Genomic DNA, 46,738 nt, shown 5'->3' on the forward strand with positions numbered 1-46,738 from the left:
ACCCTAACCCTCCCCCGCAAGCGGGAGAGGGAGCGCAGTACCGATGCCGTTGCACCTCAAACCCCATATGCGATAGCCCGCCGCAAGCGGGGCGAGGTGAAAGGCAGTCCGCGCGGTGCGCGTTTCATGTGACGCCGTCACCCCAAATCAATCGCTCGTTTACCATCCCGCCTTAAGGTGAGTCCGCCGGGGCAGCTTGTCGCCGCGGCGTGGCGCGTCGGGTGGAGTTGGCGTTGCGTACAGAGTTGAGTGATCGGCGCATGCGGCGCCGCGTGATGCTTGCCGCCGCAGCCTTTGCGGGTTCCATCCTGGTGGTGCCCGCGCCTGTGTCAGCCGAAGGGCTGCTCGACTTCTTCTTCGGCGGTTCCCAGAAGCAACAGAACCGGCAGGCACCGCCGCAAGCCAGTTTCTTCGCCGACCCGTTCGGCCTCAACCAGCAGGCTGAACGGCAGCCGTCCGCGCCCATCTCGGCGCCGCGCGTGGCCGGTTCCGGGCCGGCGTATTGCGTGCGCAGCTGCGACGGCAAATATTTTCCGCTGACGATGCGCGGCAACGCCACGCCGGCGCAGCTTTGCCAGGCCTTCTGTCCGGCGAGCGCGACCAAGGTCTATTACGGCAGCCATATCGACAGCGCCGCATCGACCGCCGGCGAACGCTACGCCGACAGCGAGAATGCCTTCGCCTATCGCAAGGCGCTGCGCGCTGATTGCACCTGCAACGGCCGCGACCCGGCCGGGCTCGCGCCGGTCGACCTCGCGCTCGATGCCTCGCTGCGTGCCGGCGACGTGATCGCGACCACCGACGGCCTCGTCGCCTACACCGGCATCCGCGTCGGCAACGAGCAGTCGTTCGACTTCACGCCGGTCGCCTCCTATCCCGGATTGACCACGGCGGTCCGCGCGCGGCTCGGCGAAATGAAGGTCGCCCCCGTCAGCGCCGAGATCGCGGGCGACGCGCCGCTGCCTGAAACCGGCCGCGATGTCGCACCGTCGGCGCCGTCGTCTGTTGCGCCGAAGGGCAACGCCGCAAAGCCCGCCAAGCGCGCCGAAGCGAACTGACGGCTTCGAGCTGAACGCCTGTCAGCGCGCCACGATCACGCCGATCACGTTCGGCGCGGCCATGTATTTCTCCTCGATCGCGGCCCGCGCGGCCGCGCGGTTCTCCGGATTGAGGATGCCGCGCTTCTCGGCGAGGATCATCCAGCAATAGCCCCACCAGTCTGTCAGCATGCCGTGATCGTCGACGAGATCATAACCCTGCTCGCCGGCGAAGATCCGCGCATGCGCTTCATCGAGCGAATCGAGCCAGGCGTGGTCCTCGTCCGAGAACAGCTCGTCGCTGAAATCATCCGTGGTGTAGCCCCAGATCGACATGCAGACCGCGTTGAACTCGCGATCGAGCTGGTCGTCATCGATCGGCTGGCGCCGCGAGGCCTGGTGCAGCCGCGATAGCGACCGCGCGAAATCGGCAATCCGGGTCAGAGCGAATTGATCGAAGGCGATGGTGGACATGTAGTCCTCGCGGAGGCTGAGAGACCATAGATGTTGTGTCGGCACAGGCGCCGAATCACAATGATATATCAAAGACTTGCTAAAGTGTTCTTAATTCGTTCTGATGGCATCAGCAGGCGTCGCCCCGGCGAAGGCCGGGGCCCATAACCACCGCTGTCGGACATCTCACGTGATCGGTGCCCCGAAATGAATGCCGCAGTCTATTACGTCTACATTCTCGCGAGCCGCCGCCATGGGACGCTCTACGTCGGCGTCAGCAACGATCTTTGCAATCGGCTTACGCTCCATCGCTCTGGACGCGGCTCACAGTTCGTCAAGAAATACGGCGTTACGCGACTGGTTTACGTGGAGGTCTACGCCACACCGCAGGAAGCGATCGCACGGGAAAAAGCGCTGAAGGAATGGCGCCGCGACTGGAAGACTCGCCTGATCGAGAAAGACAATCCGGAGTGGGGCGACCTGTCCCATCTTCTCTGATGGCTGTGGTTATGGGCCCCGGCCTTCGCCGGGGCGACGAATCGCGGTGACTGCCTCATGAAAAAGCTGACACACAGCCCCTAAAGCAATTCGGGCCGCTGACCAAGTCAGCGGCCCGTTGAAAATGGCTTCGGAATGAAATGCGTCGGAGCTGAAAAATGTGCCCGCCCCACGAGCGACAGCTGTGTTTGTAAAGGCTCCGTTAAGCCTTGAAAATCCGTATCACCACGGTGTTTCGGATTGCGCGTGAAAGCGCGTTGCGCGGCCGCTTAGTTCGCCGCCGAGAGCAGCTTGTCGCCGCAGGCATTTGCGTAGAACTTGCCGCCGCATTGCCGCTTGATGGCGGCGCAGCGCGCGGCGGGCGATGCGTTCTGCGCCACGCTGAAGCCGCAACTCAGGCCGTCGGCGCTGCGGCCCGGTTTGCCCGCTGCATCGGCTGCGCTGGTCGCCGTGATGCACACCACGAGCAACGCCGCGGCCGCGATCTCGATCAAGAGTCTCATCACGCATCCTCCGGTCAATTGTCGCGAAATCCCGGCTTCTGCAGCGCCATCGTAGCACCCATGACGGCTGGTCCGGAAGGTTCCCGAAGCGGCCCGGTCCTTGCATAAAATCACGGCAGCGCTGTGTATGGCACCGTCCCTGACGGTTTCGATTGCCATGCAAGGCGGGTATCATTGCGCCGGAGCGTGATCGGAAGGCCGCGGAACCGGGATTTCCGGGGGAACCCATGCTCGACCAATGAGATGAGGACATGATGCGCATCATCGCATCATGTTCCGGTTTGAACGGCAGGGATTGGGCGCGTTGCAGGAACAGACAAACTACCCGGCATTGAACCAGCCGATCGATGAGCTGGCGCTGACCGAGATCAAGAGCGCGATCCTGGCCAAGCTCCGGCTTGCGATCGGCAAGGACGCCACCGTTGCGACCAGACGCGACTGGTACAAGGCCGCGGCGCTGACGCTGCGCGACCGCATCGTGCACCACTGGCTGACGGCCGAGAAGCAGAGCTACGACGCCGGCGCCAAGCGCGTCTATTATCTCTCGCTCGAGTTCCTGATCGGGCGCCTGTTCACCGATGCGCTCAACAATATGGGACTGCTGCCGCTGTTCGAGGCGGCGCTCGGCGACCTCGGCGTCGATCTCTCGGACCTGCGCAAATGCGAGCCGGATGCGGCGCTCGGCAATGGCGGCCTCGGCCGGCTTGCGGCCTGCTTCATGGAGAGCATGGCGACGCTGGCGATCCCGGCGACCGGCTACGGCATCCGCTACGATTTCGGGCTGTTCCGCCAGATCATGAACCATGGCTGGCAGCAGGAATATCCCGACGAGTGGCTCGCCTTCGGCAATCCCTGGGAATTCCAGCGGCCGGAGGTGGTGTACAACGTTCACTTCGGCGGCCATGTCGAGCATGTCGACGATCGCGGCCGCGACCGCGCCACCTGGCACCCGGCGGAAACCGTCGAGGCCATGGCCTACGACACGCCGATCGTCGGCTGGCGCGGCCAGCACGTCAACGCGCTCCGCCTGTGGTCGGCGCATGCGCCCGACCCGCTCGAGCTCGACGTCTTCAACACCGGCGACTACGTCTCGGCCAGCGCCGAGCAGGCCCGCGCGGAAGCGATCTGCAAATTCCTCTATCCGAACGACGAGAGCGCGGCGGGCCGCGAGCTCCGGCTGCGCCAGGAATATTTCTTCGTCTCGGCCTCGTTGCAGGATCTCGTGAAGCGGCATCTCGCCTCCGACGGCGGCCTGCGCAACCTCGCGCAGAAGGCGGCGGTGCAGCTCAACGACACCCATCCGAGCCTTGCGGTCACCGAGCTGATGCGAATCCTGGTCGACCTGCACAATTTCCGCTGGGACGAGGCCTGGAAGATCACGGTCGCGACGCTGTCCTACACCAACCACACGCTGCTGCCCGAGGCGCTCGAGACCTGGCCGGTCGAATTGTTCGAGCGGCTGCTGCCGCGGCATCTCGAGATCATCTACCGCATCAATGTGGCCCATCTGGCGCTCGCCGAGGAACGCTTCCCCGGCGACATCGAATATCGCGCCTCGGTCTCGCTGATCGACGAGCGCAGCGGCCGCCGCGTGCGGATGGGCCAGCTTGCCTTCGTCGGCTCGCACCGCATCAACGGCGTCTCCGCGATGCATTCCGACCTGATGAAGGAGACCGTGTTTCACGACCTGCATCATCTCTATCCGTCGCGCATCACCAACAAGACCAACGGCATCACCTTCCGCCGCTGGCTGATGCTGGCCAACCCGCGGCTGACCGCGCTGCTGCGCGAAACCTGCGGCGAGGCCGTGCTCGACGACTTCTCGCTGCTCGAGCGGCTCGAGACCCATTCGAGCGATCTGGAATTCCAGAAGCGCTTCCGCGACGTCAAGCATCACAACAAGCTGGCGCTGGCGCGGTTGATCCGCGAGCGCAACGGCATCCAGGTCGATCCCTCGGCGCTGTTCGACGTGCAGATCAAGCGCATCCACGAATACAAGCGGCAGCTGCTCAACATCCTGGAGACGATCGCGCTCTACCACGCGATGAAGGACGATCCGCGGCGCGACTGGGTGCCGCGCGTGAAAATCTTCGCCGGCAAGGCGGCGGCGAGCTACCGCTACGCCAAGCTGATCATCAAGCTGATCAACGACGTCGCCGAGGTCGTCAACAACGACGCTTCGCTCGGCGGCAGGCTGAAGGTCGCCTTTCTCGCCGATTACAATGTCAGCCTCGCCGAGGTGATCATACCGGCGGCCGATCTCTCCGAGCAGATCTCGACCGCCGGCATGGAGGCCTCCGGCACCGGCAACATGAAGCTCGCGCTGAACGGTGCACTGACGATCGGCACGCTCGACGGCGCCAATATCGAGATCCGCGACAATGTCGGCGAGGAGAACATCGCGATCTTCGGCCTCGAGGCCGGCGACGTCATGGTCCGCCGCAAGCAGGGATTGGACGCCAGCGACGCGATCCGCAAATCGCCACGGCTGGAGCGCGCGATCCGCGCCATCGAGAGCGGCGAGTTCTCGCCCGGCGATCCCGCACGCTTCGCCTCGATCGGGCACGCGCTGCGCTACCTCGACCACTACATGGTCTCGGCCGATTTCGATTCCTACTACGACGCGCAGCGCGGCATCGACGCCCGCTGGCGCGTGCCTTCCGCCTGGACCCGCGCCTCGATCCTCAATGTCGCGCGCATGGCGTGGTTCTCCTCCGACCGCACCATCCGCGAATATGCCGAGGACATCTGGCACGTGCCGGTGCACCCGGGCGCCTCGCCGCAGCTCGGCAACCAGCGCGAGGCGAAGGGCTAATCCCGGGACACGGAAATCGATTACGCCCGACGTCATTGAAATCAGCGCAATTGCTCGCGATATTGCATGACGAACGTCATTGCTCGTCATTGCGTATGGCGATACGGAAGCGCCAGTCGATATTGAAAGATCTGCATGCTCACCAAGACCCCGCACCTTTTCGATGAAGCAACTGCCGTGACCGCCGGCGACAGCCGCTGGCAGGGACGGACCAGTCCCGATTACTGGGCGTTCGTCGGCCCGTTCGGCGGCTGCACGGCTGCGACGATCCTGCGCGCGCTGATGCAGCACCCGCAGCGCGCGGGCGATCCGCTGGCGCTGACGGTCAACTACTGCGCGCCGGTCGCCGAGGGCGCATTCGATCTCGATGTCCGCCTGGTCAAGGCCAACCGCTCGAGCCAGCACTGGTCGGTCGAGATGACGCAGGGCGGCGGCGAGGTCGCAACGCTGGCGACCGCCGTGTTCGCCGAGCGCCGCCCGTCCTGGTCGCACCAGCCGGCCGGGTTTCCGGGCGCCGTGCCGTTCGACGAGCTGCGGTCCTTTCCGAAGCTCAAGATGACCTGGGCCAACCAGTACGATTTCCGCTTCGCCGAGGGCGAGCCGAAGTTCGCCGGCGGCGGCGGCGCGCAGCAGCCGTCGAGCCCCTATTCAAAGCTCTGGATCGCCGACCGTGTGCCGCGCAAGCTCGATGCGCTGTCGCTGATGTCGATGTCGGACGCGTTCTTCGGCCGCGTCTTCCACGCAAGGCACGAGCTGGTGCCGTTCGGCACCGTGTCGCTGACGACCTATTTCCACGCCGACGCGGCCGACCTCGATGCGGAGGACACCACCCGCGTGCTCGCCACAGCCGACGCCAAGACCTTCCACAAGAGCTACGGCGACCAGCACGGCGAATTGTGGTCGCCGTCCGGCCGGCTGCTCGCGACCACGACGCAGATCGCTTACTTCAAGGCGTAGGCGTTTCGAGCGGATCGGCCACCGGCTCGCGCGGAGCCGTAGCCAAATATCCACATTGGTCTGTTACGACCGCATTGCCTATTTCAAGGGTTGAGGGAACATTGGTACGTCGCTTCTGTTCCACACCTTTGGGAGCACTGCTGCATGTCCGAAGCCGACACTTCAAAGCCCTCGCGCATCGCCCTGCTTGGCGTTCCCATCGAGATCGGCGCGTCGCAGGCCGGTCCGCTGATGGGGCCGGACGCGCTGCGCACCGCCGGCATCGCGCGCCTGCTCGAGCAGCTCGACTTCCAGGTCGACGACCACGGCAACCTTGCGATCCCCCAGGTCGTCGCCGACGGCCCGGTGCCGGCCAACACCAGGTTCTATGACGAAGTGAAGACCTGGACCCGCGCGCTCTCCGAGCGCGCCTATTGGCTGGCGCATTCCGGCGCGATCCCGATCTTCATGGGCGGCGATCACTCATTGTCGATGGGGTCGATCAACGGCGTCGCGCGCTACTGGCAGGAAAAGGGCCGGCCGCTGTTTGCGCTGTGGGTCGATGCGCATGCCGACTACAACACGCCGGCCACCACCATCACCGGCAACATGCACGGCATGTCGGCTGCGTTCCTGTGCGGCGAGCCCGGTCTCGACGATTTGCTCGGCGGGCTGCCGCGCGCCTCGATCCCGCCCGATCAGCTCGACCTGATCGGCACGCGTTCGGTCGATCCGCTGGAGCGCAAGCTGCTGCGGCAGCGCAACGTGGCGATCGCGGACATGCGCCAGATCGACGAGTTCGGCGTCGCCGTGCTCACGCGCCGCGTCATCGAACGCGTCCGGGCGAAGAACGGCGTGCTGCACGTCTCGTTCGATGTCGACTTCCTCGATCCGGCGGTGGCGCCTGGCGTCGGCACCACGGTGCCGGGCGGCGCGACCTATCGGGAAGCCCATCTCATCATGGAACTGCTGCACGATTCCGGGCTGGTGCGCTCGCTCGACATCGTCGAGCTCAATCCCTTCCTCGACGAGCGCGGCCGCACCGCGCGCGTCGCCGTCGAATTGATCGGCAGCCTGTTCGGCCTGCAGATCACCGACCGCCAGACCCCGAGCAACGCGGTGCTGCCGGAGATGGGGGAGTAGCGAGTAGCGAAGCACGCTCCAGCTCCTGCCCGTCACCCTGAGGAGCGCGCACTTGCGCGCGTCTCGAAGGGTCGACGGCCCGACTGTGGCCGTGCATCCTTCGAGGCTCGCAAGAGCTCGCACCTCAGGATGACGGGGAGATAGCGTTGCGCGCTGCGTAACAAGGCAACGAACAAAAAGGCGGCCACGCGGGCCGCCTTTTCAAATCGCGTATTGCTTGCGCAGCTTACTCCGCCGCCAGCTTCACTTCCGGCGCGGCGGCGCGGACTTCGGCGTCGACCTGCGCTTCGAACTTGGCGAAGTTCTTCTGGAACATGCCGACCAGCGCACGCGCGGTCTTGTCGAACTCGACCTTGTCGGCCCAGGTCTTGATCGGGTCGAGGATGTGCGGCTCGACGCCCGGCAGCGAGGTCGGCACCGCGAAGCCGAAATACTTGTCGGTGCGGAAGTCGGCGTTGCGGAGCGAGCCGTTCAGCGCCGCGGTGAGCAGCGCGCGGGTCACCTTGATCGGCATGCGACGGCCGGTGCCGTATTTGCCGCCGGTCCAGCCGGTGTTGACCAGCCAGCAATCGACATTGTGCTTGGCGATCAGCTCGCGCAGCATGTTGCCGTAGACCGACGGATCGCGCGGCAGGAACGGCGAACCGAAGCAGGTGGAGAATTCCGGCTGCGGCTCGTTGCCGAGGCCGCGCTCGGTGCCGGCGACCTTCGCGGTGTAGCCGGACAGGAAGTGATACATCGCCTGCGCCGGCGTCAGCTTGGCGATCGGCGGCATCACGCCGAAGGCGTCGGCGGCGAGCATCACGACGTTCTTCGGATGCGGCGCGCAGCCGGTGCGCGAGGCGTTCGGGATGAAATCGAGCGGATAGGCCGAGCGGGTGTTCTCGGTCTTCGAGCCGTCGTCGAAATCGGGCACGCGATCGTTGGCGCCGAGCACGACGTTTTCCAGCACCGCGCCGAAGCGCTTGCTGGCGGCGTAGATTTCCGGCTCGGCTTCGCCGGACAGCTTGATGCACTTGGCGTAGCAGCCACCTTCGAAATTGAAGACGCCGTCCTCGCTCCAGCCATGCTCGTCATCGCCGATCAGCGTGCGCTTGGGATCGGCCGAGAGCGTGGTCTTGCCGGTGCCGGACAGGCCGAAGAAGATCGCGGTGTCGCCGTCGGCGCCGACATTGGCCGAGCAGTGCATCGGCATCACGCCCTTCTCGGGCAGATAGAAGTTCAGCGTGGTGAACACGCTCTTCTTCATCTCGCCGGCATATTGCGAGCCGCCGATCAGGACGATCTTGCGGGCGAAATCGATCGCGACGACGTTTTCCGACTTGCAGCCGTGGCGCTTCGGATCGGCGCGGAAGCTCGGCAGGTCGATGATCGTGAGTTCGGGCACGAAGCTCGCGAGCTCCGACGCCTCGGGGCGAATGAGAAGCGTGCGGATGAACAGCGAGTGCCAGGCAAGCTCGGTGAACACGCGGGTCTTGATGCGATGCTTCGGATCGGCGCCGCCGTAGAGGTCCTGCGCGAACAGCGTCATGCCTTCGGCATGCTTGAGGAAGTCGGCATGGAGCGCGGCGAACTGCTCCGAGGTGATGGACTGGTTGCCGGCCCACCACATGCTCTTGTCGGTCAGGCCGTCGCGGACCGTGAACTTGTCCTTCGGACTGCGGCCGGTGAACTCACCGGTATCCGCGCAAAGCGCGCCATCGGCCGACAGCACCGCTTCGCCATTACGCAGCGAATGCTCGTAAAGCTGAGGTGCGCCATAATTCCAATGCACACCCTTGAGATTTTTTAAGCCGAATTTGTCGGCGCCGAAGGCACCGTTATGCACGCCCGTCTCTTGCACGAAGAACCTCCTCGAACCCGCGTATCCTTGTTCGCGCGAATATCGCTAGTCGCGCCCCGCCGCGGTGACCGTGATCAGAATATAGCCTCTCGGCTTCGGTCCGGCGACCTAATAGTGGGGATCGCCGGGCTTGCCAAGCCAATCGAATGGCTTTTGGCTGATTCCAAGGCAGGCCCATCATCTGGCGCAAATACCGCGGCGCGAAACCCTTTCGTCTTGCTTTCGTTTTCTCGTTGTTTTCCCGACAGTCGAGCGACGTTTCGTCGCCTTTCCCGCCGCGCACGGAGCTTTGCGATGCACAAAAAGTGCCAGCCGGCGGGCGGCGCCTTCGCCGATCGAGGCGAACGGCGCGGAGAATGCCGGGTATGCATTTCGCGCTGAGGATGTATCGTTGAGATGCGCCGCGCGCTGACGCAGCGCTGCGGAGGCGAGCATGACCACCATCGTGTTGCACGCGGCACCACCTGATCGGCATTGAGCTGCAAATCGGAGCTGCAAATCGGAGCTGCAGATCAGAGCTGCTGACGAGCAGTTTCAATTGCGCTCAACGCGCCTTCGTCGAAGCCCGGTTGTATCAATGCTCAACTGCGATGAATGTTCCGCAACGCGTGGCGTTCGGCGGCGAGACGACCGCTGACCCCCGCGATCGATGATAACGCAATCAGCGCGGTCGCACGCGCGCGTCTTCGCGATGGACATCGCGATCCGGATGATTTTCTGAGGCAGCAGCGCCGGACATTCTTGCACGCACATCGAGCCGACGGGCGATCACCAGACGCGCCGGCGCGAAATGATCGCGCTGTCAAACCCGCCAGACTGGAAGCGACGCGCGGTTGAAGGACAGCTCGCCTCGGCGACCGCGCAATCGAGCCGCCGCAGCCATGCGACACCATGCCTCGCCACGGGCAGCTCCGCCGTGCGGACAGGCGGTCTTCTCTGATCGTTTCCTATTCCTTGGCGCGCGCCTCGCCGGCGAGCCGCACCAGCATCTTGCGCAGCTCAGTGCCGGTGGTGACGCGCTCGGGGAAATCCAGCCGCAGCGTGTCGCGGCCGGCCTGCATGTCCATGCCGTCAGGATCGCAGCCGGTGCAGAGCCATTCGGCACTTTCCGCGCCGAGCAGCCGCGTCGCGTAAAGATTCATGGCATCGCGGTGATCCTCGTTCATATGGGCCACCGCGCCGGGCTCGGCTTCGAGCAGCTCCTCGGCTCCCCCGAGATCGGTCAGGAATTGCGCGGGTTTGAGGTCGACGATGCGGCCAAACCCGGCGACCAGATGGGCGCCGCTCGGCTTGATCCGAAAGAACGAAAAATCCTTAAATTCCACAAAGGCTTCCGCTGACGGATGGGCGCCGCGATAGCGCCGGCGGGCGAGCTCCCGCCCGGCCTCCGCGACCTCCTCCGCCTGACCGGCCAGCATGATCCGGGCGCCCTCCAGCGGATCGCCCTCGGCGCGCTCGTCCAGCATCAGCGACACCCTGCTGTCGGCCAGGATGTTCTTGGTATGCAGCGCCAGGCGGGAAATCAGCAGGATCGGCGAGCCGTCGGGATGGCTGGCCAGATTGACCAGCGAGCAATAGGGATTGCCGGTGCCGGCCATCAACGTGGCAAGGGCGCCCTGGCGGCTGCGGCGGAGCAGCGAGCGGGCAAGGTGGGCAGGATCGAAGTCGGCGGTCGGTTGCATGGGCCTATCGGGTCATTTTATGGGCGAATCGGGCGGGTTCCCTATGAAAAAAGGGCCTTTTCTCATGGTCTAAGGGTGCTATATGGGGACCCATCGCGTGGGTCGCAGAAGCGGATTTTTGCGGAACTCGGTCACACTTCAGCCCAGCTTGCATTGCTCGTTGACCGCGTTCGAAGCCCAATTCTACGGCGCGTCGCCAGAGTGCCCGCCGTCTAAGCCACTCTCATTGTGAAAGCAGCTCATGCCCACAATCGCCCTGGTCGACGACGACCGCAACATTCTCACTTCGGTTTCGATCGCGCTCGAAGCCGAAGGCTATCGCATCATGACCTACACGGACGGTGCGTCGGCGCTGGATGGGTTTCGCACGTCGCCGCCCGATCTTGCGATCCTCGATATCAAGATGCCGCGCATGGACGGCATGGAAACGCTGCGCCGGCTGCGCCAGAAGTCCGACCTGCCGGTGATCTTCCTCACCTCGAAGGATGAGGAGATCGACGAATTGTTCGGCCTGAAAATGGGCGCCGACGATTTCATCCGCAAGCCGTTTTCACAGCGCCTGTTGGTCGAACGGGTCAAGGCCGTGCTCCGCCGCGGCCAGCCGAAGGATCCGACCGCCGCGCCGAAGGAGCCGGACGCCCGCGCACTCGACCGCGGCCTGCTGCGGATGGATCCGGAGCGCCACACCTGCACCTGGAAGAACGAGCCGGTGACGCTCACCGTGACCGAATTCCTGATCCTGCAGGCGCTCGCCACCCGCCCCGGCGTCGTGAAGAGCCGCAACGCGCTGATGGACGCGGCCTATGACGACCAGGTCTATGTCGACGACCGCACCATCGACAGCCACATCAAGCGGCTGCGCAAGAAGTTCAAGGTGGTCGACGACGACTTCGAGATGATCGAGACGCTGTACGGCGTCGGCTATCGCTTCAAGGAAGCCTGATCTGCACTTCCGGAGCGGCTTGTTAACTGACAGGCTCCGCACGGCTGGGGTAAGCTCGGGCGATTGTCTGCTTCGCGGGACGACATCCATACCAACCGGCAGCTTTGCCAGTGCTTGATCGAACGCAGCTCGAGCAAGGCCAAAACACCGAGGACGCGTCGCAGCTCCTCGATCAAGAGGCCGTGGCCGACGACTTGGCGCAGGACAAGGGCTGGCGCCGTCCGCTCGGCTGGCTGCGCCGCGCCGGCCAGTTCTTCTTCGCGCTGTCATTCTCGAGCCTGACGCGCCGCATCGTCTCGCTCAACCTTGCCGGCCTCGTCGCGCTGGTCGCCAGCATCCTCTATCTCTCGCAGTTCCGTGCCGGCCTGATCGAGGCGCGCACGCAGAGCCTCCTGGTCTATGCCGAGATCATCTCGGAGGCGATCGCGGCGTCGGCGACCGTCGAAGGCAATACTGTCACGATCGATCCCGATCGCCTGCTCGACCTCAAGCCCGGCGAGAGTTATGGCCAGCCGGATGAATCGGCGGATTTCCCGATCAATCCCGAGCGGGTCGCGCCGGTCCTGCGCCGCCTGATCGCACCGACCAAGACGCGGGCCCGCATCTTCGACCGCGACGGCGGGCTGATCCTCGACAGCCGCAATCTGTTCGCGCGGGGCGACGTGCTTCGCATGGAGCTGCCGCCGCCGTCGGAGAAGCCGTCGCTCTACGAGAAGACCAAGGCCACGATCAAGACCTGGCTCAACCGCGGCGACCTGCCGATCTACCGCGAGCTCGGTCCCGAAGGCGGCAAGGGCTATTCCGAAGTCGCGCAATCGCTCGAGGGCATGAAGGGCAGCGCGGTGCGCGTCACCGAACGCGGCGCGATCATCGTGTCGGTTGCGGTCCCGGTGCAACATTTCCGCGCCGTGCGCGGCGCGTTGATGCTGACGACGCAAGGCGACGACATCGACCAGCTGGTGATGTCCGAGCGGCTCGCCATCCTCAAGATCGGCGGGGTCGCATCCGCCGTCATGATCATGCTGTCGCTGCTGTTGGCGAGCACGATCGCGGGCCCGGTGCGGCGGCTCGCCGACGGTGCCGAGCGCGTCCGCCACCGTATCCAGACCCGCGTCGAGATTCCCGACTTCACGGGGCGCCGCGACGAGATCGGCCATCTCTCCGGCGCGCTGCGCGACATGACCAACGCGCTCTACAGCCGCATCGAGGCGATCGAGATGTTCGCCGCCGATGTCGCCCATGAGCTGAAGAACCCGCTGACCTCGCTGCGCTCCGCGGTCGAGACGCTGCCTTTGGCGCGCAACGAGAACAGCCGCGCGCGGCTGCTCGCCGTGATCGAGCATGACGTCCGGCGGCTCGACCGCCTGATCTCCGACATCTCCGACGCCAGCCGGCTCGATGCCGAATTGCAGCGCCAGGACATGGCGCCGGTCGATCTGCGGCGGCTGCTGACGACGCTGACCGGTGTCGCCAACGAGACAAGGCTCGGCCACGACGTCGCCGTCGAAGCCCGCTTCGAGGGCCGCGGACCGACCGATACGCTGTCGGTGCCCGGCCATGATTCACGGCTCGGCCAGGTGATCTCGAACCTGCTGTCGAACGCGCAATCATTCTCCAAGTCGGGCGACAAGGTGCGCATCGTCTGCCGCCGCACCCGCGGCGAGGTCGAGATCGTGGTCGACGATGACGGGCCCGGCATTGGCGAGGACGCGCTGGAGCGGATCTTCGAGCGCTTCTACACCGACCGGCCGCACCAGGGTTTTGGCCAGAACTCCGGCCTTGGGCTTTCGATCTCCAAGCAGATCATCGAAGCGCATGGCGGACGCATCTGGGCCGAGAACCGCTTTGGCCCTGCGGACGCAGATGGCAAGCCCACCGTCGCCGGCGCGCGTTTCGTGGTCAGGCTGCCAACACTATGAGCGACAATTCGAGCGTGCACGCATCCGCCGTTCTGGTCGGCGAGCGTGCGGTGCTAATCCGCGGCCCGTCGGGCGCCGGCAAGTCGCGTCTCGCCTTCGACCTGATTCTCGCCGGGCGCACCGGAGCGCTTCCGCCGGCCATTTTGGTGGGGGATGACCGTGTCCATCTCGACACAGCCGGCGAACAATTGTGGGTTCGTCCGGTTCAGCAATTGGCCGGTCTGATCGAGATCCGAGGCCTCGGAATCCGCCATTGTCCGTTCGCAGGCGAGGCCGTGGTGGGGCTGATCGTCGACCTCGCCGCCGACGACGCCGAGCGGCTGCCGTCGCCCGAGGCGCTCACGATTCGCCTTAATGGTGTTTCAATACCGCGAATTCCCGTCGGCATCGGCTTCCAACCCCTGCCGCTGGTTGTCGCTGCGCTGACGACAACCTGAAAGTTCATGTTCCCGTAATCTTGCGGCCAATTGTGGGAAGGGAATTGGTAACCATATCACATCCACTATCGCGTCGGATTTTGCCGGCGCAGCCTCCCCTCTCTACCGCCAGGAACCGGGAGACTAGCCAAGATGCCCTCTTGCGCAGGGCCTCTGGATGGTCAAAGTGGCGCGTTCGTGCGGTGCACCAAAGGGCGCCCGCGAGGAGTTTCCGATGATTGGTCTAGTGCTGGTGACCCATGGGCGCCTTGCCGACGAGTTCCGAGCGGCGCTCGAACACGTCATGGGTCCGCAGAAACAAATTGAAGCGATTACGATCGGGGCCGAGGACGATTCCGATCTCTGTCGAAGCGACATCATCGAGGCGGTGAACCGCGTCGATAGCGGCGACGGCGTTGCGATTCTCACCGACATGTTTGGCGGCACGCCGTCCAACCTTGCGATCTCCTGCATGAGCCGCCCGAAGGTGGAAGTGCTCGCAGGCATCAACCTTCCCATGCTGGTCAAGCTTGCCAAGGTTCGCGAGGAGCGTTCGCTGCCCGACGCGATCGCGATGGCCCAGGAAGCCGGCCGCAAATACGTCACCATCGCCAGCCGCGTTCTCGCAGGCAAATGAGCGACGAGGCTCCGGGCGGAAATCAGATCGGCCCGGGCGTGCCAGCGGGCGCTATTTCCCGTGAGCTGCTGATCGTCAACAAGCGCGGCCTGCATGCGCGGGCATCGGCCAAGTTCGTCCAGCTGGTCGAGCGCTTCAACGCCGAGATCTGGGTCACCCGCGGCACCGAGACCGTCGGCGGCACCTCGATCATGGGCCTGATGATGCTCGCCGCCGGGCCCGGCACCACGGTCGTGGTCTCAGCAAAGGGCGAGCAAGCGCAGCAGGCGCTCGACGCCATCGCCGAACTCGTCGCCAGCAAGTTCAACGAGGAAGGCACGTAGGCGCCGCCTCGCGCTCGTCCGCTACGCTAAGCGAAAGCCTTCCCCGTCATCCCCGCGCAAAGGCTTCGCCTTTGTCGCTGGAGGAGCGCGAAACGCGTCTCGAAGGATGGACGGCCCAGCCGGTGGCCGTCGATCCTTCGAGACGCCGCTTCGCGGCTCCTCAGGATGACGGAACAGCACGGCACTGATGCCCGGAAATAACTACTTCGCCGGCGGCACCAGATAGACCTTCCACACCGTCGATGGACCGGGATGGCCGTTGAAGAAGCGCATGGTGGTCATCACCAGCGGCTCGGCATCCTTGGCGTGCTCCGCCATCCACGCCTCGCAGGGCTTCAGGAACACCGGATCGGTGGTGTCGCAGACGCCGATGAAGCCGAGGCGCTTGGCTTCGTCGAGCGACGTCAGCCCCGACGACCAGGCTTCGCCCGGCACCAGCGACGCCGGATGATCCGGACTGTAGAACGTCATCGGCTCGCCGATATCGGACCGCGCGACGACCACGGCCCAGCGCGAATGGAATCTGTCCTGCCAGGTCTGGGTCAGCTCGCGCGCGAGCTCGGAGCGCGCGGCGTAGGTCGAGCCGCCGATATGGTTGGACGCGATCTCCTGCGTCGCGATGCTGGGCGCGGCGATCAGCGTGACGACCGTGGCCACGAACCAGATCGCGGTGATCGAGAACAGCGCCATGCGCGGAAAGCGGAGCGAGGGGATCGCGACCAGCGCCAGCGGCACCAGGAAGAACAGCGGGATGCCCCAATCGGTCTTGATATAGACGGTGAACGCCAGCGCGCCGAGCGGCGGTCCGATCGCGACGATCAGCTGGATGATCCAGACGTTGAGCGCCTGCGGAAGATTGACGGCCGGATTGGGTCCGCGCGACCAGATCCGCGCCAGCACGTCCGACGGCCGCCACGGCACCGAGCCCAGCAGCAGCGCCACAAGGCCCAGCACGACGGGAATCGCGAGCAGCCCGACATTGTGCACGACATAGCCGATCACGAGCTGCACATTGAGTGCGCGGCTCGACAGCGCGTAGACGTCACCGGCATAGGTGAACGGCACGAAGTCCACCTCCTCCAGCCACACCAGATGCGGAATCATCGCCACCGCCATCGTGCCGATCGCGACCCATGGCGCCGGCGAGCGGAGGAATTGCGTCCGTTGCGGATGGATCAGCGCGGCGAGCCCGACCGCGCCGATCATTGTCACCACCCAGTACTTGGTCATCAGCGCCAGCATGCCGGCAAAGCCGAGCCAGAGACCCGATTTGAAGCTGCGCTTCTCGAAGGCGTTCAGATAGGCCAGCACCAGCAGCGGCAACGGCACCAGCTGCGCGAGATCGGCGTTGTATTTGAAGCCCTTGAAATTGAAGATCGGGTAGAGCGCGAGCATCACCACCATGAAGAACGCGCGGCGGCGATCGACGACGCGCAGCGCGATCAGCCAGCACACCACCAGCGCGAAGCTGACCGTCGTCATCGCAAGCGCATAGGTCGACCAGTTGGTGACGGGAAAAATCCTGAACCAGACCCCTGCGATCCAGCCCGACAACGGCGGGTGCTTGCCATAGCCGAGCAGGAAACGCTGGCCCCAGGCATAGGCTTCCGCAACATCCATATGGATGTCCTGCGCGGCCTTGAGCTTGACCAGGATCAGCGTCCACAGCACCGCATGAACCAGTGCGAAGCCGATCACGAACCACAGGCTGGTCCCGGGATCGGTGGCGCGCGAGGCGATCCAGGCGGCGATCCGCCGGATCGTCAGCTTGCGGTTGGTGCGCCGGGCGGCGGGGAGTGTGGAGGCGGTCGACATGGCCTGTGCCTGAGGCATGCCCCGGAAAAGTGGAAAGCGGCTTCCCGGAAGGATCATGCCCGAATGGAAGCGGAAGCGCAGATGGGTGCTGATCTGCATTTCAGCGCGCTTTAGCGCGTTTTTGTGGCCAGTGAAATCAGCTTGGCGTGAGAACGCCTCCAGCAAGCGGATTCACTTTCCGGGAAGTCCGGCCGGGACTCGATATGCACGGTATCGTAGTGACACCCTTTGCCGCCCCGGATGAAGCCGTGACGCTCGACGATGTCGACGATCGCGCGCGGCATCCGGTTCTTGCAGGGGACGGTTCTTGCCCTTGCCGGCCCACAGTCAGTCATCCGAAACTTTCAGCTAGAGGTCGATGGCCGCGGCGTCGCCGTGCATGCTCATCCGCCCGGTATCGGCGACGCGAAAGACGATTTTCGGGCCGAAGACCTGGCAGGAACATGCCCGGAAATCGGTCCCGGCAACCCTGCCGGAATCGCCGCCGTGATTCGCCGTCACACCGCTGCAAAATACCGCAATTTGGTTGCCCGCGCGGGGGTGCGGATGCTATCCCGCGCCCATGACAACTGCCCCGATTTCGAACATCCGCAACTTCTCCATCGTCGCCCATATCGACCATGGCAAATCGACCCTTGCCGACCGCCTGATCCAGATGACGGGCGGCTTGTCGGATCGTGAAATGGCGGGCAAGGAGCAGGTGCTCGATTCGATGGATATCGAGCGCGAGCGCGGCATCACCATCAAGGCGCAGACCGTCCGCCTGAACTACCGCGCCAAGGACGGCAAGGATTACATCTTCAACCTGATGGACACGCCCGGCCATGTCGACTTCGCCTACGAGGTCTCGCGGTCGCTGGCGGCCTGCGAGGGTTCCCTGCTCGTGGTCGACGCCAGCCAGGGCGTCGAGGCGCAGACGCTCGCCAATGTCTATCAGGCGCTCGACAACAATCACGAGATCGTGCCGGTTCTGAACAAGGTCGATCTGCCCGCTGCCGAGCCCGAGAAGGTCAAGCAACAGATCGAGGACGTGATCGGCATCGATGCGTCCGACGCGGTGATGATCTCGGCCAAGACCGGCGTCGGCGTGCCCGACGTGCTGGAAGCGATCGTCACCCGCCTGCCGCCGCCGAAGGGCGATCGCGACGCGACCCTGAAGGCGCTGCTGGTCGACAGCTGGTACGACGTCTATCTCGGCGTGGTCGTCCTGATCCGCGTCGTCGACGGCGTGATGAAGAAGGGGAGCCGCATCCGCATGATGGGCACCGGCGCCGCCTACGACATCGAGCGCGTCGGCTTCTTCACGCCGAAGATGGAGCAGGTCGAGGAGCTCGGCCCCGGCGAGATCGGCTTCATCACCGCGGCGATCAAGGAAGTCGCCGACACCCGCGTCGGCGACACCATCACCGATGACAGGAAGCCGATCAGCGAGATGCTGCCGGGCTTCAAGCCGGCCATTCCGGTCGTGTTCTGCGGCCTCTTCCCGGTCGACGCCAACGACTTCGAAACGCTCCGCGCGGCGATGGGCAAGCTGCGGCTCAACGACGCCAGCTTCTCCTACGAGATGGAAACCTCCGCCGCGCTCGGCTTCGGCTTCCGCTGCGGCTTCCTCGGCCTGCTGCATCTGGAAATCATCCAGGAGCGGCTGTCGCGCGAATTCGACCTCAATCTGATCGCGACCGCGCCGAGCGTGATCTACAAGATGAAGCTGACCGACGGCACCGAGCTCGAGATCCACAACCCGGTCGACATGCCCGACGTGGTCAAGATCGCCGAGATCGAGGAGCCGTGGATCGAGGCGACGATCCTCACCCCCGACGAATATCTCGGCAGCGTCTTGAAGCTGTGCCAGGACCGCCGCGGCTCGCAGAAGGAGCTCACTTATGTCGGCTCCCGCGCGATGGTGAAATACGACCTGCCGCTCAACGAAGTGGTGTTCGACTTCTACGATCGCCTGAAGTCGGTCTCCAAGGGCTACGCCTCGTTCGACTATCATCTGACCGACTACAAGCCGGCCGACCTGGTCAAGATGCAGATCCTGGTCAACGCCGAGCCGGTCGACGCGCTGTCGATGCTGGTGCATCGCACCCGCGCCGAGGGCCGCGGTCGCGCCATGGTCGAGAAGATGAAGGAGCTGATCCCGCCGCACATGTTCCAGATTCCGATCCAGGCGGCGATCGGCGGTAAGGTGATCGCGCGTGAGACCGTCCGCGCGCTGCGCAAGGACGTCACCGCGAAGTGCTACGGCGGCGACATCACGCGCAAGCGCAAGCTTCTGGAGAAGCAGAAGGAAGGCAAGAAGAAGATGCGGCAGTTCGGCAAGGTCGACATCCCGCAGGAAGCCTTCATCGCCGCGCTCAAGGTGGATAGCTGAGGCGGCGCCATCGGCGCGACTGTTGCGCATTCTTGTCTCAGCAACAAAACGCACCATGATTTGAATCGCCACTGCATCGCGCTCCGACTAGACTGCGATCATGTTGCGCATCCTGTTCCTCCTTGTCGTCATCCTCGCACTGCTGCAGCCGGACCTGAGCTCGGCCGCCTCCTCGAAGAAGCGGCACGGCACCCGCTGGCACGGCTATGGCTTCCTGCCCGGCTACCGGCAGCCGCCGAACCAAACCATTCCGGTGTTCGGCCCGCGCGGCGCCGCGCGCGGCTACCCGGACTATTCGCCGCAATACTGGTACGGCGGCGATTGGTACTATTTCGGCCGCCCCGGATTCTATCGCGGCCGCTACAATGGCGGCAGTTTTGGCCCGTGCTGGACCTGGACGCCGATCGGGCGGGCCTGGCAGTGCGGCTAGAGCGTTTTCGAGCGAAGTGGCTCCCGGTTCGCGTGAAGAAAACGCGTCAAAGCAAGAATCTAGAGCCCCGTTCCGATTCTATCGGAACGGAAAGGGCTCTAGCCGCGCCTCGCTGCGACATCCTGCGCACGCAACTCACAATCCGCTGATCCCGGAATGAGAGGCATGTTGCCCGTCATATTGCCCATGGGCCTCGGATAGGCCACCATCCTCCCTGCGCGCACCACAACAAACAACAGCGCCGGGGAAACGCATGAGCAAGGCCGCTCGGTTCGATTATGGCTGGGTCGTCGTCGGCGCGGGCGCGCTGATGACCTGCGTCGGCTTCGGCACCATGCTGTCGCTCGCGGTGTTCCTGCAACCGATCTCGGATGCGATGGGCTGGTCGCGCGCCGGCGTCTCGGCGGCGGCGACGCTGGATTTCCTCTGCATGGGTTTTGCGGCGTTCGCCTGGGGCGCGCTGTCCGACCGCTTCGGTACCCGCGTCGTGGTGCTCGCGGGCAGCCTGCTGCTCGGGCTTGGCCTCGTGACGGCAAGCCAGGCGCGGAGCCTGTGGCAATTCCAGCTCTGCTTCGGCGTGCTGATCGGGATCGCGGCCGGCAGCTTCTATGCGCCGATGATGGCGCTCGCCAGCGCCTGGATCGACAAGCATCGCAGCCTCGCGGTCGCGCTGGTGTCGGCCGGCATGGGCGTATCGCCGCTGACCGTCGCGCCGTCGGCAAGCTGGCTGATCACGGCCTATGACTGGCGCTTCGCGATGCTCGTCATCGGCATCGCCGCATGGGCGCTGTTGATCCCCGCGTCGTTTTTGGTGCGCCCGGCGCCGCAGGGAACGGACGTCGCAATTCCAACCGCCGCGAACGCGCCGCAAACCGAATGGACCGCGGCGCAGGCGCTGCGCACACCGCAATTCATCACGCTGGCGCTGGCGCATTTCGCCTGCTGCGCGGCGCATTCCGGGCCGATCTTTCACATGGTGTCCTACGCCATGGTCTGCGGCATCGCGCCGCTCACCGCGGTCACGGTCTACAGCCTCGCCGGCTTCTCCGGGCTCGGCGGCCGGCTGCTGCTCGGCGTGCTCGCCGACCGGCTCGGCGCCAAGCCGGTGCTGGTCGGCGGCCTCCTCGTGCAGGCGCTGTCGATTGCGACCTATCTCGCGGTGGCGCAGCTCGGCGAGTTCTACGCGCTGTCTGTGGTGTTCGGCCTCGCCTATGGCGGGGTGATGCCGCTCTATGCCGTGCTGGTGCGCGAGTTCTTCGGCGCGCGCATCATGGGCACGGTGTTCGGCGCGGTGTCGGCCTTTGCGAGCCTCGGCATGGCGCTCGGGCCGTGGGCTGGCGGTTATGTGTTCGACACGTTCCATGGCTATACGTGGCTGCACGCCGGTTCCTTCGCGATCGGCCTCGCCGCGGTCGCCGTGGCGCTGAGTTTCTCGACCAAGCAGCAGCCGTCGCTCGATCTCGGCCGCGCTGCCGCCTGAGCGCGGCCGCGTTCATCGTTCGCGCGCGCCGGTGATGGATGGCTGATCTGCATCGGCGCTGCCCCGCCTTGCCCTCCTTTCCCGGATGCGTCACCATTACGCACCCGCCCAACAAGAATGACAGAAGGCGCCGAGGACACGCATGAACAAGCCGCAGGGATTCGACCTTGTTGAGCGGGCGCGCGCGCTGGCGCCGCTGATCACGAGCGAAGCCGACGAGATCGAACGGACGCGGCGGCTGACGCCATCCGTCACCGCGGCCTTGGTCGAGAACGGACTCTATCGCGCGCTGCTGCCGAAGCGTTTTGGCGGCGCCGAGGCGACGCTGGACGCGTTCATGCAGATGCAGGAGGAAATCGCCAAGGCCGATGCATCCACGGCGTGGTGCCTCGGCCAGTGCAGCGTCTGCGCCATGACCGCGGCCTATCTCGAACCCGACGCCGCGAACGAGATCTTCAACACCGCGCCCGGCATTCTCGCCTGGGGCGCGATCGCCCATGAGGTGCGCGCCGAGCCCGGCGGCTATCGCGCCAGCGCGCGCTGGGACTTTGCCTCGGGCTCGCGGCAGGCGAGCTGGCTCGGCGCCCATGTCCGAATCGTCGAGGCCGACGGTTCACCGCGCAAGAAGGCCGACGGCTCGCCGGAGATCCGCACCATCCTGTTTCCGATGTCGCAGGCCGTGATGTACGACGTCTGGGACGTGATCGGCCTGAAAGGCACCGGCACCGATTCCTATTCGGTCGACAATCTCTTCATCCCCCAGAAATTCGCCGCGCTGCGCGACGATCCGGCCGCGTGCCGCGAGGGCGGCCCGCTCTACAAGCTCTCGACCAACATGGTGTTCAGCATGGGCTTTGCCGCCACCTCGCTCGGCGTCGCGCGCGCCATCCTGGACGCGGCGACCGAGCTTGCCCGCGGCAAGACCCCGCAAGGCCTCAAGGCGATGCGCGACAACAACGCCGTGCAGGGGCAGATCGGCCGCACCGAGGCGAGCCTGCGCGCCGCGCGCGCCTATCTGTACGCGACGGCCCACGACGTCTGGAGCGACCTCGCCCGCGGCGATCCGATCACCGAGGCACATCGCATCGCGATCCGCATCGCCTCGACCTGGACCATCCACCAGTCGGCCGCGGTGGTCGACATCGCCTATCACATGTCGGGCGCAACGGCGGTGTTCGCCAAGAACCCGTTCGAGCGGCGCTTTCGCGACATGCACGCGATCGCGCAGCAGATCCAGGCCCGCGACACCCAATATGAGGACGCCGGCAAGGCAATCCTGGCGGGGAATCTCTCGGCGCCGCCGACGACGCGATGAAGTCGGATTGAACCAGGGCGCGTACTCATAAATCCGCGATGTCGGCTCTACCCCTAGAACCTGATCGCCGGGTGACCACGGCATGTCGGTTTTGGGCCAACAGCGAGCATGACGCTTGGCGGCCCTCGCAATCTGAATTTCGGTCCCGGACTGTGCAAAAAAGGATTCTGTCGACTGCCCGGATTTTTCAGCGGTGCGATAGCGCATTGAGCTCGCAGGGTGCAGCCGTCGCGCTTGGTACAGCCAAAATTCGCAATCTTGGTGCTGTTTTATGAGCAGGCACAGCGCATCTATTCGTTCGTACTAAGCAACCGAACTGCCTTGGCATTTCTCGGTTAGTCGGCGCGTCCGCGCGCTCTGCAGCAGTTCCACCAAGAGACAAGGAGTATTCCCATGAAGGCGATCGTTGTAACGGACCAAGCCGCGGGAACGGCCGGGATGAAGCTGGTAGACCGGCCCGAGCCGCAGGCAGCGATAAATGATGTCGTCGTTCAGGTTTATGCGTCGAGATTCGTCCCGACTGAGCTGGCGTGGCCCTCGACCTGGACCGATCGCCTCGATCGTGACCGAACACCGTCGATCCCGGGGCACGAGCTGGCCGGAGTGGTCACCGTTCTCGGATATGGCACTACAGGGCTATCGGTGGGACAGCGGGTGTTCGGTCTAGCGGACTGGTATCGCGACGGCACGCTGGCCGAGTATGTGGCGATCGAGGCACGCAATCTGGCGCCGCTTCCGGGCGACGTCGACTTCACGATGGGCGCAAGCCTTCCGGTCTCGGGCCTGACGGCATGGCAAGGGCTATTCCAGCACGGCCGCCTCCAGGCGGGGCAGAGCGTCCTCGCACACGGCGCGGCCGGCGCAGTCGGGTCGATGGTGACGCAACTCGCGCGAGAGGCCGGCGCGTATGTCATCGGCTCCGGGCGGTCCGCCGACCGTCAGACTGTGCTCGACTTCGGCGCGAACAAGTTCGTCGATCTCGACAACGATGCCCTTGAGGACGTCGGTAAAGTCGATCTGGTGTTCGACGTCATTGGCAGTGAAATCCAGAAGCGGTCGGTAAAACTGATTCGAGGCGGAGGAACACTGGTGACGATCGTTGGGCCGGCCGAGGCGCGACCCTCCGACGGCCTGGCGGTCGACTTCGTCGTCGAGTCCGATCGTTCCCAACTGACTGAGATCGTCCAGCGGGTGCGGGACGGACGCCTGCGGACGAACATCGGCAACATCTCGACTCTCGACGAGGCCGTCGCCGCCTTAAATCCGACCGCGCGAAGCAAAGGGAGTACGATCATCCGCGTTCGCCCCTGAGCGACACATCCCTATTGATGCGCGCAGCTGGCCGGCCCTGTCAGGCCAGACGTTGAACAGTACGAAAGTAGCACCGGCGGCCATGGTCGCGGCACGAATACCGGCGGCGCAACATCCGGTTGTTAAGCTTTTTCTGGGAGTTTGCGGACGGCGCTAATGCCTGGAGTTCCGCTGGTCCCATGTTCACGCTTCGATCGATTGCCGCCCGCCTCATTCTGGCGATTTCGCTGACTGTCGCGGTCGCCTGCGCCATCCTCGGCGGCTTCTCCATCAGCCAGCAGCGGGCGCTGACGCGGCTCGCGCTCGATCAGCAGCTCAAGCTGCAATATGACAGCGTGATTGCAGCCATCGACTACGAGGGGCGCGCCGCGCTCGCGGTCTCGGCGGTCATCGCCGCTCTGCCGCCGGTCGAAGATGCCATCACCAAGGGCGACCGCGACGGCCTCGGAAAGCTGCTCGGCGCCTCCTGGGCGTCGATGAAGGCGCAGGGCATCCCGCTGATCTCGTTCTGGCAGCCCCCGGCGACCAGCTTCTACCGGGTCCATGCGCCGAAGACTTTCGGCGACGACGCCTCGACGCGGCGCACCACGGTGGTGGAATCGAACAGGACCGGCAAGCCGATCGTCGGCGTCGAGCCCGGCCGCGAAGCGCTTTCGATCTTCGGCATGACCCCGATCATGCGAGACGGCAAGACGCTGGCCAATGTCGACGTCGGCGCCGCCTTCGGCAAGGAATTCGTCGACCGCGCCAAGAAGCGCTTCGGCATCGACCTCGCGGTGCATTCCTACGACGGCCAGAGCTTCAGGCGGCTGTCCTCGACCTTCGGCGACACCGTGGTCGCGACCCAGGACGAGCTCAAGCGGGTCATGAACGGTTCGGCCCTGCTGCGCGACGCCGTTCTCGACGGCCATGCGGTGGAGCTCTATCTCGGCCAGATCAAGAACTACGCCGGCGAACCGGTCGCCGTGCTCGAGATCGTCAAGGACACCAGCGACTATGAAGCCGCCGCGGCGAGCGCGCAGCGCAATCTGATCCTCGGCACGGTCGCGATCCTGGCCGCGGCCGTACTGCTCGCGTTCCTGCTCGGCCGCGGCCTGTCACGGCCGCTCACCGCGATCACCGCTGTCATGAACCGCCTGTCCCGCGGCGACACCAGCGTCACGATCCCCGGCAGCGAGCGCCGCGACGAGCTCGGCACGATGGCGAAGGCGGTCGACGTGTTCCGCCGCAGCATGGTCGAAACCTCCTCGCTGCGCGAGGCGCAGGAGGCCGACAAGGTGAAGGCGGAGGCCGACAAGCAGCAATTGCAGCGGCAGATGGCCGACCGTTTCGAAGCCGACGTCAAGGGCATGGTCGCCGCCGTCGCACGGTCCTCGGGCGACATGCAGCGCGTCGCAAACGAGATCACGGCCAGCGTCAACGGCGCCTCCGAACGGACCTCGGCGGCAGCCGCCGCGTCCGAGGAAGCCTCCGCCAGCGTCAACGCGGTCGCGGCCGCGACCGAGGAGTTGGCGTCCTCGATCACCGAGATCGGCCGCCAGGTCACCCATTCCAGCCGCGTCGCCGACAGCGCCGTGACCAAGGCCATGGAGACCACCGAGATGGTGACGAGCCTCGCCGCATCGGCGGAGAAGATCGGCGACGTGCTGCGCCTGATCAGCGCGATCGCGAGCCAGACCAATCTGCTGGCCCTCAACGCCACCATCGAGGCCGCGCGCGCCGGCGAGGCCGGCCGCGGCTTTGCCGTGGTCGCCGCCGAGGTGAAGGACCTCGCGAGCCAGACCGCGAAGGCGACCGAGGAGATCGCCGGCCAGGTCGGCGCGATCCAGTCCGCCACCGGCAACTGCGTCAGCGCGATCGGCGACATCAGCGGCACCATCCGCGAGATCTCGGGTATCGCCACCGCGATCGCGGCCGCCGTCGAGCAGCAGGACTCGGCGACGCGGGAGATTGCCCGCAGCGTGCAGCAGGCGTCCACCGGGACCGTCGAGGTCTCCGCCAATATCGCGGGCGCGAGCGAGGCCGCCGGCCAGTCGCGGGCCCTCACCGGCAATGTGCTGGATACGTCCGGCCAGCTTGGCGATCACGCCGCCGCGCTGTCGCACAGCGTCGACACCTTCCTCGCCGGACTGCGCAACGCGGCCTGATCTTGCCTTGTCATAGGCACAATACCCGTCATCCGTCACCCCCGCGCAAAGGCTTCGCCTTTGTCGCTGGAGGTGGCCGCTTCTTCAGCGGCCCTCGAAGGGTCGACGGCCACCAGCGGGGCCGATCCATCCTTCGAGACGCCGCTACGCGGCTCCTCAGGATGACGGGACAGAAAGCATACGCCTCGGAGCTATGACGCAGCAGGACCAGGCCACGATCATGGCCACGGCAACATGGGCGGCGGCGCTGATCGATCCGCTTTATCGTCCGGCCCTGCCCCAGCCCGCCCCCAATCGCGCATGAACGGCATCTTCAGCAGTCCGCGCAGCGACTGCTTCTCGGGATCATCAAAGCCGTCGAGGCCATAGCGCAGCTCCGCGAAGCGCGGACCGCGATCATAGGTGCCGCCGAGCCGGTCCCAGATCGAGAGCAGGTTGGAATAATTGCTGTCGGTCTCCGGCTGATGACGCGAATGATGCATCTTGTGCATGTTCGGCGTCACGAAGACGAGCCGCAGCCAGCGGTCGAGCCGCTCGGGCAGGCGGATATTGGCGTGCTCGAACTGGGCGTTCAGCGCCGACAGCGTCAGATAGGTGACCAGCACCCAGGCCGGCGTTCCGAACACGACCACGCCGGCGATGTGCCAGCCGATCCGCCACAGCGTCTCGCCGGGATGCTCGCGGAAGGCCGTCGTGACGTCGACGAAGTGATCGGCGTGGTGCATGCGGTGGAAGCGCCACATCCAGCCGAGCTTATGCATGGAGACGTGGGCGAAATAGGCGAACAGGTCGAGCCCGATGATGCCGAGCAGGAGCTGGTTCAGGGGTGACAGGCCGAGCCAGTGCGACAGGCCGAATTTCGCATCCAGCGTCCACTGCGCGGCCAGCGGCGACAGCGGGCTGAGCAGCAGGTTCACGCCGACGAAGATCAAGGTGATGGCGGCGTTGCGGCCGATATTGCGCAGCCGGTCACCGCGCGCATAGCTGAATAGCGGAAAAGCGGCCTCGAACAGCAGCACGATCGCGAACGACGCCAGCAGGAACGCAATGCGCGTGCCGGTCGACGGCAGCTCGACTTGGGCGATCTCAGCCGCGCCCGGATGCCACAGAAGCTTTGCAAAGCCGATCATGGCGATAGCCTCCCTCTTTACAAAACGAGTATTCGTTCTTTATAATGACGGCGAATGATCGTCAAGCCCGCCGCGTCGGCCGACTGCGACCTGACAAGGACCCGACCATGCCGAAGGTGAAACCCGAGACCCTCGCGATCCGCCGCGAGGAGATCCTGCAGGCCGCGGAGATCTGCTTTGCCCGCCAGGGATTTCACCAGACCACGATCCAGGACGTGATCAAGCAGTCCGGGCTCAGCGCTGGCTGCATCTATGGGCATTTCACCGGCAAGGAGGAGCTGATCCAGGCGATCGGCGAAAGCCGCCATGGCCGCGACAGTGCGCTGCTGGCGCTCAAGGATCCATCGGACGATGTGTTGCAGAGCCTGCGGTCGATCGCCCGCGCCTTTCTCGGCGACCTGCAGAAGGAAGAAGGCCTGCGCGCCCGCCGCGTCGCGTTGCAGCTCTGGGCGGAGGCGCTGCGCGACGACGTGGTCCGCGACCAGGTGGTGAGCGGAATCCGCCAGCCGATCGCCCTGATCGTGGACCTGCTGCGGCGCGGCCAGAAGAGCGGCGCGATCGATCCTCACGTGCAGCCGCGCGGTGCGGCGCGGGCGATGGTCGCGATGTTCCAAGGCATCGTGCTGCAACGGCTGTGGGGCGAGACCGTCTCGACCGCGGAGGCGATGCACGCCTTCGACATCTTCCTCGCCGGCCTTGCCGCCAGGCGCTGACGGGGGATGCGGTGATCGTCCACGACCTTCTCGCCGGCATCGCCACGGGCCTTGCCGGCGGCCTCACCGCCGGGCTGCTCGGCGTCAGCCCCGGCGGCGGACTGGTCGTGTTCTCGGTGCTGCTGCTCGGCGCCGGGCAGCACGTCGCGCAGGGCATCTCGCTGGTCGCGCAGGTGCCGCCGACCAGCCTCACCGGGATCAGGCGCTATTGGCAGAGCGGCAACCGCACGCCATTGCGCTGGATCGCGCTCTTGACAGTCGGCTTCGTCGCCGGCGGCGCGGCCGGCGCGCTCGCCGCCAACCATGTCGCCGAGCCCGCACTGCGCTGGACCTATGTGGCCTATCTCGTCGTGCTCGACGCGATGCTGATCCTGCGCGGCGGACGCGACGAGGCGAAGCATGACGACAAAGTCACCGCGCGCGACATATCCTGGCCGGCGCTGCTCGTCGTCGGGCTGCTGGCTGGCCTGTCGTCGGGCTTTCTCGGCATCGGCGGCGGACTGGCGACCGTGGTTGGACTGAGCGCCGTGCTCGGCATGCCGCAGCATCAGGCGCAGATGGCCAGCCTCGTGATGTCGCTGATCCCGACCACGATCCCCTCGGCCTGGATCTATTGGAGCGAGGGCTCGCTGGCGTCCTGGCCGGTGCTGGCGGGCGTGATCGTCGGCCTGCTCGCCGGCACCGATCTCGGCGCTCGCGCCGCCAACCGCATCGACCGCGCGCGGTTGCGCAGCGCGATGATCGTCTTCGTCTCGCTGATGGCGGGCTATATGACCTTCAAGGCGCTGTGGTAGATAGACGTGGCAAGTCCTCCTCGCGGAGCCCACCATGCGCAAGCCGGCAACATTGACCAGCAAGGCGGCATCACGGTCGCACGCGAAACCGGCAGCTGCGCTGTTCGACGCCTACCCTGCCCCGGTCAAGGCCAGGCTGCTGGCGCTGCGGCGCCTGATCTTCGAGACCGCGAAGGCGACCAAAGGCGTCGGCGCGCTGGAAGAAACGCTGAAATGGGGCCAGCCGAGCTATCTCACGCCGGAGACCGGCAGCGGCAGCACGGTCCGGATCGATCAGGTGAAGCCGGCCGCCGATCAGGTTGCGGTCTACTTCCACTGCCAGACCAATCTGGTCGAGACCTTCCGCGAGCTCTATCCCGAGCTCAGCTACAGCGGCAACCGCGCCATCCTGCTCGATGTCGCGGGCAAGCTGCCGGAGCCCGCGCTGCGCCACTGCGTGGCGCTGGCGCTGACCTATCATTTGAAGAAGCGGACGGCGGGCAGCAGGACGTAATCTCCGTCATTGCGAGGAGCGAAGCGACGAAGCAATCCACCTCACCGCCCGTGAAGATAGATGGATTGCTTCGCTTCGCTCGCAATGACGTGGCGGGTACCGCCTTTCTACGCCACCAGCGCCGTCGCGACGCGCTGCGCCTTCAGCAGGCTGATAACCTCGGGGTTCGGCCGTGCGCGGCTGAACAGAAAGCCCTGGCCCTCGTGGCAGCCTTCGGCGCGCAGGCAGCTCAATTCTGCCTCGGTCTCGACGCCCTCGGCGGTGATGGTGACGCCGAGCCCGATGCCGAGACTGACGATCGAACGCACGATCGCCTGCGCGTCCGGGTTCGCGCCGAGGTCGCGCACGAACGACTGGTCGATCTTGATCTTGTCGAACGGAAAGCTGCGCAGATAGCTGAGACTCGAATAGCCGGTGCCGAAATCGTCCATCGACATCCGCACCCCGAGCGCACGCAGCGCATGCAGCGTCGCCAGCACCTGGCTGCTCTTCTCAAGCAGCAGCGTCTCGGTGATCTCGAGCTCGAGCCGCCGCGCCGGCAGGCCGGATTGCCGCAGCGCGTCGGTGACCAGCGCCAGCAGATTGCCGGTACGGAATTGCAGCGGCGACAGATTGACCGCGACGCGCACGTCGTCAGGCCATTGCGCGGCGTCCATGCAGGCGCGATGCAGCATCAGCGCGCCCAGCGGATTGATCAACCCGGTCTCCTCGGCCACCGGGATGAACTCGCCCGGCGAGATCATGCCGCGCTCCGGATGCGGCCAGCGCACCAGCGCCTCGAAGCCGGTGATGCGTCCGGTCGCAAGATCGACCAGCGGCTGGTAATAGGGCCGCAGGCCCTCGTTCTGGATCGCATCGCGGAGGTCGATCTCGATCTTGCGGCGGCTCTGGGCGCGGGCGTCCATCTCCGCCTCGAAGAACGAGAAGGTGCCGCGGAATTCGCTCTTGGCGCGCGACAAGGCCATGTCGGCGCTTTTCAGGAGCTTTTCGGAATCCTCGCCGTCGCCGGGCGACATCGCGATCCCGATGCTGGCGCCGATCACTACCGAATGCCCCTCGAGCAGATAGGGCTCGCCGATCGCGTCCAAGATCCGCCGCGCCAGCAACACCGCGTCCTCGGGCCGCATCACGCCGCCCTGCACGATGGTGAACTCATCGGAGTTGAGACGGGCCAGCGCATCTTCCTCGCGCAGCGTCGAGCGCAGGCGCTTTGCGACCGCGCGCAGCAGCTTGTCTCCGATGCCGTGACCGAGCGTCTCGTTGACCGCCTTGAAATTGTCGAGACCCAGCATCAGCACCGCGACCTTGTCGGTTGAGCGGCGGGTGTGCTGCAGCATCTCGTCCATTTGCTGGCGCAGCAGATTGCGGTTGGGCAGGCCGGTCAGGCTGTCGTGCTGGGCCATGAAGGCGAGCCGCGCCTCGGCGCGCTTGCGTTCCGTGATGTCCATCAGCGCGAGCAGCATCGCCGGCTGGTCGCCATGCATCAGCTGGCGCGAATAGATCGCAAGGTCGATCAGCGTGCCGTCGGCGCGCACATGCTTCCAGGTCCGCGCCGCCTGCTCGTCGCTGCTGCGACCCGCCGCCCAGGGCAGCTCGGCATCGAACGCCTGCAGGCTCCTGATCGTCATCCGCTCGAATTCGGCGCGGACGTAGCCGTAATGCGCGATCGCGGCATCGTTGACCGCGAGGATCCGCTCGCCGTCGAGCGCGCACAGGATCATCGGCACCGGATTGCCGTCGAACAGCAGGCGGAACGACGCCTCGCGCTGCTTCAGTTCGGTGATGTCGACGCGCAGGCCGACGATGCCGCCATCCGAGGTCAGCCGCTCCTCGATCAGCACCACGCGGCCATCGGCCAGCACCTGCTCGTGCCGCTCGCCCGGCTGGTACATCTTCCTGAGCCGCTCGGCGATCCACGCCTCCTCGCGGCCGGCAGCCTCGGGATAGTCGCCGCGCGCGACGCCGACGCGGATGGTGTCTTCGAGGCGCGCGCCGTGCTCGAACAGATCGGAGCTGCGCTTGTAGATTTCCGAGTATTTCTTGTTCCAGAGCGTGTAGCGGCCTTCGGGGTCGAGGAACACAATGCCCTGCGGCAGGATGTCGATCGCCTCACGCAGCCGCGCGTTGGACTTGCGCGCCTCGGCGATCGCGGCCTCGGCCTGCGCGCGCTGGCGCACCAGTTCGCCGATCTCGACCGCAGGGCGGCGCGATCTGCCCGACACTTTCGGCATCGGTGTGGGCCGGCGGCCCCGAAGACGGGACAGTTTGGCCTGGTTCGGCTTCTTGGTGTTTTTCTTCGGCCGCATCATCGGTATCGCACGCCCCACGCGCATTCCAGTTCGGCGATATATCTGCGATAAGTCTCTGAAAAATTGGTATCTCTTGGCGAGTAGCTGCGCTGCCTGAGAAGCCTTGCATGCCTGCTTTGCAGGCGAATTCACGCCGGGCGCGAGTTTGCTTGCGGTTCGCCAGCGGCGCACGGCACAGATTCGCAGCATGGAAGCGCCTGCGCTTGGTGAAGGAAGCGTAAACCGGCGCGCGATTGCACAATGAATGCGCCGAAGACGCTTCAAGCGCACCAATGTTTGTCAGCGTGCGGCAGGGTTATCGCGCAGTTAAGCCGCGGTGCGCCTCGGCCATCGCATCTTGCCGGATCATGCCTTTAGTTGGTGATCTCGATCCGCGTGCCGCCGCGGCCATTGCGCTCGACCAGCCCATAGAGCATTGCGGCGTGCGAGGGATGCAGGCGCACGCAGCCATGCGAGGCCGGCCCGCCAAGGCGCGTGAGTTCGTATGTTCCATGAATGGCAAACCCGCCATGGAAGAAGATCGAATGCGGCATCGGCGAGTTATAGTACTTCTTCGAGTACCAGCGGCGCGCCAGCATCTGCGGACGGAACACTCCACTCGGCGTGCCATAGCCGCGGCGGCCGGTCGACACGGGCCAGTTGTAGCGTCTCGCGCCGTCGACGCTGACCGCCATGCGCTGCGATGATTTATCGATGTGAACGACGACGTCGGCCCGCGCCGGGGAGAGCGCCAATATCGACGCAGCTATCGCGGCGGCAAATGCCGGCCGTACGCACGATACGCTTGTCACAATAACGCCTACCCTGAAATTATTGCGGACATGATGTCGCCCACAACGTGCGCTTGTAAAGTGGCGTGGCTCACATCGGAGCCTGGAAGCCGCGGGTAATCTTAATCCACCCTGTGGGCGATCAAGCGAATGGGATGAAAGCGCGGTCCGCCTGCTCCGAATCCATGCTAGCCTTGCGCCGACAGAGTGATCCGAATGACACCCCGCCTGCGTCTGTTCCCACTCCTGATCTTAGCCCTCGTCGCCTGCACCATCTCCGCGCGGGCGCAGGACAGGGGCTCGCTCAATCCACAGCCGCTGCCGCCGCTCGCCAACCCTGACGATCCAAAGATCGGGGCGAAGCAGCTGTTCGCGCGCAAGGTTTTGCCGGCGGCGTTGCCGACCCGGTCGATCGGCGGCTACACCAAGGGTTGTCTCGCCGGCGCCGCGCAGATGCCGCTCAACGGCGACACCTGGCAGGTGATGCGCTTGTCGCGCAACCGCTACTGGGGTCACCCCAACATGATCGCGCTGCTGAAGCGGCTGGCGGCCAACGCGCACAAGGACGCCGGCTGGCCGGGTATCCTGGTCGGCGATATCGGCCAGCCGCGCGGCGGCCCCGCGCTCTCCGGTCACGCCAGCCACCAGATCGGACTCGACGCCGATATCTGGCTGACGCCGATGCCCGATCGCAAATTGTCGCGCGAGGACCGCGAGGAGATGTCGGCGGTGATGATGGTGCGCGACGACCGGCTCGACATCGATCCACGCGTCTTCACGCCGGGCCACGTGCTCGTCATCCGCGACGCGGCGCGGGAGCCGGCGGTGCAGCGCATCTTCGTCAATCCCGCGATCAAGAAGGCGCTGTGCCGCGAGGCCAAGGGCGATCGCGGCTGGCTGTCGAAGATCCGGCCGTGGTGGGGCCACGACTACCACTTCCACATTCGCATGCGATGTCCGCCCGGCAGCCCTGGCTGCGAGGGACAGAAGCCGCAAGCGGAGGGCGAAGGCTGCAAGCCGTCCGATCTCGCCTTCTGGTTCAAGGATTCGGTGCTGCACCCGAAGCCGCCGCCGAAGCCGCCGAAACCCCGCCCGCCGATGACGCTGGCGCAGATGCCGGCTGACTGCAGGACGGTGCTGAACGCCCCCGACGCCAAACAGCAGCTGCCAGGGCAATAACATCTTCGTCAGGCGGCTATGCCGGCCGGCTCGAACTGCGATATGATCTCGTGCCGTCGCGCCGTAAGCGCGTTCGGGCGATGGATCGGGGCCGCTGATCTATTCATCCGTCATCATGAATGGACCAGACATGCGCAAATCGCTCCTCGCCGCATCGCTGCTGCTCGTCTCGGCTCCCGCTTTCGCGGCGGAGGAGCCGAGCGGCTGCGACAAGTTCAAATGGTCGATCGAGCGCGCACGCGCCGCGCTGACCGCGCCCGATCGTGCCAAGGTCGTATCGGGAAGCGAGCAGACGGCGCTGCCGGCGACCGCGATCACGCTGGCGCTGGTGCCCCCCGGCGACGCCAAATTGCCGACCCCGCCGGAGCGCGCGCCGAAGGAGGGCACCTTCGCCGGCTTCACCAGCTTCAAGGCCACCCCGAAGGCCGGGCTCTATACCGTCAGCCTGTCGGCCGGGGCCTGGGTCGACCTGGTGCAGGACGGGCATTTCCTGAAGCCAAAGGCGTTCAGCGGCGCGACCGATTGCGACGGTATCCGCAAGACCATGAAATATGACCTCGCCGCCAGCCCCTTCGTGCTGCAGGTCAGCGGCTCAAAAGAGAACTCGCTGTCGGTCGCGATCCAGCCGTCGGATGAATAGGACGATCCGTTAGTCAAAGGGTCGCCTTTACCGCAAGCCTCAGTCTGCTATGTTTGCAGTGCGATATTCCTGAGGACCGTAAGTCCGTCGGGGACCAGCGGAACAGCGCTTCCGTCCGTCGCAGGCCAGACCTCACCCAACGCCTGATTTGCGCGCCGGTTCGCGCGTGAACTCGCACGGAGCGCTTTCCATGTCACGACTTTCAATTTCAAGGCTTGCCGGACTTTTCACCGCCTTCGTCATCCTGCTCGGCGCGCTGCATTCGCCCGCGAGCGCCGAGGACAAGACGCTCACCGTCTTTGCCGCCGCCTCGATGAAGAACGCGCTCGACGACATCGATGCGGCCTATACCGCCAAGACCGGCGTCAAGATCACCGCCAGCTATGCCGCGAGTTCGGCACTGGCAAAGCAGATCGAGCAGGGCGCGCCGGCCGACGTGTTCGTCTCCGCCGATACCGACTGGATGGACTATGCGATCAAGCAGAAGAACATCAATGAGCAAACGCGGGTGAACCTGCTCGGCAACTCGATCGTGCTGATCGCGCCGAAGGATTCCAAGATCGACAACGTCAACATCGGACCCGGCTTCGATCTCGCCAAGCTCGCCGGCGACGGCAGGATCGCGACCGGCGACGTCAAGGCGGTGCCGGTCGGCAAATACGCCAAGGCCGCGCTGGAGAAGCTCGGCGCCTGGCAGGCGGCCGAGCCGAAATTCGCGATGGCCGAGAGCGTCCGCGCCGCATTGACGCTGGTGGCGCGCGGCGAAGCCGTGCTCGGCATCGTCTACTCGACCGACGCCAAGGTCGAGCCGGGCGTCAAGATCGTCGGCACCTTCCCGGCCGACACCCATCCGGCCATCATCTATCCGGTCGCGGCGACCACGACCGCGAAGGGCGAGACCGCCGACTATCTCGCCTTCCTGCGCTCCTCGACGGCGAAGACGATCCTCGAGAAGTACGGCTTCAAATTCCTGATCAGCCCGACGACGTAAGCCCAGCGCCGCCGATTTGACGTTCCTCCAGTGATAGCCGCACGCACCGTGAGGAACGTCAAATCGACCAGCGGCACTGGCCTATTGACTCTTACTAGTGTCTGTTCCCGAAGTTCGTAACTGAGGAGCCGCACTTGCATACGAACTTCGGGAACAGACGCTAGTGTTCGAGATCTCGCCGGCCGAATGGACGGCGATCCTGCTGTCGCTGCGGGTCGCCGTCATCGCAACACTGGTGGCGACCCCGTTCGGCATCGCGCTCGCCTGGCTGCTGGCGCGGCGCGATTTCTGGGGCAAGTCGCTGCTCGATGCCGCCGTGCATCTGCCGCTGGTGCTGCCGCCCGTCGTCACGGGCTATCTGCTGCTGCTGACCTTCGGCAAGCGCGGCCTGGTCGGCGGCTGGCTGGCCGACCATCTCGGCATCGTGTTCGCGTTCCGCTGGACCGGCGCTGCGCTCGCCTGCGGCGTGATGTCGTTTCCGCTGCTGGTGCGGCCGATCCGTCTCTCGATCGAGGCGGTCGACCGCCGCCTCGAGCAGGCGGCCGAGACACTCGGCGCCGCGCCCTGGCGGGTGTTCGCGACGGTGACGCTACCGCTGGCGCTGCCCGGCGTGCTGGCCGGCATGGTGCTCGGTTTTGCCAAGGCGATCGGCGAGTTCGGCGCGACCATCACCTTCGTCTCCAACATTCCCGGCGAGACCCAGACCATTTCGTCGGCGATCTATTCGCTGATCCAGACGCCGGATGGCGACACCGCCGCCGCGCGGCTCGTGATCATCTCGATCGTGCTCGCGGTCGGCGCACTGGTCGCGGCCGAAGTGTTCGCGCGTCGTGCCACCGCGCGCCTGCACGGGCAATAGAGCATGATCCGGAAAAGTGTGAAGCGGTTTTCCGAAGAGATCATGCTCAAACAAGGAGCTAAAGTGCGATGACGATTCAACTCAATCTCATCGCGCTTTAGCCATGCTGCGCGTCGACATCACCAAGCAGCTCGGCGAGTTCTCGCTTGCGGCCTCGTTCAGCAGCGAGGGCCGCGTCACCGGCCTGTTCGGCGCGTCCGGCTCCGGCAAGACCTCGCTGATCAACACCATCGCGGGGCTGTTGCGTCCTGACCGCGGCACCATCGTGATCGACGGCGAGACCGTCGACGATACCGCTACCGGCATCCACGTCCCGACCTGGCGCCGCCGCATCGGTTACGTGTTCCAGGACGCGCGGCTGTTTCCGCATCTCGACGTCGGGCAGAACCTCGACTACGGCCGCCGCATGAACGGCCTCACCGAGGATCCCGCGCAACACCGGCGCGTCGTCGACCTGCTCGACATCGGCGCCCTGCTCGACCGCCGTCCCGGAAAGCTCTCCGGCGGCGAGCGCCAGCGCGTCGCGCTCGGCCGGGCGCTGCTGTCCAAGCCGCGGCTGCTGCTGCTCGACGAGCCGCTGGGCGCGCTCGACGAGAGCCGCAAGCTCGAGATCCTGCCCTATCTGGTCCGGCTGCGCGACGAAGCCGGCGTCCCGATGGTCTATGTCAGCCACGACGCGGCCGAACTGCGCCAGCTCGCCACCCAGATCGTGATGCTGCGCCGCGGCCAGGTGACCGCGTTCGGCGGTGTCAAGGTGCTGACGGCGGGCGGGTAGCTGGCCGTTTTTCCGAAAGTCGGCATAAGATAGCCTATCTTGTCTGCTAGGCCCGCGTCGGGACGTCCGATCGGGCATGGGGAAGGGTGAACTGTGCGACTGACTGGCTGGGTGTTGCTGCTGATCGGCGGACTGCTGTGCGCCACGATTTCGTGGGCCGCGCTCGGCTTCCTGCTGATGGGCGTCGGCCTGATCGCGCTGCAGGTCGCCGAGCGGGGCCGGCGTCCGGCCGATGCTGCCGTGCCGGCCGGGGCCTCGGGATTTACCCCGCCTCACCTCAGCGACGGGCTGCAGCCGCCGACCCTCGACCCGGTCGCAGGCCAGGATACCGGGCAGCGTCAGCCGCGCCGGGTGGCCTGGCCCGACAAGAACAACGACGCGCCCTACGATCGCGAGGCGTGGCGGCGGCTGGTCGAGAGCGATCCCGACCTCGCCCAAATCGCCAATGTGCTCGCCGATTACGGCCCGCAATATGTCGATGAGCTGGCGGCGAGCTATCTGGCCGCCCCCGACAAGGGCCGTTTGGCGGCGATCGTCGACGGCATCATCGCGCGCGCCCGCGACGGTCAGGCGGTCCCGCTGCCGCCCGCGCCAGTCGAAGCATCTCGGCCACCACCGTTGCCGCCCCGGCCAGCGCCGAAGCCGGTGACCGCCCCTGCCGCCAAGCCGCCGACTTCGCCGAGCAATTCCGCCGATGCGCTGGAAGCGTCCCTGCTCGCCACGGTCGAGGAGGCTTCCGCCAGGATCGCCGCCGAACGTGCGGGTCTCTTCAAGCCTGCCAAGGAGATTAACAAGGAGCTTAACAAGGAGCCCGGCGAGGCAACCGACAGCCGGCCGCAGGCGGCGGGCCAGCGGCAACCGCTATTCGGTCGCGCCCCCCGGGACGCCAAACCCGCCGAGCCGCCGCCAGTGCCAGCCTCGCCGCCGCCAATGCCAGCGGCACCGCCGCCGATGCCGGCCGACACGCCCGCCGATCTCGAAGCATCGCTGATCGCCGCCGTCAGCGAGGCCGCCGTCCGGCGGGCGGACGCCAAGGACACCCCCAAACCGGCGCTGGAGCCCGCGCCGTCGCCGGCGAAACGCGAGCCCGAGATTGGTAGCGTCGCGCCTGCCTCTCCACCGGCACCACCTGCGAAGACACCACCTGCGAAGACACCTGCCGACAATCTCGACGAGACGCTGCTCGCGGCGCTGGCCGAGATTTCCGGTCAGAAAATCAAAGGCGAGCCCAAGCCGGACTCAGCGTCCAAGGGCCCATCCGGTCCGCCGGACGACGGGCTGTCCGACATGATCAAGAAGTTCGCCCCGGATTCGAACTTCCTGCGCAAGACCTAGCGGCGCGGCTCAGACCCCCGCCACCGACGCCCAGATGTCGGCGAGCTTGCGCTTGACGATCTGCATCCGCGTTTGCGGCGCGACCTTCTCCTCTTCCTCCGGCAGGCGCAGGCCGACCACGTTGACGCGGCCGCCGCTGATGCTGCGCGCCACCAGCACGATCTCGTCGAGCGCCAGTTCGGCCCCTTCCTTCGGCGCGCGGTCGAGATTGACGTCGAAATAGTCGGCGAGCGTCAGCTTGGCCTGGTGCTCGTCGACCTTGACGCCGTAGATCTCGGCGAGCTCGCCGAGCGTATGCTCCGCCGACACCATGAAGTCGCCGAGCAGATGCGGATCGGGCGCGCTCGACGGCGCCATGTCGACGAAGAAGCGGTCGAGCGCCTCGGCGCGCTTCGGCGGCGCCAGCAGATAGATGTAGTCGCCGGGCGCGACCGGATCGGCCTCGGTCGGCGTCAGGATCCGCTCGTCGCGGATCACCAGCGTCGGCTTCGACCAGGACGGGATCAGCCCGCGGCGGAAATACAGGCTCTTCGGCCGCACCGGATAGCCGACCAGCTGCTGCTCGAGCTGGCCGGGCAAATCGAGCTCGACGCGCCGCGGGCCGCGTTCGGCGCGCGGCAGCGCGACATGCAGCCGCCGCGCCGCCGGCGCCAGCGTCCAGCCCTGCAGCAGCAGCGAGATGATGACGACGACGAAGGCGACGTCGAAATAGAGATAGGCCTTCGACAGTCCGACCAGCATCGGGATCGAGGCGAGGAAGATCGCGACCGCGCCGCGCAGCCCGGTCCAGGCGATGAAGACCTTCTCGCGCCAGTTGAACTTGAACGGTGCGAGGCAGATCAGCACCGCCAGCGGCCGCGCCACCAGCATCAGCGCGAACGCCACCAGCACGGCGCCGCCGGCGCTGGAGAGCAGGCGATGCGGCGAGACCAGGAGGCCGAGCAGCACGAACATCACGATCTGCGCCAGCCAGGTCGCGGCGTCGAGGAACGTCACCACCGAATTATGCGCGCGGGTCGGCCGGTTGCCGATGATGATACCGGCGAGATAGACCGCGAGGAATCCCGAGGCGTGCACGATCTGCGAGCCGCCGAAGATCACCAGTGCCGCCGTGGTGACGAACGGCGCATGCAGGCCCTGCGGCAGCGCCACATAGTTCAGCGCGATCACCACCAGCCGGCCGCCGATCACCCCGATGATGGCGCCGAACACCGCCTCCTGGATGAACTCCAGCGCGATGTGCGAGGCCGAGCTCTGGCCGATCGAGATGAACTCGACCAGCATCAAGGTGAGGAAGATCGCGAACGGATCGTTGGTGCCGGATTCCGCCTCCAGCGTCGCGCCGACGCGTGGGCGGAGCCGCAGACCCTGGGTGTGCACCAGCAGGAACACGGCAGCCGCGTCGGTCGAGGCCACGACGGCGCCGACCAAAAGCGACTCGGTCCAGTTGAGGTCGAGCACGAAACGGGCGACCGGCGCCGTGATCAGCGCGGTCAACAGCACGCCGGCGGTCGCCAGCACCATCGAGGGCACCAGCACGGTGCGGATGCTGGCAAACCGCGTCTTCAATCCGCCGTCGAACAGGATCAGCGCCAGCGCCACCGAGCCGACCAGATAGGTGGTGCGGACGTCGTCGAACTGCAGCCGGCCGGGGCCGGAATCGCCCGCCAGCATGCCGACCAGCAAGAACACCAGCAGCAAGGGCGCGCCGAACCGCAAGGCCAGCAGGCTCGACAGGATGCCGGCCATCACCAGCACCGCGCCGAGCAGGATCGCTATACTGACGGAGTCGAGGGATGCCATGCGCCTTCGGAGGTCTCAAGGACTTGGGAGGTCTCAAATACTTGCAATTGCATCCTTATCGTCGCCACACTGGGACGCCAACCGATTTCTGACATGAGCGGCAATGTGCCCGGTCTCATCAGCCCTAGGTCGCCTCCACACTGTGTTGTATCGATGGTCGCGTGAGCGCCTTTGTGGGATTCTCGCTGGGCATTCGAATCACATTTGGCTGACCCGCACTGCAAGTTGAGAATTTGCCGATGGACATGAGCCTGAAGGACGTCCTGGAATCGATCCAAATGGCGGCGCGCTCGGTTGGCGCCGAGGTCGCCTCGCCCTGGTTCTATCTGCAGTTCGGTATCATCCTCGCCGCCGCGGGCCTCGCCTACGCCGCCGATACCGCCATTCATGCGCGGGTCGACATGGCGTCGCTGGCGATGCGCTGGCCGCTGCCGCTCCGGCACTTCGCCCGCGTGATGGTGAAGAGCGCCTCCACCGCCGTGTTCGCGGTCCTGATGATCATCTCGCGCATCGTGATGTGGCACGCAACCTGGCCGAGCCGCAGCTATCTGATCGCGGTCTCCGCCAAGCTGGCGCTGGCCTGGCTGGTGATCCGCCTCGTCACCTCGGTGATCGACAACGCCTTCATCGTCAAGCTGGTCTCGATCGCAGCCTGGGTGGTTGCCGCGCTCAGCATCATCGGCCAGCTCGACTGGGCCGCCGAGACGCTGGATTCGTTCGCCGTCGTGGTGGGCGGTCTGCGGCTGACGCCGCTGTTGCTGATCAAGGCCGGCGCGCTGCTGATCGTGGCGCTGTGGCTGAGCAATATCGCCAGCAATTTCATCGACGGCCAGATCACCCGCTCGACCGACCTGACCCCGTCGATCCAGGTGTTGTTGGTCAAGATCATTCGCATCGGCCTGATGGTGGTCGCGGTCGCCATTGCCTTGAGCGCCGTCGGGATCAATCTGTCGGCGCTGGCGGTGCTGTCCGGCGCCGTCGGCGTCGGCATCGGTTTCGGCTTGCAGAAGATCGTCGCCAACTTCATCTCGGGTATCATTCTGCTGGTCGACAAGTCGGTGAAGCCGGGCGACCTCGTCACCATCGGCGACAGCCAGGGCCGGATCAGCGCGATGAAGACCCGCTACATCTCGGTCGCCGCCGGCGACGGCCGCGAGTTCCTGATCCCGAACGAGGACCTGGTGACGCAGAAGGTCACCAACTGGACCTACACCGACAAGAATACGCTGGTGAAGATCGCTTTCGCCGTCAACTACGACGCCGATCCAAGGCTGGTCTGCAAACTCGCGATCGATACCGCCGCGGCCCACGCCCGCGCGCTCAAGGGCAAGCCGCCGAACTGCATCCTCACCGAATTCGCCGAGCTCGGCATGAAGTTCTCGCTGACCTTCTGGATCGCCGACCCTGACGGCATGGACAATGTGAAGAGCGACGTCATGCTGGCACTGTGGGACGCCTTCAAGCAGCAGGGCATCCGGGTGCCCTACCCGGTGCGGGAACTCCGCATCCGCGGCGGCGCGCTGCCGGTCGAGAGCGTGGTCGAGGTCTCCAACTGACCCTCGAGCACAATCTTTTTGCAGGACCGGTGGCCGCTGTTCCGGATTGTGCCCGGAAATCAAGCCGTTTGGACATGTCCCCATGCCCAAGCTTGGCTTGCGCCGGGCGCGCCGATCATTAAATTAGGGCCTGAAATCAGCCCCTTGCCCGCAGAAACAGCCCGCCCATGAGCTATATCGACGCCACCGACACCTCGCTTCGCAAGACCGGCCAGATCAAGCTGCACGGACCGAGCGGCTTTGCCGGCATGCGCAAGGCCGGCGCCCTGGTGTCGAAATGCCTCGACGCGCTCACCGATATCGTCAAGCCGGGCATCCCGACTTCGGTCATCGACGAGTTCGTCCGCAAGTTCGCCTTCGATCACGGCGCCTATCCGGCGACGCTGATGTATCGCGGCTACCGCTACTCGACCTGCACCTCGATCAATCACGTGGTCTGCCACGGCATGCCGGGCGACCGGCCGCTGAAGGAAGGCGACATCGTCAATGTCGACGTCACCTTCATCGTCGACGGCTGGTACGGCGACTCCAGCCGCATGTACGCGATCGGCGCCATCGCGCGGAAGGCCGAGCGGCTGATCGAGGTGACCTATGAGGCGATGATGCGCGGCATTGCCGCGGTGAAGCCCGGCGCCACCACCGGCGATATCGGCCATGCCATCCAGAGCTATGTCGAGCCGCAGGGCATGAGCGTGGTGCGCGATTTCTGCGGCCACGGCCTCGGCCGCCTGTTCCACGACGAGCCGAACATCATCCATATCGGCCGCCCCGGCGAAGGCGCGCCGCTGAAGCCCGGCATGTTCTTCACCATCGAGCCGATGATCAATCTCGGCAAGCCGCATGTGAAGATCCTGTCCGACGGCTGGACCGCGGTGACCCGCGACCGCTCGCTGTCGGCGCAATTCGAGCACTCGGTCGGCGTCACCGCCGACGGCGTCGAGATCTTCACGCTGTCCGAACGCCATGGCGAGAAGCCCTGGGTTCAGGTGTAATCGGGTTCAGGTGTAATCGGATCCAGGTCCAGTCATCCTCGGCAAGTTCAGTAGTCGCTCCGCGTGCGCTCGACGATCTCCTCGGGCGTATGGTTCTCTCCGATCGACATCGCGCAGATCCGCGACAGATGCAGATAGGACAGCCCGGTCTCCTCCGCCCAGGCGTTGAACTGCGCCTGCACCTTGGCGAGATCGCGCTTCGACTTGACCTCCTCAGCGATATCGAGGCCGGCATCGCGCAGGCAGGCAACGACGTCGCGCGAGGTGACGAAGCCGTCCCAACCGACGAAGCGCAGCAGCATCTGTCCAGTGTTGCCGCCGAGCCGGCTGCCGCGCTTGGCCAACAGCTCCAGCAGTCCGACCTCGTCCGATGACGGCCAGGCGCTAAGGAATTTGCCGAAGCTGCCGTGCTCGCGCGCGATCTCCTGCACGAAGCGGCCATTGTCGCGCACCGACATGATCTTGGCGCCGTTGCGCACGATCCTGGCGTCGCTGACAAGCTTCTCCCAGAATTCGTCGGGCTTGAAGGCGAGCTTGGCGGGCTGAAAGCCGAGGAAGGCCTCCTCGAAGCCCGGCCATTTGGCGTCGATCACGCTCCAGGCAAATCCCGCGCAGAACACGCGCCTGGTCATCTCGGCCAGCACGCGGTCGTCGCCGAGCTTTGCCAGCGCCTTGGCGCCCGCCGGCGGCCGCAGCAGCTTCTCCAGCGCCTTCGGCCCGCCCTTGCGCTTCTCGGCGCGCGAGCGGATCACCTTGAATGATGTCACGCCGCCCTCCCCCTTTTTGCTCTCGAACCGTTGTCGCCAACGGTAATTCGCCGGTCGCGTCGTGGCAAACTGGGTAGTTGCATCGGCTCTTGCAAATCGCCGCGAGCACGGCATGGTTGTGGCCGATGCCCACCAAAGCCAGTGACAGCCCCGATCAGCCCGACGAGACGCCACATTATCACGGCCATCGCGAGCGGCTACGCGAGCGCTTCTATGCGGCCGGGCCCGACGCGCTGACCGACTACGAGCTATTGGAAATGGCGCTGTTCGCCGCCATCCCGCGCCGCGACACCAAGCCGTTGGCCAAGGCGCTCTTGAAGAAGTTCGGCTCGTTCGCCGAGGTGGTGCACGCGCCGGTGGCGCGGCTGCGCGAGGTCGAGGGCGTCAAGGATGCCTCGATCAACCAGATCAAGCTGCTCGCCGCCGCCGCCGGCCGGATCGCCAAGGGCGAGATCAGGCGCAACATCGCGCTGTCATCCTGGAACGACGTCATCGACTATTGCCGCACCGGCATGGCGTTCGCCGACAAGGAGCAGTTCCGCCTCCTGTTCCTCGACAAGCGCAACCAGCTGATCGCCGACGAGGTGCAGCAGACCGGCACCGTCGATCACACCCCGGTCTATCCGCGCGAGGTGATCAAGCGCGCGCTGGAATTGTCCGCCACCGCGCTGATCCTGGTGCACAACCATCCCTCCGGCGACCCGACGCCGTCGCAGGCCGACATCCAGATGACGAAAGCCATCGTCGACATCGCCAAGCCGCTCGGGATCGCCGTGCACGACCACATCATCGTCGGCAAGAACGGGCATACCAGCTTCAAGGGCATGCGGCTGATTTAGGATTGCACTCAACAAGCCCTCCGCTGTCGTCCCGGCCTAGTGCGCAATTGCGCACGGGGGCCGGGACCCATAACCACAGGGTTGCGTTGTCGAAGCACACCGTGGCTCCAGCTTTGCAAGCCAATTTGCTTTCGTGATTATGGGTCCCGGGTCGCGCTGCGCTTGCCCGGGACGACATCGAGATTGTGGCGGAGAGTCATACGTCCGCATTCTCGCGACATCTCTTGCCGAGCCTTGCATCTCGTTCCGTCCGCGTCATACGAACCAAGCGCAACTGACGCTAAACTAGCCCATGCAACGTTTTCCGCGCGGCGGCGTTTGTTGCAGGTTGATCTCATGGCTGGGGGACCGATGTCCGATTACGTCATTGAGGAGGGGCTGCCCTATCCGCTGGGCGCCCACTGGAGCGGCCACGGCACCAATTTCGCGGTGTTTTCCGCCAACGCCACCAAGGTCGAGGTCTGCCTGTTCGACGGCGAGCGCGAGACGCACCGCTTCGAGCTGCCCGAATATACCGACCAGGTGTTTCACGGCTTCATCAATGGCGTGCAGCCGGGGACGTTCTACGGCTATCGCGTTTACGGTCCCTACCAGCCGGACGGCGGTCACCGCTTCAATCCTAATAAGCTGCTGCTCGATCCCTACGCCTGCGCCCATGCCGGCAGCCTGACGTGGAATCCGGCGGCGTTCGGCTACAAGATGGAGAGCGGCGACGACCTCACCTTCGACGAGCGCGACAGCGCGCCGTTCATGCCGAAATGCGTGGTGGTCGATCCCAATTTCGACTGGGTCCAGGAAGCGCAGCGGCAGGACGTGCATTGGGACGAGACCGTGGTCTACGAGACCCACGTCAAGGGTTTCACTAAACAGCACCCGGGCGTCGACGAACATTTGCGCGGCACCTATGCCGGCTTCGGCTCGAACGCCGCGATCGACCATCTCAAGGCGCTCGGCGTCACCTCGGTCGAGCTGCTGCCGGTGCATTCCTTCATCAACGACAGCAACCTCCTCGACAAGCGCCTCACCAATTACTGGGGCTACAACACCATCGGCTTCTTCGCGCCGGATCCGCGCTACGCCGCCGACGTGCCGAACAGCCTGCGCGAATTCAAGGAGATGGTGTCGCGGCTGCATGGCGCCGGCCTCGAGGTGATCCTCGACGTCGTCTACAACCACACCGCCGAAGGCAATGAGCGCGGCCCGACGCTGTCGTTCAAGGGCATCGACAATGCGAGCTATTACCGGCTGCTGCCCGACAAGCGGCGCTACTACATCAACGACACCGGCACCGGCAACACGGTGAACCTGTCGCATCCGCGGGTGATCCAGATGGTGATGGACAGCCTGCGCTACTGGGCCGGCCACATGCATGTCGACGGCTTCCGCTTCGATCTCGGCACCATCCTGGCGCGCGAGGTCTACGGCTTCGACGAGCAGTCCGGCTTCCTGAAGGCGATGAACCAGGACCCGTTGCTCGCGACCGTCAAGCTGATCGCAGAACCCTGGGACTGCGGTCCCGGCGGCTACCAGGTCGGCGGCTTCCCGCCAGGCTGGGCGGAGTGGAACGACAAGTACCGCAACGTCGTGCGCGATTTCTGGCGCGGCGAGGCGGCGCCGGGCAGCCTGGCGCCGCGGCTGCTCGGCTCGCACGACGTGTTCAACCGCGAGGGCCGCCGCACCTGGGCCAGCGTCAACTTCATCACCGCCCATGACGGGTTCACCCTGAACGACTGGGCGAGCTACAACAACAAGCACAACGAGGCCAACGGCGAGCACAACAATGACGGCTCGTCGGACAACCACTCCTGGAATTGCGGCGCCGAGGGCCCGACCGACAATCCGGATATCCGCACTTTGCGCGAACGGCAGAAGCGCAACATGCTGGCGACGCTGCTCGCTTCGCAGGGCACGCCGATGCTGCTCGGCGGCGACGAGTTCGGCCGCACCCAGCGCGGCAACAACAATGCGTACTGCCAGGACAACGACATCTCGTGGTTCGGCTGGAATTTTTCCGACGACGCCGGGAGGCTGCTCGCTTTCACCAGGCGAATGATCAGGCTGCGGCGCGACTACCCGATCCTGCGCCGCAGCCGCTTCCTCTCCGGCGATCGCGATCCGCAGCTCGAGATCCGCGACGTGGTCTGGATCAACACGGCAGGCGTCGAGATGACGCAGGCCAACTGGACCACCGGCTGGATCAAATGCTTCGGCGTCGTGCTCGACGGCCGCGCGCGCAAGACCGCGATCGCGCGCGAGGGCGAGGACGACACCGTGCTTGTTATCCTCAACAGCTACGAGGGCGAGGTCGACTTCAAGCTGCCGCCGACGTCGGCCGGCCCGCGCTGGTCGCTGCTGCTCGATACCAATGCGCCGGAAGAGCCGCCGGGCGCGCAGTTTGCGTTCGACGGCACGTACAAGGCGGCGGGGCGTTCGTTCGTGCTGTTCGCGGCGGGTGAGGTCAAGTAGTCCCCGTAGCCCGGATGGAGCGCAGCGAAATCCGGGGACTGGACCATCCGCGGTTGAAGCAACCCCGGATTACGCTGCGCTCCATCCGGGCTACAGGTGCGCCTTCTCCTTCCCCCTGAAAGGGGGAAGGTCGGGATGGGGGTCAGCCACAGGCGATGCTGCAAGCCGAGAGAGCAGATCCCCACCCGCTTTGCTCTGCCGAGCAAAGCGACCTCCCCTTTTCAAGGGGAGGTTGGAGCCGATCCGCTCGGAATGGCGGCTGTCTCTTATAAACATCTGACGCTGCCGACGATCGCATAAGTGTAGA

General features: G+C 65.5%; 40 protein-coding genes. 29 read left to right on the forward strand and 11 right to left on the reverse strand.

Going from position 1 to position 46,738, the window contains the following annotated elements; genetic code table 11:
* Positions 1-260: 260 nt before the first annotated feature.
* On the forward strand, positions 261-1,058 hold the full coding sequence (locus AC1VNY_RS34745; protein WP_482408565.1) for a DUF2865 domain-containing protein: 798 nt from the start codon (positions 261-263) through the stop codon (positions 1,056-1,058).
* A gap of 21 nt (positions 1,059-1,079) precedes the next feature.
* Here the strand turns inward: AC1VNY_RS34745 and AC1VNY_RS34750 are convergent, their stop codons facing one another.
* Complete coding sequence (locus tag AC1VNY_RS34750) at positions 1,080-1,511, reverse strand: hypothetical protein (protein ID WP_016843277.1); 432 nt, start codon at positions 1,509-1,511, stop codon at positions 1,080-1,082.
* 186 nt (positions 1,512-1,697) lie between these two features.
* Here AC1VNY_RS34750 and AC1VNY_RS34755 point away from each other — a divergent pair, with 186 nt between their 5' ends.
* Positions 1,698-1,988: a GIY-YIG nuclease family protein gene (locus AC1VNY_RS34755; protein ID WP_482408566.1), complete on the forward strand. Its 291-nt coding sequence runs from the start codon at positions 1,698-1,700 to the stop codon at positions 1,986-1,988.
* Positions 1,989-2,257: 269 nt separating this feature from the next.
* Here the strand turns inward: AC1VNY_RS34755 and AC1VNY_RS34760 are convergent, their stop codons facing one another.
* Positions 2,258-2,491, reverse strand: a complete 234-nt coding sequence (locus tag AC1VNY_RS34760) for a hypothetical protein (RefSeq protein ID WP_482408567.1) — start codon at positions 2,489-2,491, stop codon at positions 2,258-2,260.
* A gap of 271 nt (positions 2,492-2,762) precedes the next feature.
* On the opposite strand from AC1VNY_RS34760, the gene AC1VNY_RS34765 reads away from it, so the two are divergent.
* The 3 genes from AC1VNY_RS34765 (at position 2,763) to rocF (ending at position 7,385) form a co-directional block, all read left to right on the forward strand.
* Positions 2,763-5,306, forward strand: a complete 2,544-nt coding sequence (locus tag AC1VNY_RS34765; RefSeq protein ID WP_482408568.1) for a glycogen/starch/alpha-glucan phosphorylase — start codon at positions 2,763-2,765, stop codon at positions 5,304-5,306.
* A gap of 135 nt (positions 5,307-5,441) precedes the next feature.
* A complete protein-coding gene (locus tag AC1VNY_RS34770) occupies positions 5,442-6,263 on the forward strand; it encodes an acyl-CoA thioesterase (protein WP_482408569.1) in 822 nt (273 codons plus the stop codon).
* A gap of 144 nt (positions 6,264-6,407) precedes the next feature.
* Positions 6,408-7,385: an arginase gene (rocF, locus tag AC1VNY_RS34775; protein WP_482408570.1), complete on the forward strand. Its 978-nt coding sequence runs from the start codon at positions 6,408-6,410 to the stop codon at positions 7,383-7,385.
* A gap of 226 nt (positions 7,386-7,611) precedes the next feature.
* On the opposite strand, the gene AC1VNY_RS34780 is transcribed toward rocF, so the two are convergent.
* On the reverse strand, positions 7,612-9,228 hold the full coding sequence (locus tag AC1VNY_RS34780) for a phosphoenolpyruvate carboxykinase (protein ID WP_304498400.1): 1,617 nt from the start codon (positions 9,226-9,228) through the stop codon (positions 7,612-7,614).
* 947 nt (positions 9,229-10,175) lie between these two features.
* Positions 10,176-10,910, reverse strand: coding sequence for a HugZ family pyridoxamine 5'-phosphate oxidase (locus AC1VNY_RS34785; RefSeq protein WP_482408571.1), 735 nt, complete (start codon positions 10,908-10,910; stop codon positions 10,176-10,178).
* Positions 10,911-11,151: 241 nt separating this feature from the next.
* On the opposite strand from AC1VNY_RS34785, the gene AC1VNY_RS34790 reads away from it, so the two are divergent.
* The 5 genes from AC1VNY_RS34790 to AC1VNY_RS34810 all read left to right on the forward strand — a co-directional run bounded on the left by AC1VNY_RS34790 (position 11,152) and on the right by AC1VNY_RS34810 (position 15,148).
* Positions 11,152-11,853 (forward strand): response regulator transcription factor, encoded by a 702-nt coding sequence (locus tag AC1VNY_RS34790; protein ID WP_016843287.1) that lies wholly within the window; start codon positions 11,152-11,154, stop codon positions 11,851-11,853.
* Positions 11,854-12,035: 182 nt separating this feature from the next.
* Positions 12,036-13,772 carry a stimulus-sensing domain-containing protein gene (locus AC1VNY_RS34795; protein ID WP_482408586.1) on the forward strand — a complete coding sequence of 579 codons (1,737 nt, stop codon included), beginning with the start codon at positions 12,036-12,038 and terminating at the stop codon, positions 13,770-13,772.
* Positions 13,769-14,209: an HPr kinase/phosphorylase gene (locus tag AC1VNY_RS34800; RefSeq protein WP_028340461.1), complete on the forward strand. Its 441-nt coding sequence runs from the start codon at positions 13,769-13,771 to the stop codon at positions 14,207-14,209. Before AC1VNY_RS34795 ends, AC1VNY_RS34800 begins: the two co-directional genes overlap by 4 nt.
* A gap of 214 nt (positions 14,210-14,423) precedes the next feature.
* On the forward strand, positions 14,424-14,825 hold the full coding sequence (locus AC1VNY_RS34805; protein WP_021076632.1) for a PTS sugar transporter subunit IIA: 402 nt from the start codon (positions 14,424-14,426) through the stop codon (positions 14,823-14,825).
* Complete coding sequence (locus tag AC1VNY_RS34810) at positions 14,822-15,148, forward strand: HPr family phosphocarrier protein (protein WP_028340460.1); 327 nt, start codon at positions 14,822-14,824, stop codon at positions 15,146-15,148. The genes AC1VNY_RS34805 and AC1VNY_RS34810 overlap by 4 nt, the downstream gene beginning before the upstream one ends.
* Before the next feature lie 201 nt (positions 15,149-15,349).
* Here AC1VNY_RS34810 and AC1VNY_RS34815 read toward each other — a convergent pair whose 3' ends face one another.
* Entirely contained in the window at positions 15,350-16,963 is a 1,614-nt protein-coding gene (locus tag AC1VNY_RS34815) for a glycosyltransferase family 39 protein (protein ID WP_482408572.1), read from the reverse strand.
* Between the two features lie 110 nt (positions 16,964-17,073).
* A complete protein-coding gene (locus AC1VNY_RS34820) occupies positions 17,074-17,247 on the reverse strand; it encodes a hypothetical protein (protein WP_482408573.1) in 174 nt (57 codons plus the stop codon).
* Positions 17,248-17,525: 278 nt separating this feature from the next.
* Between AC1VNY_RS34820 and lepA the strand changes: the two genes are divergently transcribed.
* The 6 genes from lepA (at position 17,526) to AC1VNY_RS34850 (ending at position 26,020) form a co-directional block, all read left to right on the forward strand.
* Positions 17,526-19,337, forward strand: a complete 1,812-nt coding sequence (gene lepA / locus AC1VNY_RS34825; protein WP_018269553.1) for a translation elongation factor 4 — start codon at positions 17,526-17,528, stop codon at positions 19,335-19,337.
* A 100-nt stretch (positions 19,338-19,437) separates the two neighbouring features.
* A complete protein-coding gene (locus AC1VNY_RS34830; RefSeq protein WP_304498394.1) occupies positions 19,438-19,767 on the forward strand; it encodes a hypothetical protein in 330 nt (109 codons plus the stop codon).
* A gap of 253 nt (positions 19,768-20,020) precedes the next feature.
* Positions 20,021-21,247 carry an MFS transporter gene (locus tag AC1VNY_RS34835; protein WP_482408574.1) on the forward strand — a complete coding sequence of 409 codons (1,227 nt, stop codon included), beginning with the start codon at positions 20,021-20,023 and terminating at the stop codon, positions 21,245-21,247.
* Between the two features lie 142 nt (positions 21,248-21,389).
* Complete coding sequence (locus tag AC1VNY_RS34840; protein WP_482408575.1) at positions 21,390-22,562, forward strand: acyl-CoA dehydrogenase family protein; 1,173 nt, start codon at positions 21,390-21,392, stop codon at positions 22,560-22,562.
* Between the two features lie 393 nt (positions 22,563-22,955).
* A complete protein-coding gene (locus AC1VNY_RS34845) occupies positions 22,956-23,873 on the forward strand; it encodes an NADP-dependent oxidoreductase (protein WP_482408576.1) in 918 nt (305 codons plus the stop codon).
* A 179-nt stretch (positions 23,874-24,052) separates the two neighbouring features.
* Positions 24,053-26,020, forward strand: coding sequence for a methyl-accepting chemotaxis protein (locus AC1VNY_RS34850; protein WP_482408577.1), 1,968 nt, complete (start codon positions 24,053-24,055; stop codon positions 26,018-26,020).
* Between the two features lie 218 nt (positions 26,021-26,238).
* Here the strand turns inward: AC1VNY_RS34850 and AC1VNY_RS34855 are convergent, their stop codons facing one another.
* Positions 26,239-27,150: a sterol desaturase family protein gene (locus tag AC1VNY_RS34855; protein ID WP_482408578.1), complete on the reverse strand. Its 912-nt coding sequence runs from the start codon at positions 27,148-27,150 to the stop codon at positions 26,239-26,241.
* Positions 27,151-27,257: 107 nt separating this feature from the next.
* Here AC1VNY_RS34855 and AC1VNY_RS34860 point away from each other — a divergent pair, with 107 nt between their 5' ends.
* Genes AC1VNY_RS34860 through AC1VNY_RS34870 form a run of 3 tightly spaced genes read left to right on the forward strand, consistent with a single transcriptional unit; the run spans position 27,258 to position 29,150 of the window.
* Positions 27,258-27,863 (forward strand): TetR/AcrR family transcriptional regulator, encoded by a 606-nt coding sequence (locus AC1VNY_RS34860; protein ID WP_461193788.1) that lies wholly within the window; start codon positions 27,258-27,260, stop codon positions 27,861-27,863.
* Between the two features lie 11 nt (positions 27,864-27,874).
* Positions 27,875-28,657 carry a sulfite exporter TauE/SafE family protein gene (locus AC1VNY_RS34865; RefSeq protein WP_482408579.1) on the forward strand — a complete coding sequence of 261 codons (783 nt, stop codon included), beginning with the start codon at positions 27,875-27,877 and terminating at the stop codon, positions 28,655-28,657.
* A 34-nt stretch (positions 28,658-28,691) separates the two neighbouring features.
* A complete protein-coding gene (locus AC1VNY_RS34870) occupies positions 28,692-29,150 on the forward strand; it encodes a DUF1801 domain-containing protein (RefSeq protein WP_482408580.1) in 459 nt (152 codons plus the stop codon).
* Positions 29,151-29,257: 107 nt separating this feature from the next.
* Here AC1VNY_RS34870 and AC1VNY_RS34875 read toward each other — a convergent pair whose 3' ends face one another.
* Together AC1VNY_RS34875 and AC1VNY_RS34880 are read right to left on the reverse strand one after the other, a co-directional pair.
* Positions 29,258-31,459: a putative bifunctional diguanylate cyclase/phosphodiesterase gene (locus AC1VNY_RS34875; protein WP_482408587.1), complete on the reverse strand. Its 2,202-nt coding sequence runs from the start codon at positions 31,457-31,459 to the stop codon at positions 29,258-29,260.
* Between the two features lie 353 nt (positions 31,460-31,812).
* The gene (locus tag AC1VNY_RS34880) at positions 31,813-32,250 is read right to left on the reverse strand and encodes a L,D-transpeptidase (protein WP_276469627.1); all 438 of its coding nucleotides are present in this window, start codon (positions 32,248-32,250) and stop codon (positions 31,813-31,815) included.
* 195 nt (positions 32,251-32,445) lie between these two features.
* Here AC1VNY_RS34880 and mepA point away from each other — a divergent pair, with 195 nt between their 5' ends.
* The 6 genes from mepA to AC1VNY_RS34910 all read left to right on the forward strand — a co-directional run bounded on the left by mepA (position 32,446) and on the right by AC1VNY_RS34910 (position 38,008).
* Positions 32,446-33,408, forward strand: a complete 963-nt coding sequence (gene mepA / locus AC1VNY_RS34885) for a penicillin-insensitive murein endopeptidase (protein ID WP_304498384.1) — start codon at positions 32,446-32,448, stop codon at positions 33,406-33,408.
* Positions 33,409-33,538: 130 nt separating this feature from the next.
* Complete coding sequence (locus AC1VNY_RS34890; RefSeq protein ID WP_482408581.1) at positions 33,539-34,048, forward strand: hypothetical protein; 510 nt, start codon at positions 33,539-33,541, stop codon at positions 34,046-34,048.
* Between the two features lie 205 nt (positions 34,049-34,253).
* Positions 34,254-35,039: a molybdate ABC transporter substrate-binding protein gene (modA, locus tag AC1VNY_RS34895; protein ID WP_482408588.1), complete on the forward strand. Its 786-nt coding sequence runs from the start codon at positions 34,254-34,256 to the stop codon at positions 35,037-35,039.
* A 163-nt stretch (positions 35,040-35,202) separates the two neighbouring features.
* The gene (gene modB / locus AC1VNY_RS34900) at positions 35,203-35,898 is read left to right on the forward strand and encodes a molybdate ABC transporter permease subunit (RefSeq protein WP_038385027.1); all 696 of its coding nucleotides are present in this window, start codon (positions 35,203-35,205) and stop codon (positions 35,896-35,898) included.
* A gap of 103 nt (positions 35,899-36,001) precedes the next feature.
* Positions 36,002-36,673 (forward strand): molybdenum ABC transporter ATP-binding protein, encoded by a 672-nt coding sequence (gene modC, locus AC1VNY_RS34905; RefSeq protein WP_304557456.1) that lies wholly within the window; start codon positions 36,002-36,004, stop codon positions 36,671-36,673.
* A 93-nt stretch (positions 36,674-36,766) separates the two neighbouring features.
* Complete coding sequence (locus tag AC1VNY_RS34910; RefSeq protein WP_482408582.1) at positions 36,767-38,008, forward strand: hypothetical protein; 1,242 nt, start codon at positions 36,767-36,769, stop codon at positions 38,006-38,008.
* Positions 38,009-38,017: 9 nt separating this feature from the next.
* On the opposite strand, the gene AC1VNY_RS34915 is transcribed toward AC1VNY_RS34910, so the two are convergent.
* Positions 38,018-39,811: a potassium/proton antiporter gene (locus AC1VNY_RS34915; RefSeq protein ID WP_028340443.1), complete on the reverse strand. Its 1,794-nt coding sequence runs from the start codon at positions 39,809-39,811 to the stop codon at positions 38,018-38,020.
* Positions 39,812-40,050: 239 nt separating this feature from the next.
* Between AC1VNY_RS34915 and AC1VNY_RS34920 the strand changes: the two genes are divergently transcribed.
* Together AC1VNY_RS34920 and map are read left to right on the forward strand one after the other, a co-directional pair.
* Positions 40,051-41,367, forward strand: coding sequence for a mechanosensitive ion channel family protein (locus AC1VNY_RS34920; RefSeq protein WP_028340442.1), 1,317 nt, complete (start codon positions 40,051-40,053; stop codon positions 41,365-41,367).
* A gap of 167 nt (positions 41,368-41,534) precedes the next feature.
* Entirely contained in the window at positions 41,535-42,359 is an 825-nt protein-coding gene (gene map / locus AC1VNY_RS34925; protein ID WP_016844429.1) for a type I methionyl aminopeptidase, read from the forward strand.
* A 47-nt stretch (positions 42,360-42,406) separates the two neighbouring features.
* On the opposite strand, the gene AC1VNY_RS34930 is transcribed toward map, so the two are convergent.
* On the reverse strand, positions 42,407-43,126 hold the full coding sequence (locus AC1VNY_RS34930) for a DNA-3-methyladenine glycosylase I (protein ID WP_482408583.1): 720 nt from the start codon (positions 43,124-43,126) through the stop codon (positions 42,407-42,409).
* A gap of 125 nt (positions 43,127-43,251) precedes the next feature.
* On the opposite strand from AC1VNY_RS34930, the gene radC reads away from it, so the two are divergent.
* Together radC and glgX are read left to right on the forward strand one after the other, a co-directional pair.
* Complete coding sequence (radC, locus tag AC1VNY_RS34935; RefSeq protein ID WP_482408584.1) at positions 43,252-43,965, forward strand: RadC family protein; 714 nt, start codon at positions 43,252-43,254, stop codon at positions 43,963-43,965.
* A 351-nt stretch (positions 43,966-44,316) separates the two neighbouring features.
* Positions 44,317-46,431 carry a glycogen debranching protein GlgX gene (glgX, locus tag AC1VNY_RS34940; protein WP_482408585.1) on the forward strand — a complete coding sequence of 705 codons (2,115 nt, stop codon included), beginning with the start codon at positions 44,317-44,319 and terminating at the stop codon, positions 46,429-46,431.
* Positions 46,432-46,738 lie beyond the last annotated feature (307 nt).

The sequence above is a fragment of the Bradyrhizobium ferriligni genome (genome assembly GCF_056837965.1).

Coding starts and splice junctions, on each gene's coding strand:
- AC1VNY_RS34830 (WP_304498394.1), top strand. CDS start 19,438: ATGTTGCGCATCCTGTTCCTCCTTGTCGTCATCCTCGCACTGCTGCAG.
- AC1VNY_RS34820 (WP_482408573.1), bottom strand. CDS start 17,247: ATGCCGCGCGCGATCGTCGACATCGTCGAGCGTCACGGCTTCATCCGG.
- lepA (WP_018269553.1), top strand. CDS start 17,526: ATGACAACTGCCCCGATTTCGAACATCCGCAACTTCTCCATCGTCGCC.
- AC1VNY_RS34750 (WP_016843277.1), bottom strand. CDS start 1,511: ATGTCCACCATCGCCTTCGATCAATTCGCTCTGACCCGGATTGCCGAT.
- AC1VNY_RS34770 (WP_482408569.1), top strand. CDS start 5,442: ATGCTCACCAAGACCCCGCACCTTTTCGATGAAGCAACTGCCGTGACC.
- AC1VNY_RS34760 (WP_482408567.1), bottom strand. CDS start 2,491: ATGAGACTCTTGATCGAGATCGCGGCCGCGGCGTTGCTCGTGGTGTGC.
- AC1VNY_RS34810 (WP_028340460.1), top strand. CDS start 14,822: ATGAGCGACGAGGCTCCGGGCGGAAATCAGATCGGCCCGGGCGTGCCA.
- AC1VNY_RS34915 (WP_028340443.1), bottom strand. CDS start 39,811: ATGGCATCCCTCGACTCCGTCAGTATAGCGATCCTGCTCGGCGCGGTG.
- AC1VNY_RS34860 (WP_461193788.1), top strand. CDS start 27,258: ATGCCGAAGGTGAAACCCGAGACCCTCGCGATCCGCCGCGAGGAGATC.
- glgX (WP_482408585.1), top strand. CDS start 44,317: ATGTCCGATTACGTCATTGAGGAGGGGCTGCCCTATCCGCTGGGCGCC.
- mepA (WP_304498384.1), top strand. CDS start 32,446: ATGACACCCCGCCTGCGTCTGTTCCCACTCCTGATCTTAGCCCTCGTC.
- AC1VNY_RS34745 (WP_482408565.1), top strand. CDS start 261: ATGCGGCGCCGCGTGATGCTTGCCGCCGCAGCCTTTGCGGGTTCCATC.
- AC1VNY_RS34850 (WP_482408577.1), top strand. CDS start 24,053: ATGTTCACGCTTCGATCGATTGCCGCCCGCCTCATTCTGGCGATTTCG.
- radC (WP_482408584.1), top strand. CDS start 43,252: ATGCCCACCAAAGCCAGTGACAGCCCCGATCAGCCCGACGAGACGCCA.
- AC1VNY_RS34805 (WP_021076632.1), top strand. CDS start 14,424: ATGATTGGTCTAGTGCTGGTGACCCATGGGCGCCTTGCCGACGAGTTC.
- AC1VNY_RS34870 (WP_482408580.1), top strand. CDS start 28,692: ATGCGCAAGCCGGCAACATTGACCAGCAAGGCGGCATCACGGTCGCAC.
- AC1VNY_RS34765 (WP_482408568.1), top strand. CDS start 2,763: ATGTTCCGGTTTGAACGGCAGGGATTGGGCGCGTTGCAGGAACAGACA.
- AC1VNY_RS34800 (WP_028340461.1), top strand. CDS start 13,769: ATGAGCGACAATTCGAGCGTGCACGCATCCGCCGTTCTGGTCGGCGAG.
- AC1VNY_RS34855 (WP_482408578.1), bottom strand. CDS start 27,150: ATGATCGGCTTTGCAAAGCTTCTGTGGCATCCGGGCGCGGCTGAGATC.
- AC1VNY_RS34815 (WP_482408572.1), bottom strand. CDS start 16,963: ATGTCGACCGCCTCCACACTCCCCGCCGCCCGGCGCACCAACCGCAAG.
- AC1VNY_RS34755 (WP_482408566.1), top strand. CDS start 1,698: ATGAATGCCGCAGTCTATTACGTCTACATTCTCGCGAGCCGCCGCCAT.
- AC1VNY_RS34845 (WP_482408576.1), top strand. CDS start 22,956: ATGAAGGCGATCGTTGTAACGGACCAAGCCGCGGGAACGGCCGGGATG.
- AC1VNY_RS34890 (WP_482408581.1), top strand. CDS start 33,539: ATGCGCAAATCGCTCCTCGCCGCATCGCTGCTGCTCGTCTCGGCTCCC.
- AC1VNY_RS34835 (WP_482408574.1), top strand. CDS start 20,021: ATGAGCAAGGCCGCTCGGTTCGATTATGGCTGGGTCGTCGTCGGCGCG.
- modC (WP_304557456.1), top strand. CDS start 36,002: ATGCTGCGCGTCGACATCACCAAGCAGCTCGGCGAGTTCTCGCTTGCG.
- rocF (WP_482408570.1), top strand. CDS start 6,408: ATGTCCGAAGCCGACACTTCAAAGCCCTCGCGCATCGCCCTGCTTGGC.
- AC1VNY_RS34920 (WP_028340442.1), top strand. CDS start 40,051: ATGGACATGAGCCTGAAGGACGTCCTGGAATCGATCCAAATGGCGGCG.
- AC1VNY_RS34875 (WP_482408587.1), bottom strand. CDS start 31,459: ATGATGCGGCCGAAGAAAAACACCAAGAAGCCGAACCAGGCCAAACTG.
- map (WP_016844429.1), top strand. CDS start 41,535: ATGAGCTATATCGACGCCACCGACACCTCGCTTCGCAAGACCGGCCAG.
- AC1VNY_RS34790 (WP_016843287.1), top strand. CDS start 11,152: ATGCCCACAATCGCCCTGGTCGACGACGACCGCAACATTCTCACTTCG.
- AC1VNY_RS34840 (WP_482408575.1), top strand. CDS start 21,390: ATGAACAAGCCGCAGGGATTCGACCTTGTTGAGCGGGCGCGCGCGCTG.
- AC1VNY_RS34785 (WP_482408571.1), bottom strand. CDS start 10,910: ATGCAACCGACCGCCGACTTCGATCCTGCCCACCTTGCCCGCTCGCTG.